We start from the raw sequence: 56,187 nt of genomic DNA on the forward strand, positions 1-56,187 counted from the left end.
TCGACGCCCATTTGATGACACCGTGAACAGCAGCAGCCATAAAATCACCGGAGCAAGAACTGCGTATTGAAAGCCCCAAAGGGAGCCGAAGGTTAAGGCGACCAGAGCTACGAGTGCAAGACGGATGAGGGCTTCCCAGCTGCCCAACCAGGCAAAAATTGTCCATTGGCCGGTGCCGGCAGCTGCACCGACAACCGTCACATGGCAGGCGTAGAGAATAGCTCCACCAGCTACCACCAATACCGGCATGAGATAGTTTTCCCCAAGGATTCTCTGGCCCCACAGGGGGGAAGTCGTCACCAGAAGCAAAGCAACGGCACTTCCCCAGAGGGCAGCAAGAGGTAGCAGCCTTGCCCCGCGCCCCGCCTTGGCGTTAGACAGTTGACTGCTACCGCTGGCACGAGTCACTTCCTGTTGTATACCTAACAGAGCCCCGAAGGTACCAAACATGAGAGCCCAGAAAACTAAAAACTGTGCATTATCTTGCGGGCTTAGCACTTTAGAGGTTATGACGGTCACCGCAAAAACAGCAAGCGCTCCAACGATTGACGAAAAAGCAATCCCTAAGGATTGCTTTCTTGTAATCACCGGCGGTGTACTCTGAAATTCTTCAGACATTGGTTACTTAATTCTCAAACCGGTTCTCCATGGCAGCCACACGGTCTTGTAGCTGGCGGACCTCTAGATCCTTGATTGCTGCTGCTTCAGCCAAAATTCGTGTGTCCTCTGTCAATCGTGAGAGGGCTTGAGTCAGGTGTAGGGTCACTGCGATGAGCATAATAATCGCAAGCAGAAAGAGCAGATTAACCGGAGTTTCGATACCTACCAGATCAGCCAACCAGTCAAGGAGTCTGGGGAAAACAGTCAGCACTACAATGATGGCAGAAACAATTAGCCATAAGGCAGCGTACTTCTCCTTCATTTTCTGGTTGCGCACCTGCGCCAGCACCATGATGACCAGGCAGAGGGTAAGAATCAGAAAAAAGATATTTACACTCATTATTTATTTGCCCCCCACAGAGGTTTTAGTTCGGGTCATCGACATACCGAATGAGAAGAAAGAACGCACCAGATAAACCGCCGATTTCCAGGGGTTAGATGAAGGGGTACCAGCCTGACGCTCACGCATCTCCACGGGAACCTGTTTAACCGTCAAACCGGCACGAATAGCCATGACGCAGGCATCAATACAGTCACCGAGATACTCGGCAGGAAGATGCTCACAGTACTGGGCGATTGCGCGTTTATTAGCCGCACGGAAACCACTGGTTGCATCCGTAAACTTCTCACCCGAGATACGAGTGAACATAGCAGCCAGAACAACCATAGCCCACTTGCGAGGGCCCTTCACCTTATAGTTGGTCGCTTCAGCAAAACGTGAACCAATGGAAATATCGGTGCCGTCATCCAAACCAGCCAGAACGGTGCGGATGCCCTTGGGGTCATGCTGGCCGTCAGCGTCCACCTGGATTGCACGGTCGTAGTTCATACGGCGAGCATACTTATAACCGGTACGAAGAGCGCCACCAATGCCCATATTGTAGGGCAGGTCAATGACTAACGCACCGGCTTCCCGAGCAATAGCAGAGGTGTTATCCGTAGACCCGTCATTGACCACCACCAAGTCAATATCGGGCATCATGCGGTACAACTCGGTGATGGTGCCACCGATGACTTCTTGTTCATTCCATGCGGGCATGATGATGAGGGTTCGGGGCTCACCACCTGTTTGAGGTGACTTATGCATAAATCTAGAGTCTCCTAGGGTTCATGTGCGCCTGCGGTAATGCCGCCTGGGCAGTTCAATTTAGTCTAGCAGTTTGACCTGATGCCTTGACCTCTACACGATCAGGAATACATTTAGTCGCATGCAGTGATTTCGTAGAGGGTTGCTCCGCCCACACGGTCAAGCACCTGGGCCACCTGACCAGAATCTATAACCTCAGGGTCAGCTAAGTATTCAAGAGAACTGTACTGCTGAGTGTGGGGGCCATTGATCCACTCATTGACCTCCCTGTGCCCAAAGAAGAGGGCGTACTTTGCGTTGTGCCGTTCAATGACCTCGCAGACTTCGGGGTTAGTGAGCACTTCCTCCAAGTCCTGGTTCAGCACCTCAATGTCATCAGTGAGTGAGTAGTTGGTGTGATAGGCAGTCACCTCTCGGTCACTCATGGCATAAGCAAGCCCCGCCCCGGTCCAGGGGTTGACGATGATGGTGGCATCTTCGGGCACGTGCTCATTCAGAGAATCGAGGAGGTCGTATTCATCTTGGGTGAGCAGCGCAGCTTCCTCATCAGGGTGGTACACCCAGAAACTAGTCTCTACAAAACCCTTCATATAGGTCGCGGTTTGAGTTCCGTACGCAATACCACCGGTGAGAAGCGCTGCAATAATCCCCATTCCCACAGCGGGCTTTCCTAGCCCAGAGAGTCGGGGGTGAGCTATAAGAGCTCGAACTAGGGCATCAACAGCGGCAACAGCAAGAGGAATAGCTATCACGGGAACAATGGAAGCTACCCGGAAGGGGTCGTGGTACCAGACACCCGTGAACCAGTCACGGCCGTCCTCCCAAGACATGGATCGAATCGCAACGTAGAAGAAGCCAATATAAGCCCAGCTCGCCACCAGCCACACCATACGTGTACGTAAGAGGGGGTAAATGCCAGCAAGCACCAGCAGAGAAATCAGCCACAGGTGCCCCATTGCAACCGGGTTGCTGGTGATGAACTCACCGACAGCACCAGACTCACTTTGACCCGGCTCCCAGCCACCTGCTTCCTGAGGGGGTCGGACAACACCCCAGAGGAACCAAATGAGCCAAAGAAGACCTGCCATACCTGCCACCTGCAAAGCTGCCACCCAGGGGTTGACGCTGCGCTGTAATGCACGCACTATCTGGCGGCTTGCAACAAAAGCAAAGAGCGGAACAACCATTACCAGAAGAGACATAATCGCATTGGGGTGGGCTAGCGCGGTCCCCAGAGCAACGAGAATTCCCAAGAAAACAGCCGGCACAGTGCTCACCCTGGCAGTCTGTGCAGCTCGGAATAGTTGGGCAAGAAGCGCAAGGCCTACCGGCATAACAGCAACGCCGAGGCTGTTGGGGTAGAGCACCCCGAAGTAAATTAGCAGCAGGGGGAAGCCGGTGAAAGCTGCCGTGATAGCGCCCGTCACGAGCATGGTGGGCCCGGTAACCTTAAAGAGGTTCCTCACCATATAAATCACCGATAAGGGCCAGACAAAAGCACCCACCACAAGGCTCATCGTATTGGCGATGACAGGCACATCAGCGTTGGTCAACTGCAGGATGAGCGCAGCAATAGCATGCCAAGCTGCAGGGTAGAACTCTACGGGGTTATCACCGGCTGTCATGGACGCGACGTTAAGGGACGAAGCATTGCCGGTGTCTACGATGTAGCGGATTGCATTCAGGTGGAAGTTAACGTCATAGGTCTGAGAGACCCAATCAGGGTTACCAATGGCATTGGTAATATTCCTGGTGAGCAATATTCCGGCAATTACAAGCGCTCCGTAGGCCCAGGCTTGCCCAGAGCTAAACCAGGTACGACGTACAGCCTGTTCCTCAGGTCGGTGGGGGGCATCCTCAAATCTCAGACGTCGGGCGGTGAACGTAATACCAGCTGCCAGCAGAGCGAGAAGAAGAGAGAACCCAAGAGGCACCCAAAGGGACCAGGTAATACCAAGCCCTGGGGCTAGGATGGCACTGATGGCTACAACAGCGATGGAGATAGCGGGAGCAACACCAAACGCCTCAAAACCTTTTTGACCGGCGGCCACAGCAATGATGAGGCCGGGGACAACAACAATAGCCACTGCAACCAGGGCTGGAAATAGCGCAAGGGACCATTCCATGGCGGGGTTACTCCATTCAGCGTAGAGGTTAGTGAGCAAAGAAAATACCCACCCTCAAATTTCTGATTCTATCGAACACCGCAGGTATATAAGGCTCACACCCACCGACCCAAGGGAGCAAAGGGATGACGTTTTCCCCACACAAAATATTCTCTATGGTGCAGCACACAAAAGTTCTGCGCCGGTGACCAAACTCCCCCACGAGTACCCACCCTAAACTGGGTAGCAGATATTCTCGGCACCATCATGAGCCGAGCACGTACTATCACCGCAGGAGTCAAAGATGACCTATACCGTTGGCAACTACATTCTTGATCGCCTAGCCGAGCTAGGCGTCGACAAGGTTTTCGGTGTTCCCGGGGACTTCAACCTCTTCTTCCTCGACGATGTACTGGCCCACGAGAAGCTGGACTGGGTAGGTAACGCCAATGAGCTCAACGCCGGCTACGCTGCGGACGGCTACGCCCGCGTCAAGGGTCTGGGTGCACTGGTGACCACCTACGGCGTAGGTGAACTATCCGCTATCAACGCAACTGCCGGTTCTTATGCCGAGAACGTTCCCGTTATCCATATTGTTGGTGCACCTGGCCTCTCGGCTCAGAACTCCCACCTGCGCATGCACCACACGTTGGGTGATGGCGACTTCAAGCACTTCATGCGCATGGCAGCCGAAGTTTCAGCAGCTACCGCGGCAATCCATCCGGCCACTGCGGCGTCCGACATCGACCGCGTACTGCGCAGCGCCGTGATTCACCGCAAGCCCGGCTACCTCATGCTGCCCGTGGATGTTTCCACGATGCCCGCCACCCCTCCGTCCGAACCGCTCAACGCCGACGTCAGAATCTCTGCCCCCGATATTGAGCAGGCCTTCCGGGAAGCAGCCACCGAGTTCTTGCGCGGCAAGAAAGTCACGGTTCTTGCTGACATTATGGTCGAGCGCCTGAGTGCCGTGGACGAGGTGCGCAATCTGGTGCGCGATACCAGCTTCCCTTTCGCCTCCCTGATGTGGGGTAAGGCTATTCTGGATGAAACTGAACCCAACTTTGCCGGTGTCTACGTAGGTGGTCTATCTGCTGAGCCTACCCGCAAGGTTGTTGAGAATGCTGAGGCACTGATCTGTGCTGGTGTTGAATTCACCGACACCACCACAGGTATCTACTCCCACACCATTGATTTCGGTCGGGTCATTAACATTTCAGCTGAGGACACCAGCATCGCTGGGCGCCACTTTGCCCCGCTGATTATGTCCCGCTCCCTAGAAATTCTGCGTGAAATTTCCCTGGAGCTGGCTCTTTCCGGCACTGATTTTACTGCTCCCAGCGACGAGGTGGCCCTCCCCGCTATTGACGATGCCACCCTCACTCAGGATGCCCTGTGGAAAGTGCTGTCCTCTAATTTGGATGCCAAGAACACTGTGGTCGTCGATATGGGCACCTCCTTCTTTGGTATGGCAACCCAGAAGTTCCCGCAGGATTCGCGCTTTATCGGTATGCCCTTATGGGGTTCCATCGGCTATTCCATCCCTGCTCTGCTCGGCGCAGCGATGGCGGACATGGATTCCCGCGGCGTGCTCATGGTCGGCGACGGCTCAGCTCAGCTGACCATCCAGGAAATTGGCACCATCATCCGCGAGAAAATCAACCCGGTTATCTTCCTGATTAACAACGATGGCTACACCATTGAGCGTTCCATCCACGGCGTTGAAGCAGAATACAACGACATCACCACCTACGACTGGTCTAAGATTCCTGCGGCTTTCGGCGGCACCGACCAGAACACGGTTACCCTGCGTGCTACCACCGTGCACGAGTTCAACGAGGCCTGCCGTGTTGCGCGTGAAACCCGCGACAAGCTGATTTTCGTTGAGGTCGTCACTGCCCCCATGGATATGCCTGAGCTCCTGCTCAACTTCGGTGCCCAGGCAGCTGCCCTCAATAAGAAAAAGTAAGCGGCTCGTCCCGTAACTATCTTTCGTTAAAGGTCAGGGGCGTAACAGAGTCACAGTTCTACTCATTGGGTACGAAATCTGAGAAAACATAGTGTTGTGGGCACCTTAAGTTTTAAGCTGGTCTATAAGTGCAGATGCGCTATAGAACCCTAAGCAGCCGCGTAAAGGAAGAACTATGACCATAGAAATTACCCCCAACGAGAAGACATTCACCCAGATTTTCTATGAGGCTTTTGGTGCTCAGGCAGCGGGTGTCGCTGTGATTACTGCCGAAGACGCGGACGGTCAGCCGGGAGGTCTCACCATTTCCTCCCTGTCTTCGGTGTCAGCCGAACCCCCCATCGTCTCCTTTTCCTTCAAGGATCGCACCGGTAGTGCTGCCCGCATCATTGATGCCAGCTCCTTTCTGATCCACCTTATTGGTGCAGACAGTGTGGAGATTGCCCAGAAATTTGCGGTCAGCAAGGCAGATAAGTTTGGCGACGTCTCCACCTGGGATCGTCTGCCTACCGGGGAGCCACTGCTGCACGGGGTCAGCCGAGTCTTGCGCGTGGTACCAACGGGTACTTTGGATGCCGGCCCAGCGGTAGTCTTTACGGCCGAGGTGGTAGATTTCATCCGCCACGACGCTAACCCGGCACCCACCGTCTACCATGCCCGTCGCTTCCATCACCTGGGTGACCACTCAGCACTGTAATCTGACCAGTAGATATGCCCATAGGTTCATACGATGAGCCTGTGGGCATCTTTTGATTAAACCCTTATCCCGATAGGCTAAAAGAAAGCCCTATTGCACCATCGAAAGATAAAAACTATGACAGCCCTGCCCGCGTCCCTCCCCTGGATTGAAAAGCTCATCCGTATTGATTCCATCAGTCAGACCAGCAACCTTCCTGCTATTGAGCTAATTGCTGCTGAGTTTGAGCGCTACGGGTACACCCCGCATCTGACCCACCATGAAACCGGCGACCGCGCCAACCTCTTTGTCACGGTGCCCGCCTCAGATGGCAGCACGGACGGCGGAGTGGTGCTCTCTGGACACACGGATGTGGTGCCGGTTGAAGGTCAGGCTTGGACGATGACTGAACCCTTCACTCCCCTGGTGCAGGATGGGCGTCTATACGGCCGCGGTTCTTCTGACATGAAATCTTTTATTGGGGCAGCCCTTTGGTTGCTGCCTCAGGTAGCCGAGACACAGTTGGCCCGTCCCCTGCATTTTGCCTTTAGTTTTGATGAGGAAATTGGGTGCGTAGGCGCTCCCTCCATGATCAAGGATTTTGTAGGACGCGGCATTAAACCGGAGTTCGCCGTCATTGGCGAGCCCTCCATGATGCAGGTTATTTCAGCCCATAAGGGGGCCCATCGCGGTCGAGTTACTTTTACCGGCATCGCCAAGCACGCCTCACTTGCCCCGCAGGGGGTTAACGCGCTGGAGCCAGCAGCCCGCTTCATCACTTTTTTTGAGGAGCTCTCAGCTGGCTGGCGCGCTCATGGACCCTTTGATGAGGGTTTTGTGGTGTCATCCTCCACCGGCGGAGTTAACTTTGCGCGCGGTGGCATCCAGTACAACATCGTGGGTGAACAGGTAACCCTGGAATATGACTTCCGCACCGTGCCCGCCATGACCACTGAAGAGGTAGTGCAGAAGCTGGATGGCTTTATTGAGGACGACCTTCTGCCTGCTCTCACAGAACGCGCCCGTGATGCCGAGCAACTCAGCGGAGTAACAGAGGGCGACTATCAGCAACAGGTGGGCATCACCCACGAATTCCTGGCGGCCGTACCCGCCCTGGGCACAGCAGATGATTCGCCTCTCATTCCCCTAGCTAATGGGTGGGCAGGACGCCCCGGTTCAAACGAGGCACAGAAGGTTACGTATGGCACCGAGGCGGGGCAGTTCCAGCTCTTTGGTGGCGTGGACGCCGTGGTCTGCGGCCCCGGTGACATCGCCCAGGCACATACCCCTAACGAGTGGATTGAGCTAGCTCAGATTGAGGAGTGTGAGCGCTTCATGCTGCGACTGCTAGATTGGGCAAAAGGCTAAAGAAAGCCCTGGTCCATAAAAGTTCCGGCGGGCCCATCACACGATGGGCCCGCCGGAACTTTGCTGAACTACCCCTGAGGCGCTACTCCCAGAAGGCTGGTTTCTTGACCAGAGGAATCTTCCCGGTGGGGACGTAGGTGGCAGCAGCAGCTGCAGCAGTAGCTTCGGTGTCTTCGGCAGTCGGGATGATTTCTGCTGACTTAGAGCGATACATATGGGTATTAGCCCACAGTCCGAAAGCAAGAACACCTAGGACGAGCGCGACTGAGATGACCTGGAAGATAGAGAACTGACCGTCGTAGTAGAGCTTGAAGAAGGAGCCGCCCATCATGCCACCGGCGATAGGGGCGCAAACGGGCACCCAGGCGTAGAACCAGCGGGAGCGGCCCTTGTCATGAATGGGCAGCAGAGCGTGCATGATGCGCGGGCCGAGGTCACGGGCGGGGTTGAGAGCGAACCCTGTCTGACCGCCCAGACCGATAACGAGCACGGTCACCATGAAGCCGAAAGCCAGGGGCTTGAGAACGTCATTGAGGTCCAGGGCGAGGGCGGAACCTTCTAGAGTGGGGGTAAAGTTCACACCCACGTAGAGGGCTGAGAAGACCAGCAGGAAAGTGCCAATAATTTCCGAGAGGGCGTTGGTGAAGTAGTTGTGAATGGCGGGCACGGTGGCAAAAACACCGAGTTTGATCTTGTGGTCGGCGGTTGCCTTCCAGTGCGGCAGGTAATTGAGGAAGACCATGATAGCGCCCGCCATAGCACCCAGTAGCTGGGAGATGATGTAGCCGGGCACCTTGGCCCATTCAAATTCACCGTAGGCTGCTAGGCCAATGCTGACGGCAGGGTTAAGATGGCCGCCCGAGTAGTGGTGGGAGGCGTAAACACCAAAGGCGACAGCGAAACCCCAGCCGAAGGCGATGGTGAAGAAGTTATCGCCGTGACCTTTGGAGCGGCGTAGTTCTACGGTGGCGATAACGCCGCAGCCGATGGTCACCATAATCATGGTTCCCAGGAATTCAGCGAGGTAGGGGCTGATAGTGTTCACAGTATCTCCGCTAGGTGCTGGCAGTCGCCTGCCTATATCTTTGAGTATCTGTGTTTAAGTGTGAAACTGTTGGCTTTGATGTGCAAGACTTAGGGCTTAAAGTGCTCTAACACTTATGCTTATTAGCGCAGTCACCCCTTAAGAATGTGACCCATCACCTATACAAAAGATCGGGATGCGAGACCAAGTCAGGGGTCACTTTTTTATAATTCCGCTAGGGGCGACGCCCAGCAGTGCGAGTACATCACCCCTCAGACGGGCTCGGCGCTGCCACGTAGCCACCAGAGCCCACCCAAGGACAGCCCCCAGGGTGTTATTGAAGATATCTTCTGCATCAAAAGTGCGCACGGCGCAATCATAGAAAGCCCAAAGCCCGGTCAGTTGCGTCAGCTCAATCAACAGGCTGCACCCGAAGGCTGTATACAGCAGAACAGTGAAGCTAAGCCTCCATCGCCACCCCGCAAGAACACCAAGGGGTACAAACAGTAGGACGTTGAGCAGCACCTGCACCACGTATATGGAGGTCAGGGCGTCCAACAACCCACCGTGATCTCTGAGGGCAAATTGCAGGCTCCACCCCAGGAAGAAGCGTGGGTAGGTAGCTCCCACCGTGCAAACTAGCTCATCTCGAGCAGGTAGAGGCAAAAGGGTGTAAGCAATAACTCCAGCGGCATATAAGAGAACAACCGCGGTGAAGCCAGCTGTGCAGAAGCTCAGGAAAGATCCCTGGCGGCGGTACCGCAGCAGTAAAAAGGGCAGAGCAAGAACGCAAAGTATGACCCACAGTAACACCATCTGCTGTAGCACCGGGATTGAATAATAAAAGTAGTACCGCATAAGCCCCCCTGACCTAAACCCTACGGCAAGAAAAACGTATCAAGATCACCGCTTCGCCCCTAAAATGGGCATGAGCCTTTCCTCTCGACGGCGGGCAGTTACCCACGCCAGGGCAAGGGTGGTACCGAGCAGACCTCCCGCTGTATTGGTCATGAGGTCATCGACGTCGAAGATGCGATAAGCACAGTCATATACACCCCAAATACCGGTTAGCTGGGTTAGCTCAATAGCAAGCGAAAGACCAGCAGCAATCAGCGTTGACACTAGAAGAGACCGTTTAAAGACAGCGCGGTCCAGGAACCCTAGAGGCATAAAGAGCAAAACATTGCAGACAATTTGTAGAAACTGAGAGCTCATGAGAATAGAGGTGAAACCCTGGCTAGATGACATATCTAGCACCTCTGCAAAGCTCTGGAAGGGGGTAGTGCGCAATGGATCTCGACTGCAGGTAAAGGGCTCTTGGTTTTTCAGGGGGAAGAGAGTGAAAACCATGATTCCAGCCGCGTAGATTGTGAGAGTAGCGCAGATGATCATCCAATAGACCCCCAGCCGCTCCCTAAAAAGTAACTGAGCTATACCCAGAAGCGGTACCGTAATGGCACATAAGGCTAATCCCCAGACCATGCTGTCATAACCAAAACCCAGCCATGAATTCATTCCTATCCCCGCCTATCTCACCGCGCAGGTCTGATTTTCCCACAGCTCTTTGGGAGGAGACAGGGAGAAGGTCACCAACACCCTAGGTGAGAGTCTCTTACTACGGCAAGAAAAGTAGCAACCCTGCCCCAGCACAGAGGACGCAGATCAGGGCTTGTCCAACTAAAAGGGTGAGCCGCTGCGCGGCGTCCTGTGTTTGTGCAGCTTCAATCATGGCGGTGGAGAAGGTGGTGTAACCTCCCAGGAAACCTAGGCCCAGCACCAGGGGGAGAGAATCAGCGGCCCAGGGTGCACTACCGTTGGCATGGGTTGAGGTGTAGATTCCTATCAGCCCAGTCAGCAATCCCAGAGCAAATGAACCGGTGGCGTTAATGAAAAATGTTGCTACCGGTATATCCCCTTTTAAGCGGGCAGAAATTAGGCGGTCCACGCTAAAGCGGAGCGTTGCTCCTGTGCCACCCGCCAGGAAAATAAGAAGAGCAATCATTCCCGAGCACCCATCTTCTGGCCCATACGTAGACCCGCCACAGCAAACAGTAGGCCACCAGCCAGAGAAAGGGTTAAGTAGCTACAAGCTAAAACCCACCGCTGCTCAAGGAAGAGCTGAACACCGTCTAGAGCAAAGGTCGAGTAAGTAGTAAAACCTCCCAGTAGGCCTGTACCCAGAGACAGGCGTAGCGAACGCAGCCGGGCTGTCTCTGGCCCTCGGGCCGCCAGGTAGGCAAGCAGGAACCCTAGCAAGAAAGCCCCAAGGGTGTTGATAAGCAGGGTGGGCAGCAAGGAGAGGTAGTGCTGCGGAAGGGGTCCCGATATGAGACGTGGAGCTACCAAGGAAACGGTGTAACGCAGGCAGGCACCTACACCGCCACCAACAAAAACAGCGAGGGAGTCACGGGTAAAAGAACTCACCTGCCTAGTGTACTGCGGCCCTACGTTCATAGCGACCGAGTAGCTTCAAATGTTATCCCAGCTCAATGCGTGCCTGGGACGCTAGCTCGTGGAGAAGGTTGCCACTGCGGGCAAACTCAGCCCAAATAGCCCTCAATGCAGCTCCCTGGTGCTCAAGTTCGTCGCCATTGAGACCCGCTAGCAGGTCGTCTCCTTGCCAGGCCGGGTCGGCAAAGAGAAGTCCCAACTCGGTGCAGTGGGCTCCTGATAAGTGATTCAGTGGATGCCCGGTCCGTAAAAGGTAAGTAGTTGCTTTGCCACCTGTTGCCCGGTGGCGGTGCGCAAAATGTTCTGCCGGTCTTCGATAGATATCTTGCGTGCCTCGCGCTACCAGCGTCTCATACACTTGACGCGCCACCTTACCTAGAGTCGAAGGGGGCTTGGGTAGAAAGTAGGCAGATTCTCGATGGTTATGACCCACCAGTATTTCTATCTGCGGGGCAACACCCGCCCAGGAGTCATCCTGCCTGCCAAATGTCGGCAGAGGGAAATGACCGTACTGGGTACCAAAAGGCATCATTGCCGGGTAAAGGCCAAAGCGTAGGGGGTTGGCAAGTACAAGTTTCCACCCCAATGCTCCCACCTGCTCTGCCGGTATTTCAAGGGTGACGCGTGAAGTTTTGCGCAGGAGATGGACCGACAGTTTTTGTTTATGGTTGACCAGATCTAGCGGGGCGCTCTTCGCTGCCACCCAAGAACCCCAACACCCCCAAGCGGTAGGTCACGCTCACCACCACCACATTTTCATCAAGTACAAGGCGTGTGGGGAGATAACGGGCGCCATCCCCACTTCCTACCGCATAGGAGCCGCCGTGAAAATAGACCATTACGGGCAGGTTCTCACCCTGGGGGGCATGAATCCCCTGGTAGAAGAAATAACTAGAAATCAGTCTATGAACATTTAGAGTTGTGGCAAGTAACTGTATGGTTTACCCCGTTAACAGCGTAAAGTAAAGTACAAGGTGAGCCCACTAGAGTTTATTTTTGAAAAACTCTAGGCGGGCTAGCAAAAAAATTTTATGTTTGAGGAAGCCGCCTTATTGGGTACTTCTCATAAACGGGCCCGTGTTGATGGTTGTGGTTCCCTTCGACACGGGTCTTTCTTTTAACACATAGGGGGCACTCTCTGACGTATCAGAGAGCGCCCCTATTAGCTGAATACAGCGATAAGTCTATGCAGCCTGCGCTGTTCGCTTGCGGGAGTGGCGAGCAAAGTCGATTACGGCTCCCACCAGCGCTGCCGCAATCGTGGGGATGAACCAACCCAAGTCATAACCGTGGCCGGGTACCCAACTGATGAGAGGCTCAAGGACTGAGCTGCCCCACCCTTGAGCGTTCATGGTCATCAGCAGGGCCCAGATAACGGAAATGATCAGCGCAAAGCGGTGGGTGAGATTCATCCAGGGCGCCCTGAGAGCGGCTTCTATCAGGGTCAGTACCACCAGAGTCAAAGCTGGGGGGTAGAGGGTGGTGATGATGGGAATAGCGAAGCTCATGAGGCTTTCTAGACCAAACGACGCTAGCAAAAAGGCAATGAAGGTAAAGAAGCATGCCCAGGTGCGGTAGGAAAGAGCTGGGAGCAGCTTATTGAAGAAGGCTGAGGTAGCGCCAATGAGACCTACAGAGGTAGTGAGGCAGGCCAGCAAGACGATAAGGCCGAAGACAACGGCTCCGGGACGTCCCATGACCTGCAGGGCAGCGTCGGACAGCAGGGCCGCGCCGTCCTTGTACCCCTGGCCGTTATCAATGTGCTGGCCAATGAGCCCTAGCCCGATGTAGACCAACGCCAACAGGGCTCCAGCGATAACACCTGAGATGGTGACGCCGCGCAGTAGCTCCCCACGGTCGGTGATGCCCTTGTCGCGCAGGGCTGCAATAACGATGATGCCAAAGGCAAGGCCCGCCAGGGAGTCCATGGTCATGTACCCGTTGACAAAGCCGGCAGCGAAGGCGCCTGAGGTATAGCCCTCGGCGGGTGCTGTTGCGGGGGCTGTGAGCTGAACGAGGCTGAGGATCACCAAAAGGGCCAGCAGAATCACGAGTGCCGGGGTGAGGTATTTGCCCAGGCTATCGACAATGCCGGTTTGGTTGAGTGCCAGGATGAGTGAGACCCCAAAGAAAACGGCAGAGAAGATGAGGGTAGGCAGCATACCGCTGACGTTGAAGTTTGATTCAATGGCCATAGCGTAGCTGACGGTTGCCGTGCGGGGTAGGGCGTAGAGGGCGCCAATTGAGAGGTAGACCAGAGCAGGGAAGATCAACCCAAAGATACGCCCACCGCGGTTAGCAAGATCTTGCAAGTCGCGGCCGGTGACGGCGAGCGCAACGACGGCCAGGATGGGCACTAGCACACCGGTGAGGACAAACCCGGCGATGGCGGGGGTGAAAGCGGTGCCGGCTTCTGCGCCTAACATGGCGGGAAAGATAAGGTTGCCCGCTCCAAAGAACATCGAGAACAGCATGAGCGCTGTAATCACGATAGTTGTCATCGGTGATTTCTTGGGGGTGGGGTTTGAGTTCATGATCTACTCTGTTGGTTGATGGGTGATAACCGGTAGCGCGGCCAAGGGCTTAGTTTACTCTCTTAGACAGGTGGAGTTTGGGGTCAGGCTTGCTTTCAACCAGTAGACTATGAGGGATATTTACTGTTTTTAGGGCTGGGCGGGAGGTACACGTTGCGAATTTCACGTATTTATAACAACAATGTGGCGCTAGCTCAGACCTTTAGCGGTGAGCAGATGGTGGTTATTGGGCGCGGTCTTGCGTTTGGTAAGCGACGGGGGGATCTGGTAGATCCTACGCTGGTGGAGCAGACCTTTGTGCCCGAGGCTGGTACCCCTGATGAGAAGCTATCCTGGTCTTTGGCTGAGATTCCGTCGCAGATTTTGGGTGTAGCCACTGACTTAGAGTCGCTGGTGAAGTCTGAGGGGATTACCATTTCCCACTCCTTCATCATGCCCCTGGCGGATCACCTGAATTATGCGGTGGTGAGAGCTCGTGAAGGCATTGTGGTTGATTACCCTCTGGCGGTGGAGGTAGCCCAGCTTTACCCTCAAGAGGTACGATTTGGACGCCGCGCACTTGAACTGGTGCGAGAACGTTTGGGGGTAAATCTTCCGGCTAATGAGGCGATCCCTTTGGCGATGCACCTGGTGAACTCGCAGTTTGCTACGGAGGACATGAGCGGGACTTACCGCATGACCGAGATTTTCTCGCAGATTTTTGGGGTTATCTCCACCGGTTTTGGTCAGCCCGTTGATCAGTCTTCAATGAGTGCAGCCCGGTTTGTGACTCACCTGCGCTACCTGTTTGTGCGGGCAGCCAAGGGGGTTGATAGCGAGGCTGAGCCCAGCGTCCCCCTTCTTTTGGAGACACTAAAAACGGCTCACCCGCAGGCTTTTGCATGTGCTCGTAAGGTCTTGTTGATTCTTGAGATCCATCTGGAGCAGCAACTGACCGATGATGAGCTGACCTATCTGACCATTCACATTGCCCGTTTGGCTAAGGATCAGTACGGTTCTTCCTCTCGTGTGAGCTAAACCATTGATATTGCACTCCCCCTGAGGGGTAAAGTGCCTGCTATTCGTTTGACACATCTAGGCATTTTTCCCACCGTAAAGTCTAGTCAGAGCCACTTTGGTGCCAAATCTCGCGTCCTAAGATGTGCTTATGTGTAGTCGATACACCTACACACTCATTAGAAATTTTGCGAGAGGACCAGTTATGGTCTCCATTATCGTAGCGGCGCACGGTTCAGCGGCACCCGAGCTGTTAGCAACTGCCTGCATGATTCTCGGCCCCTTCGAACAGGTAACCCCGGTAGAGTTTTTACCCGACCAAGGCCCTGACGATTTAATAGCCGAATACCAAAAAATTGCTGACATCTATCCGCCCGGCGAACCCCTCCTCCTGCTGGTTGACCTCTTCGGGGGTAGCCCTTATAACGCGGGAGCTCGTTTTGCCGCTGAGCGTCCCGACACCGATGTGGTGTCGGGGGTCAATATTCCCATGCTGATTGAGGTTATTAGCAGCAAAGGCAGGAAATCTGCCACGTTAGAGTCTTTGGTAAATAAAGCTGAATCTGCTGGCACCAAGGGAATCCGTAGTTTCCAGGCTGCCATGAACCCTCCAACAAGTGCAGCTGAGGAGTCTAAAGCTGCCACTCCGGAGACCCCACCTGCTGCACTTGTAGCTCCCGGTGCTGCACCTGCGGCCGGTGGAACTATGGATATCGCCCTACTTCGTATCGATTCCCGTCTCATTCACGGGCAGGTCGCCGGGAGCTGGAGCAATTTCATTTCGTCCCAGACTCTCATTGCGGCGTCCGACGCCGCAGCACATGATAACCTCCACAAAACACTCTTATTACAGGCAGCTCCCTCCCACATCAAAACGAATGTTCTTGATATCACCGAGACCGGGCGGGTGTACAACAACCCCAAGTACGCTGGGATGAAAACCATGATTGTGGTGGAGTCCCCCGCTGATGCTCTCGCCCTCGTTGACGCCGGTGTCAGCGTCAGAGAAATCAACGTAGGTGGGGTGACCTACAAGGATGGCATGAAGCAGGTATCTGAGGCGGTCTACACATCAGACGCTGATATTGAGGCCTACAAAGAGCTGGATCGCCGGGGTATCACCCTCACCATCATCCCAGAGCCCACGCCCCAGCTTTAAGGAAACTTTTGTGAAGGTTGGGCAGCGAACCCTCGATAAAGACAGGCAGGAAGAGGGGGTCTACATTGTTTCTGTAGCTCCCATCGTGAGCGGCCTAATGGTACTTGCTGCACTGCTCTACACCGTGACGCAGGGATGGGGGAACCCTGGTGGCTCTGGTCTGCGCCCTGGTGGTCCTCTGGGGGCGCTGGGTGCTACAGCGACAAGCAACCAAGGATTTCACTGAAATGCGCGCGTCCCAGCGCGAATACAAACTAACCGGTCAGCCAGAATACCCGGAGTTTGTGCGCTTGCGGGCGCAACAAATGTTGCGAGACAACAAGGCTCTGACGAGGGCTGCACGCCACGAAGTGCAGGGCCTCTTGGCGTGGGCTAAGGCTCAGGAAATACAGGTGCCACCCATGACCCAAATACTTTACAAAGAAAGTATTTGAGTGTAGATTGAAGTCATAAGAACCAGGGCTTCACGAAAGGTAGCACCATGCAGTTCGGCATCTTCACCGTCACCGACATCACCACAGACCCCACCACCGGCAAAACCCCCAGCGAATACGAGCGCCAGCAGGCCATCGTCCAGATTGCCAAAAAGGCGGAAGAAGTGGGCCTGGATGTCTTTGCTATGGGTCAGCACCACAACCCACCTTTCGTCGCCTCATCCCCCACTACCACCCTGGCCTACATCGCAGCCCAGACCGAGCGCATCCAGCTCTCCACCTCCACCACACTGATCACTACCACTGACCCGGTGCGTATCGCGGAGGATTATGGCACCCTGCAACACCTTACAGACGGTCGCATGGACCTCATGATGGGTCGCGGCAACACCGGCCCCGTTTACCCCTGGTTCGGCAAAGATATTCGCCAGGGCGTCAATCTGGCGATCGAAAACTACGCGCTACTGCGCCGCCTGTGGGCTGAAGAGGTCGTGAACTGGAAGGGCAACTTCCGCACACCATTGAATTCCTTTACAGCAACCCCGCAACCCCTGGACAAAACCGCTCCCTTTGTGTGGCACGGCTCCATCCGCACCCCCGAAATCGCCGAACAGGCAGCTTACTATGGTGACGGCTTTTTCCATAACAACATCTTCTGGAACAAGGAACACACCACTCAAATGGTAAGTCTCTACCGCGAGCGCTTTGAACATTACGGGCACGGTAAAGCTGACCAGGCGATTGTTGGTCTGGGCGGTCAGGTTTTCATGAGCAAGAATTCTCAGGACGCCGTGCGCAAGTTCCGCCCCTATTTCGATAACGCACCGGTCTATGGTGGGGGCCCCAGCCTTGAAGATTTCACCGCACAGACCCCGCTGACCGTGGGTTCACCGCAGGAGGTCATCGAAAAGACCCTGAGCTTCCGCGACTATGCCGGGGACTACCAGCGTCAGCTCTTCCTCATGGACCATGCAGGTCTTCCCCTCACAGAGGTTCTACACCAGCTGGATCTCTTGGGTGAAGAAGTGGTGCCGGTGTTGCGTCAAGAGTTTGAGAAAATGCGCCCGGCGCACGTCCCATCAACCGCACCCCTGCACCCTCGCTACGCCGCCAAACTTGAAGAGATGAAGCAGGCCCACAGCGCAGCTACTGTGGGTCGGTAGGAGTAACACCATGAGAACAGCACACATTGTTGTCGTCACCGCCGGCTTGAGCGAACCATCAACCACGGCCTTACTCGGTGAACAGTTGCGCCAAGCAACAGTAGGAGCACTCGACAGAGCAGGGATAGACGCCCGGTTTACGGTCATTTCACTACGCTCTCTTGCCAAAGACATCACCCATCACTATCTCACCGGCTTCCCTGCGGAACCGCTTGATGCAGCACTTAAGGCAGTAAATGAGGCTGACGCGATTATTGCGGTCACCCCGGTTTTCAAAGCGAGCTATTCAGGGCTCTTCAAATCTTTCTGGGATCTGGTGGAAGATGGAAGCCTGGCAGGTAAACCCGTTTTATTGGCGGCCACCGGGGGCACAGCTCGACACTCCTTGGTGATTGACAGTGCCATGCGCCCCCTCTTTTCTTATCTGAAGGCGCTTGTATCGCCCTCAGGAGTCTTCGTATCCACCGATGATTTTGGTGCTGATACAGCGCTTACTTCTCGAATTCAAGATGCGGCAGCAGAGTTTAGTCAGCTATTAGCGTGGACGCTGGGGGGAGCAAAACCATCCCAGCAAAACCAAGCTCAAACACACCCGGGCGCTTTAGAGGTAACCCCTTTTGAAGAGCTCTTGAGGTTAAATACTGCACGCTAAATTCTTCCCAATCCTCATATCTTTATCTTAATATTTCAGATAAATTTTAAAATATTACTTAAAAAGAGATAATCTTTTTTACAAAGAGACCTACGCTACATTCTCTATTCTGGGGTTCGATACAGATAGGTCATAGGAAAAGGGATTCTTATGAGTGCATCCCACGGCACCCAAAATTTCACCAAAGAACAAGAAGAGCTATGGACGGCATGCAACAATGCCTTAGCCGCACTAAATGCTCATCTTGATCGCACTCTCCGCGCTCATGCGGAGATAAAGCTCACGGATTTTCTTATTCTTTCCGCATTGGTAGGTTCAGGAAAGGGCGCCCCCGCCGCTGTTCGCATGGGTGAGTTGGCGCAGAAAACCAATGTTTCACCCTCACGTCTTACCTATCAGATTGAGGTTCTGCTGCGCCACAAGTGGGTGAGAAAAGAGCCTGTAGAAAGTGATCGGCGCGGTAAAGGAATTATCATCACAGATACCGGCCTGGCCGTATACGAAAAGGCTCACCGCATCTATGCTCACGAAGTGCGTGAAATCGCGCTAACTGAAATTGAGGACAGCTCCTGGGCGCACTTTACTGACTTTTTCAATAATATTTTGGAGAGAATCTCGCACAAACAATAGGTCTGAACAGATCCCTCTAAAATCTCGTGAGACAACTAGTTATTGGTCTGTTTCTGGCCAGCCTTGGGTATAGTGCCCACGCGCTGAGCTTTATAGAGCTGTTCCCTATTGGCCAACACAACCAGGGCCATCGAGTTGAGAGCCAGACCTACGATGAAGATAATCCAACCCACAATCATGAGGGCAGTTCCGCTAAGAATTGCCCCTACGATAAGTGCGGCAACTGATACAAGATAGGCGGGAGAGAGAAGGAAGCGGGTATCCATATATTCTTCTTCTTTCTTTTAGCGCACACGGGGTCGGGGTGAAGGGGAGCGGAAGATGCGCTGGTCGCCCTCTTTAGGGGATGACTCCTGAGCTTCGCTGTCAACAATGTGATGAGCTTCGGTGTCAGGTTCAGGTTCGGCAGTTTCAGTCTCTACATACTCATGCTGTGTTGAATGTGCCTCGCCGGTGAGGGCAGCAGGAAGCGGGCCACCTTTAAGTCGCTGAACCATAATCAAGGTAGAGAAGGCATTCAGCCCCACTCCAGCAAAGAGTAGAAGCCAGCCAAGCACCGAAACAAGAGTTGAGCTAGCGCCAATCATGAAGGCACCAAGCACAACTGATGCCAGTGAGGTGAAGTAGGCGGGCGAAAGTTCTTTGGGATCCATGCTTCCTTAAGGTTTCTTCAAATATTCTTTTCCAAGAATATAACTGGTCTGTCACGGTTTGTGAGCACTTACCCATGGTAGGTGAAAAATCTGCAAATTTCTTGAGAGTACCCTGTCATCAGCGATTTAAGGCTGACTGGATCCTCACTGGATTGTCACACTTCGAGACACACCGCTCATTTCAGGAGCAGCCACCGCTTCCGCAGGCGCAGTTTCCGCCGCACCCACCTCTGCCTTGATTAGATGTATTAATGACCAGCTCTGCTAACTCTGCCGCATTAGCGATTCCTCGTCCTTCAAGATCCGCTACGTATTCCGAGACAAGATCTCGACCGGCGGATCCGTCTACCACCACCCCAGCGTCCCTGATGAGCTTAAGATCCTCAAAAATTGCTTGTGGTTGGTCAGTTGAAAATTCACTGAGTAGCATGGAATCAATCATGTGCATTGCAAGCGGTTGCAAAGAACGCAAGGTTGAGGTTCGGCTGGTCCCAAGGCGTAAGCTTTTTACCGGTGCCGCTAGGCGGAAAGCAGCCAGCACTCTGAGAGCTTCCATGGGAAGGTGCGGCGCCTGCCCCTGCACAAACTCCACGGTAGTGCGCTGCACCTCGGAGTCAGATGCGATGCCCATAATGGTTTCGGTTAGTTCATCAGCATTAATGGGTGCATTTATCTCCACCAGCACTGATGCAGGTTTGACCATATTTTCAGAACCCAGTAAATTGCCCGCTTCTAGGCTGTTTTGAAAAAACAATCTGCGTTGCTCGGCAGCAAATTCAACGAGAGCGAAGGTAGCCGCAGGGCTTGCGGTCAGAATGCCGTGGATGTCTTCAGCCGTGGCGTTACCGCCTGCGCGCACTTTAGTGGTGAAATCTGAAAAATTGAAAGCCATAGGTCAAATCTACTCCTGCACAGCTCAACTTAAAACTGGGAAGTGGGCGAAGACGTAAAGAATAGGCAACAATAAGAGGGTGCCCTTAAATCGTGATCGAATTCTTAATACCGCTTTTACCCTGCTGAACCAGTATGGTCTTGCGGATCTCTCTATGCGACGCCTAGCTACCGAGTTGGGTGTGGCTCCGGGGGCACTTTACTACCATGTGAAGAATAAACAGGAGCTGCTCGCTTCCCTTGCTTCGCGCATTCTTAACGATGTCCCTTTCCCTGCCGAACAGGGGGAGATAGATAGAATTTTCGCTGATGTATACAGTCATCTGATTCCTGTCAAAGAAGCTGCAGAAGTAGTCAGACTGGCGCTAGCCCTAGACCCTCATCAGCTACAGTTTTTAGATCATCTGACAATCTACCTCACCCATCACACCGGTTCTCAACAAGCCCCTTTAGCGGCACTTACACTGGTACATGTGGCGCTGGGTTTCATCGAACAGGATCAGACCCGCTATTTGTTGGGCAATTCCCCTCCTCCTACTGAAGCCCCTCTCCCCTATCGGCAAGCTATCCGGGCAGTATTCACGGGGTTTTTGAAATAACCTCACACGGCAGTACGTTATACAAGAGGTTTACCTCCGGAAGAAAAGAGCACCCTTGACTATTCGCGTTGAACCCCACTGGGCTACCCTGCCAGATCATGCCGCAGAGGTAGAAACAGTGCGCGCCGCCTTCATCGAAAAATACGGGGTTGAACCCGATGGCGTGTGGTCAGCTCCGGGGCGCTTGAACCTCCTGGGTGAATACATTGACTTTTTGGGTGGTTCTTGCATGCCCATGCCCCTGCCCTATCGCACCTATGTGGCGGGTAGGATGCGCACGGACGGGGTGCTCCGCGCATCCTCGGTGCAAATGCCGGGGGACGACCGCACGGTGGTGGTGCGTGAAATTCAACCGGGTACTTTCAAAGGGTGGTTTACCTACGTAGCCGGTGTCGCCTGGGCCATGAATCATGAGGGCGGGCGAGATATTGCTCTTCCACTCAATTTTGGTGCCGATCTTCTCATTAACTCCAAGGTCCCGGTAGGCGGCGGTCTCTCATCGTCAGCAGCCCTGGAATGTTCAACTGCCCTCGCTCTCCTTGATCTTTCCTGCCCCTTGCGCGCGGGGTGCTCGGCAACAGACGCACTACCTTCTGACCTCAGTCCCACCAATGATGCCCTGCGAGCCCGCCTGGCCCAGGTCTGCATCACAGCTGAGAATGTAGTAGCAGGAGCTCGCACAGGCGGTCTTGACCAGACGGCGTCCCTCCGATCTCAGCCGGGTAAAGCCCTGGTGATTGACTTTAGAGATTTTTCTATTGAAGCGGTTGAAGCCGATGTAGATCAGGCTCACTTGAGCTGGCTCGTCATCAACACCAACACCCCCCATAAACTAGCGGGCGGTGAGTTTGCGGCTCGACGGGCAGCTAATGAAGCTGCCACGGCAGGCATGGGTCTTGATTATCTCCGCAACGCCCTGCCCGCTGATCTTTCGTGCGCGGGGCTCAGTGAGCAGCAGGCCAAGAAGTGGCGCCTGGATTTGGTGGATTCGACGGTCAACCGTGCCCTCGCAGCCCTCGATGAGTCAGCCGATAAACCAGTCTTTCCACGCGGCTGGTTGCGCCACACCTTACACGATATGACGCTGGTTGAACGCGCCGCTTATCTCCTCAAAAATACCGAGCTCTTGGGCGCCACCGCATGGGAAGAACTGGGGCGTCTTTTTACCGAATCATTTGTATCTATGCGTGATGAGCTATGTGTCTCACGTCGAGAAATCGATATAGCTGTAGACGCCTGCCTAGCAGCGGGTGCGCTAGGCGCCCGCATCGTCGGGGGTGGTTTTGGCGGAGCGGTCATGGCATTGATTGACAGCGATAAGCTACAGCATGCGGCTGAAAGAGTTGCCCTTGCCTATGCGCAGCGGGGCTTTGCTGCCCCTGAGTTCCTCCCTATGGTGGCAGGCCAAGCAGCGAACAGGGACCTCTAAGTCAAACAGAAGTCCCTGTTTCACCCATCTAAGAAACATGGACTACGGGCCGGTACTGCAAGGTCTTTTCTGCCCGTCGAAGTACCTCGTGGACCGTCGATGCGATTTGTCCCTGCCCAAAGAGTACAAAGGCAATGTAGTTTTTGAGGGGTGAACCGGCCGCCCAGTCCAGGTAGATATGCGGCACCTGCCCGGTTATATCTCGCACGGCAAGAGAAAGGGCTGCAATGCTGTTAGCCACCGAAGATCCAGAAGCACTGAGCACCTGATACCCGCCTTCATCTAGACCATGCACCACGAGTTCTGAGCTGAAGTTGCTGGGGTCCTCCACAGCAATTTCAACGAATATGATGCGGGCATCAGCCTCTAGGTTATGAGCCCAACGCTCCCGGGATAGTTTTTCCCCGTAGTCAGCGGCATTAAAATTATCGGGCAGATGAGCGATCAGGTGCAGAGGTTTGGAGCTGCACGCTAGTAGAGCCAGCGCCGACTGGTCAAAGTTTACGCTGTCGATTCGCAACTCGTAGGAGCGCAGTGCCCGGGAGAGAAGCGAGAGAGAAACAACTCCGCCAATAAAGAAAAGGGAGATACGTAAGCCATCGGGTCGTTCAAAGATATTAGCAATGGTGGTGTAACCAAAGATAATCGTGGCAGAGAGGTAATAGAGAAAGGCTGCCCTTTGACGGCGTTTTTTAGCGGAAAGAGTGACCGCTACGGCAGCACTGGTCATAAGCACTAAAACACCGGTGGCGTAAGCGCCGCCTTGAGCTTCAACATCCGCATCGAAAATAAGGGTGACGAAGACGCAGACAGCGCTAAAGACAAGAACCAGGGGGCGCGAGGCACGCGTCCACTCTGGTGCCATGCCGTAGCGCGGCAGATATCGAGGGACGAGGTTGAGCAGCCCCGCCATAGCGGAGGCCCCAGCAAACCAGAGGATAAGAATGGTTGAAATGTCATAGGCTGTGCCCCACCCTTCACCCAGAAGGTCGTGCGCCAGATAAGCAAGCGCCCGACCATTAGCATCTCCACCCTCTTTAAATTCCTCCTGAGGGATAAGAAGGGTGGTAGCGAAAGATGAACATATCAAGAGCACACTCATGGTCAGGGCGGCTGTTGTGAGAAGCTTTTTTGCGCCGCGTATCCTGAGGTCACCTTGGTCAGTTTCTGAGCATTTTTTGCTACCGATTTGGGGCATAACCACCACACCGGTTTCAAAGCCTGAAAGTCCCAAGGCAATCTTGGGGAAAATCAAAACCACGAGCGCCAGAGCTAGCCAGGGATTACCATTTTGCGCAGTGAGCGCGTACCACCAATTACCGGTGATATGAGGAGTATGCAGTATTTCTATGAAGCTAGCACCAATCACCAGTAGATTGAGAAGAATAAAGATAGCTACCAGCACCACAGCGACGTTAATGGTTTCGTTGAATCCCCGCAGAAAGACGGCCGTGAGTAGGGCTAATAAGCCAAGGGTCAGTACCATGTGGTGACCGCCCAGCGCAGGAGCTACCAGTGGGTTAGCTTCCAGGTGCGCAGCAGCGTCAGCGGCAGAGAGTGTAATAGTGATGACGAAGTCGGTGATGGTGAACCCGAGCAGGATGAGCACAAATATTTTGGCGTTCCACTTTGAGAGGAGGCACTCGAGAAGATGGATGGAACCGGCACCCCGAGGGCTCTCTTGAGCAATGCGGCGATAGATGGGTAAGGCAGCTAGCAGAGTAACAGCAACCAGTATGAGGGTAGCCAGTGGTGCAAGCAGTCCCGCGGCGAGAGCCGCGAGGGCCGGCTGATAACCAAGAGTAGAGAAGTAATCTACGCCCGATAGACACATAACCTTCCACCAGGGATGGCCATGGTGGGTGTTATTTCTACCGTGCGGGCCCTGAATTTCAGCGGTAAGCTCAGGGGAATCATGCATCAGCCAACGGGATGCACGTGTTTGTGCGTGCTGAATCAAAGGGTGAGGTGTCGGCTCGGGGTCACTGTTGTGAGAGCGAGTCGAGATTTTGTGCAAAAGGGCAGGCACGAGAGGCTCCTAACCACTCATAAATCTCATAGGCGGTTCAATGGAGCCGTCTGAAGAAATAGTGTACGCCTGTAAATATCTAGCTGGGGAGTAGTTCCTTTTTCTTCACCGTGTTTTCGTTAGCTTTCCTTCGAACATGCTGGGGTTTACCCTAGATTTTTCTATCTTTTCGAGATAGATAGTTTATTTAAACACATTTCTTGCGTAGGCTTAGTATCAACGGTAATCCTTCGGGTGAACCGTCCACATTTCCTGTAGAAAGGGGTAAAACCATGGGTTTCGATCTCAACAACGCCATCAATGACAACGTTGACAAGGCCAAGGATACCGTCAATGATAAGGCTGGCAAGGAGGTCGTCAACGACGATCACGCGCAGCAGGCTAAAGACACCATTAACGACGCAGCCGGCAAGCTCAGCGAGCGCTTCGGTAAGTAAAAAATTTCAGGTTTTTACAGTGCAGGGCCAATCATCTAGGCAATAGATCATTGGGTTCTGTTTTTATCCCCGCTATCTGAGCGGGACAGAAGGGAGCTACCTCATGGCTGAAGATAACAAGATTGAAAATGGTGCAGAGAATTTGGCCGGTAAGGCTAAAGAATTCGGCGGTAAGGTTACCGGCGATAGCCATCTTGAAGCTGAAGGTAAGACCGATCAGGTCAAGGCCGGCATCAAAGACAAGGTCGAGGACATCAAAGGTGCCGTTTCAGGCGTAACTGATTCCCTCAAGAAGGACTAAGTTTATTCCTTGAGCGGGAGGTAACTGTTAATAGTTACCTCCCGTTTTTTGTGCCAGCACCCAAGTATCACTGTCGATAGGGCTGGGAATAACATTGATGGGGTAGATGTTCAGTAGAGTATTATCACCCATGACGTAGCAAGGAGTACATCCCATGAACCGTGAAATAAGCACCCACGCTGAGGCTGAAGAATTTGTAAAGAAGGGCGGGGTAGCAATCTATTGGCGCCCTGGTTGCCCTTTCTGCCAGCGTTTAAATGATGGTCTGGGAGAGATAGGAGACCGTGCCCTGTGGGTCAATATTTGGGAAGACGCCGACGCTGAGGCTTATGTAAAAAGTGTTAATAACGGAAATGCAGTGGTACCTACTGTGCGCACCTCTGATGAAGCTTTCGTTGCCTCGGCCTTTTCCGCTCCGAAGTCTGTCGCTGCTCTCATTGAATCTTCGATTAAATAGATTTCAGAGGAACCCCTATAGATCTGCAGGGAGGGCTCTGAATCAACTAGCCAGAGCCCTCTCATGAAAAATATTACTTCCTAGTTATGTAGTGCCATATAGAGGTTAAGGGTGCTGGCGTATGCAACCCAGAGACCATAGGGCACAAAGAGCCCGGCAGCTATTTTGCTCACGGAGGCAAAAACCTTAATGCTCACCATAACCGTGAGCAGTAGCAGGTAGATAACCACTAAAGCCACCCATAGACCCGCTACACCGTAGGTGGGGTAGGCGCCAAAAAAGAGCGGGCTCCAAACAGCGTTGAGAACCAGCTGAATGCCGTAGAGAATAAAGGCTTGTCGTCGCTGGCGTGTAACTGTAGAGCGCCAGAGCAACCATCCCGTTGCACCGATCATCACGTAAAGCAGAGTCCACACGGGGCCGAACACCGCGTTAGGTGGCGCCCAGGGTGCCTGATCCGCTGAAGCATACCAACCATCGACCTGATCTGCGGTGAGAAAACTGCCGGTAAAACCGATTGCTAGAGGAACTGCAATGAAAAGCAGCAAAGCAATACCATTGCCAAGCCAGTTAACTTTCTTCATATGTAATGTCCTTTATTCGATGGGGTACTATTCGGAAGTTACACTGCACTTTCCCACCAGTAGGGCTGAAAACTTGAAATTACATTTTCTACACACCCTGTTCCTGACAGTTATCCACAGGTGGGGATAAAATTGGGGAAATCTCTTACACCGATGTAATTTACTGCGATTTAAAGCCGAACTAGCACTATCCACAGCCTGTTAACACTATTGAAATTACACTCATGTAGTTATTAACAGCTGTGGATAGATCCTGTGGATACTTATTTCCGTTTTCGAGGTTCGGGCAATCCGTTCAGTAGGGTGGCTACGATAGCACCCGTTACTAACCCTCCCAGATGTGCCTCCCAGGAAACTCCGGGGAACATAAGCCCATAAACAAAGTTGATAGCCACCAGCACCATAATCCCGCTGGTACTCTGCCTGCGAGCGCGTGCCAGTGCAAAGAAGGCTCCAAAGAGACCAAATACCCCACCGGATGCACCCAGGACACTGGTGGTCATGTCCCCGTAATCACCCCAGAAGCGGGCAATAAGATGCACGGCAGCTGATCCTCCCAGGATTGAGAGCAGGTAGGTCGATAGGAATTTCCAACGTCCCAGAATTGGTTCTAGCGCCTGCCCAAAAAGGTAGAGGGAGAACATGTTGAGCGGTAGGTGGGAGAGGTTGCCCAGCGAATGCAGGAAGCCGGAGGTTAGAGCTCGGTACCACTCCCCCGAATATTCAACCCAGGCAGGATTGTAAAGCCCAAAGGTGGAGACGCTGGGGAAAACCCACTGTAGAGCCCACACCAGCACGTTAAGAGCAATGAGAGCGTAGGTCACCACCGGTTTGCTACGGGTTGTACGGCTGGCGGGCTGGGCGGCGCGCACCTGTTGCCTACAATCCACGCATATCATGCCCACTTCTAAGGGTATCTGGCATTTTCCGCAGGCCAGTCTGCCGCAGCGCCCGCACCGTACGTAAGTTACCTGGTCCGGGTGGCGTGGGCAGACCGATTGCTGATTGTTGTTATAGCCGTAGCTGGCGGGCTCGCTCACTGGCGTCCTTTCTTGCAGCCTTGCCGCGGGTATAAAGTAAGTGCCCGACCCGATAAATCGGGCGGGCACTTACGTGATAAAGATTTTCTAACGCTTAGAGTTCTTCGATGTCGACTGAGGAGAGAATGACGTCCTCAACGGGGCGGTCCATAGCACCGGTTGCTACGCCTTCAATAGCGTCAACGACCTTCTTGGAATCCTCATCAACAACTTCACCGAAGATGGTGTGGCGGCCGTTGAGCCAGGGGGTTTCAACGGTGGTGATGAAGAACTGTGAGCCGTTGGTGCCGGGGCCAGCGTTTGCCATGGCCAGCAGGTAGGGCTTGTTGAAGCTCAGTTCGGGGTGGATTTCGTCCTTGAACTGGTAGCCGGGGCCGCCGATGCCCTGGCCCAGGGGGTCACCACCCTGAATCATAAAGTCGCGAATAATGCGGTGGAAAACGACGTCCTTGTAGAGGGGACCGTTCTCTACTTCACCGGTGCGGGGGTGGCGCCATTCCTGGGTACCATCGGAGAGACCGATGAAGTTCTTGACGGTCAGCGGCGCGTGGTTACCGAAGAGGTTAACAACGATGTCGCCGTGGTTAGTGTGAAGTGTTGCTTTAGCAGTTGCAGTCATGTTCCCCATTCTGTCATGCCATCCTCCACAGATGCTAGACATAGACTGCGCTTTTGCACTCAGCGAAAGATATGTAGGGGGGAGAAAACGTAAAGAGGTTCACGGTTTCTACTATGAGCTGCAGTCAAGTGCAGTATTTTAATGATATCTAAATTATGAAATCTAATGTTCATATAATGAAATTGTGGATAAGTTAGATTTCATTATTCCTTTTGAAAGTGAAATTTAACAATGAAAGAGTCCTATACTCACGGGCACCAAAAACCAGTCCTCAATGCACACCAGCAGCGTACCATCGATAATTCTGCGGCCTATCTCAGACCATATCTCGCCCCGGGCATGAATCTGTTGGATATTGGTGCCGGCCCCGGCAGTATCACCGCAGATTTTGCACGGTTAACTGGCAAGGTAACAGCCACTGAAATTGGGGAGGAAGAGTTAAACCTCTGCCAAAGACATCTTCTCGATAAGGGCCTGACCGTGGAACAAGGAATTTCGGCAAAATTCTCCGTAGAAAACGTACATCACCTCAGCTTTTCAGACAATATTTTTGATATAGCTCATGCGCACCAGGTTATTCAACACGTTAGCAATCCTATTCAGGCTCTCACAGAAATGGCTCGTGTAGTAAGGCCTGGTGGGTATGTTGCTATTCGGGACGCCGACTACGAGAGCTTTTTCTGGTTCCCTGCATCATCCAAAATTTCACGATGGCGAGAACTTTATCTACAGGTTGCTCGGAATAACGGTGGGGAACCAAGTGCTGGACGCAGACTTCTTTCGTATGCTCGGCAGGCGGGTTTAAGCGGAGCACGTTTTACAACTTCCACCTGGACATACACGGGTGAAGAGGCTCAACAACTGGCCTGTTCATGGGCTGAGCGAATAGAACAAACTGCCCTAGGGCAACAAATTGTTGAGACAGGGCTGACTAGTATTCAGGAATTGCAAGAGGTGGCTCAAGAGTGGAGAGAATGGGGTTCACAGCCTGGCGCTCTCTTTGTCATCCCGCACGGGGAACTTCTCTGGCAGAAACCCTAATAGGTCCGTAAAAGTCTGTTTCGATTCGAATAGTCCCGCTGGGGGTGAACTCTGAAGCTTATTCGTAGGAACGTAGATTGAGCCAACATGACGGAATTTCGCAGTTGATAGATAAAGGGACATGGTCTTTAGCGGGCAGAGAACACCAGGTTTCTTTTCGTATATAAACTGCTTTTTACAAGCATATTTCGTAAGCTTATGAATAACAGTTAACCGCTGCGTCCTTCGCGGCGCTGAAATCAACCTGGAGGTAGAGACATGGCTCTAACCAAAAATGCTAAGGCTAAGAAAGCTCAGAAGCAGGCAGAGAGATTCTTTGCAAAGGCTCAGAAGAAGACCGGCAAGAAGGCAGACAAACTGACCAAGCTGGCTGACAAGAAAACTGCTCGCGCTGAGAAGTTCACAGCCAACAAGTTTACTGATCTCCAGAAGACCGCTGAGAAGCACGGAAAGAACGCAAAGAAGACCACTAACTCAGTGGCTAAAGACGCTCACAAGAAGCTGGACAAGGTGCAAAACACCCTGGTGAATAAAATCCAGCACACCATTGATGATGTCACCCCGGTAGTTGAAGATGCTGTGGCAACTGCCCGTGTCAAAGCTGCTGAAGTTGCTGATACCGTTGCTGTTAAACTCTCAGACGCTGAAGTTCCTGCACCGGTCAACACCGTTGCGGCTAAAGTAACTGGCGACAAGAAGGCTGTAAAGAATGCACAGAAGGCCGCTGTAAAGGCTGCTGCCCAGTTCGCTAAGGAGCAGAAGAAAGCTTCTAAAAAGAGCGGCAAGGGTTGGCTAGTTCTGGGGCTGCTGGTTGCGGGCACCGTTGCTGGCGCTGCTGCTTACAAGGCTTCACGCCCCGTCGAGGATCCCTGGAAGACCCCCGCTGCATAAGTTTTGTGTTTGAGGTAGCGGTTTATAGCTAGCTGAGAACGCCGACGCATGAGAGATAATGCGTCGGCGTTTTTGCATCCGTCAAAAACTACAGCTTATCCAGTTTTCATCGACGGGCCTATCCGTGAATGATAAACAGATGATTATCTACTTCTCCGACCCTCCTACTGGCGAGCAGCGTGGTATCTCAGGGGTCTTTTTCTGGGCATAAAAAAGAGGCTCAGTCTTTCGACTGAGCCTCTTCCATCACATTTAATTCGGCAATGACTTACTCTCCCACACCGTCACCAGTGCAGTACCATCAGCGCAAAGAGCCTTAACTTCCGGGTTCGGGATGGGACCGGGTGTTTCCCTCTTGCTATAATCACCGAAGAGTGGAGGCGAGGGGACTCGAACCCCTAACCCCCTGCTTGCAAAGCAGGTGCGCTACCAATTGCGCCACGCCCCCGTAGGTGCATATAAAACTATACTACACATTTTTTACACGTGCAAACATAAGCTTACCAAACATGGGTTAGATAGACCACAGTAGAATCACTACATTTCCTAAAATACTGCTTTAGCACACCCCTTTAGGCTCTCATTGTGTCGGTCCTTAAAATCAAAAGCATGACTATCACACCACAAAATATCGTCCATATCGTCGTGATGGGCGTCAGCGGCACCGGAAAAACAGAGCTAGCCCACCGTTTGCACCATCGCACCGGTTTTAGCTTTGCCGAAGGCGATGATCTACACCCGGCGTCCAACGTCCAGAAGATGAGTGCGGGCAATCCACTTACCGATGAGGACCGTGCGCCCTGGCTGGCTGATATCGCCGCATGGGCTACCGAACAGGCAGCACAGGGCAAGAACACCATCATCACCTGCTCAGCTCTTAAAAAGCAGTACCGCAACGCTTTGCGCACCGCACCTGGCCGCGTGATTTTTCTGCATCTCACAGGCTCCAAAGAACTAATTGCAGACCGCATGACTCACCGACGCGGTCACTTTATGCCCACTACCCTGCTTGACTCACAATTAGCGACCCTCGAACCCCTCGAGGCGGACGAGTTAGGTTTCACCCTTGACATCACTCCCCCGCTGGATGACATCGCTTACAATGCTGAAAACACACTGACACAAACCTACGGAGTAAACTTCTCATGACCATCGAAGACTGGACACAAACCCTAACAGCAGGGCCCCTACTGGCTATTGCGGCAGCAGCTGTAGCCCTGCTTCTTGTGCTCATCATGAAGTTGAAGGTGCACGCCTTCCCCGCTCTTATTTTGGTCAGTGTTCTCACCGCAATTGCAGCGGGTATTCCCACCGCCCAGGTGGTGCCGGTTATGCTCAGCGGCTTCGGCAGTACGCTGGCATCCGTCGCACTTCTCGTAGGCCTAGGCGCCATGCTGGGTATCCTCATCCAGACTTCCGGCGGTGCGCAAGTGCTTGCCCACAAACTCATCTCGGTCTTTGGTGAAAAGCGGGCACCTATCGCCTTGGGTGTGACATCCATGCTCTTTGGCTTCCCCATCTTCTTTGATGCCGGGCTGGTGGTCATGCTGCCTATCATGTTCTCGGTAGCTCGCTGGGTAGGCGGTTCTATGCTGTTCTACGGCATTCCCGTGGCAGGTGCTTTCTCGGTCATGCATGTCTTCACTCCACCCCACCCCGGCCCGGTATCAGCTGCTGCCTTCTTCAACGCTAACGTTGGTGTCCTTCTGCTGGTCGCCCTGGTAATTGCAATTCCCACTTGGTATCTGGCGGTTTACCTCTTCAGCCGCTATATCGGCGCTCGCATCAATCTGCCGGTCCCCGCTCTCTTGGGCATCGATGAGGAGCCGGACGATCCTAAAAATCCGCCTAGCTTTGGCACCGTCCTGTTTGTTCTTCTACTACCCATGCTGCTGATTTTTATGAACACCGGCCTGAACACACTAGCCACTTCGGGTATTCTCGCAGAGGACGTCACTGACCAGACCTGGTACCAGACCCTGCGCATGCTGGGGGAAACACCTGTTGCCCTTCTCATCACCACACTGGTGGCCATGTACGTACTGGGCAACCGCCGTGGCGTCCACAAAAAGCACATCAACACCACCATGGAAGGTGCACTCCCCGCTGTTTGCTCGGTTATTCTGATTACCGGTGCCGGTGGCATGTTTGGTGGCGTACTGCGTACCTCGGGTATTGGTGCTTCACTGACCGATGTACTGGGCGACATGGGTGTGCCCCTCATTGTTGCTGGCTTTATCATCTCGGGTATCCTACGTGTTGCTCAGGGTTCAGCGACCGTAGCCCTGACGACCACAGCTGGTCTTATTGCTCCGGGCGTCGAGGCCGCAGGATACGGGGATCTCCAACTCTCTGCTCTGGTCATTGCTGTCGCCGCTGGATCGGTGATTCTCTCTCACTTCAATGACTCCGGCTTCTGGCTGGTCAGCCGCTTCTTCAATATGGACGAAAAGACAACCTTCAAGACCTGGACGGTGATGGAAACCCTCATTGGCCTCGTTGGTTTTACATTGGCTCTGGGCATTTTCTACGCCGCAACCTTGATATAAAAACCCAGCGTCTCCACGCGTCACCCAAAGCGCCACCCTTCAACATCAGGGTGGCGCTTTAGTTTAAGCACTTAAGGTTATACGGGATTGATCCTAGTCAGCGACCCCAAAGAGGTTAAAACCGGTGTAGGCATAGAGGAAGTCTTTTGCAATCCACAGAATACCAGTGAGAATTGCCAGCGCCAGCAGCACAAAAATAGCGTAGGCAGCTACCCTAGCTAGAGGGTGCTGCACTTCAACCTTTACGGTACCGTCAGCAGTTTCAGTGGCTGTGCCGCTCACAAGCCGCACGGCAACCGCATACAGAATGGGTAGACCTGCCCCAAAGACAAGTCCAGCCAAGAACACGGGATAAATCTTATGGAAGATTTCAGCGAGAAGCATTACTGACCAACCTTCTGTATGACGGGGAGGGATTCAGTATGCACTTCACGGGTTCGCACGACTTCACCGGCATGCATATCAATGTGGCTAATAGCGCTCTTGCGCGAATGTGCCCACATCCAGGCGCAAAATCCGACCAGAATCAGAAATACGGTTGCTTCCCCCATCCAATCACTACCCGTGAAGTGGTTGATGTAATTACCGACGAACCATGTCAGAGCACCAACACTGCCTGCGGCGGGGAGGGTAATAGTCCAGGCAACTACCATGCGCCGGGCAGTCGACCATTTCACTGCAACACGGCGTCCCACACCTGAACCGATGATAGAACCGGTAGCTACGTGAGTAGTCGAAAGAGCCATTCCGAAATGAGAGGACGTCAAAATAATGGCAGCAGAAGAACCATCAGCAGAGAAACCCTGAGGGCCTTCGATATCGACGATACCCTTACCCAGAGTTTTGATGATGCGCCACCCACCCAGGTAGGTTCCCAGGGCAATAGCTACCGCACAGACCAGGCGAACCCAGAAGGGTATATCCGCCGACGGATCGATTTCCTGTGCCGCAACGAGGGCTAGGAAAATAACACCCATGGTCTTTTGAGCGTCATTGGTACCGTGTGCTAGCGACATGAGAGAAGCAGCAGAAATCTGACCAAAGCGGAAGTTTTTCTTCTTACGGTTCTCAGGCACTGCCACTGTAACGCGGTAGACCACCCTGGTGCTGATATATGCGATGATACCGGCAATGAGGGGCGCTAGAAGAGCCGGAACGATAATCTTCATTAGCACCCCATTCCAGAGCACTCCGCTTGTTCCCAAGGATGCTAGTGTCGCACCAATTAGCCCTCCAAAGAGGGCATGAGAGGAGCTAGAAGGCAATCCCAGCAACCAGGTGAGAACGTTCCACAGGATGGCGCCTACTAGACCAGTAAAGACGATAAGCATGAGGCTTGACCCGCCCCCTGCAGTCTCTAAGTCCACCAGCCCCGTGCCGACGGTCTTAGCTACTTCGATGGACAAGAAAGCACCGACGAGATTAAGGGAAGCTGAAAGAGCTACGGCAGTCTTAGGCTTGAGAGCACCGGTTGCGATGGAGGATGCCATGGCATTCGCGGTGTCGTGAAATCCGTTGGTGAAGTCAAAAGCCAGCGCGGTAAGTACCACAATGACCAGGATGATGAGTTCTGTAGTCACCCAATGATTATGCGCCTATTAACAGTATTTAGGAAACATCTGAAAGATTGCAGGTAAACCCCAGACAGCGTTTTGTTTAAGGATTAAAAAACACACAATTCACACAGGGGTACCCCTCCGGATCCCACCCTCGATTCCACCAAAATAGCTTTTGACGTGAGAAAATGTTCCTTAAATAAATCCAGGACGGTCTATAAGTAGGAAGGTTCATGTGGTTTTACGAGCCTTGCCCCATATAATCCCTCAAACCCTGCTTCGCTCGTTAACCTATTATTCACTTTAAAGCGGTGTGGGTTCCCCCATAACCTTCCCCTACAACAAAAAGAAGAGGCCCAGTCTTTCGACTGAGCCTCTTCCATCACATTTAATTCGGCAATGACTTACTCTCCCACACCGTCACCAGTGCAGTACCATCAGCGCAAAGAGCCTTAACTTCCGGGTTCGGGATGGGACCGGGTGTTTCCCTCTTGCTATAATCACCGAAGAGTGGAGGCGAGGGGACTCGAACCCCTAACCCCCTGCTTGCAAAGCAGGTGCGCTACCAATTGCGCCACGCCCCCATATAGGTGCAACCTATTAAATTTTATCTGTAGCAGCTTTCCAAGAGCTTTTATTCTCTTGAGAGTCCTTCGCCTTCTTAGTTACAACCGCTGCTACGACTGCCGCTAAAGTGATTGCCATGAATTTATTCATTTCAACCTTTCAACCAAGGAGAGTGGGCGTACCAGGAATTGAACCTGGGACCTCTACATTATCAGTGTAGCGCTCTAACCATCTGAGCTATACGCCCTCGGTGTTCAGATTTTCACCAGAACGAAATATAACTTTACACAGATTCACACAGCTTGCCAAATCGAAAAAGCATGTTCTGGGTCACAAAAATACCCGGGGTATTTTAAACATCTTCCGACCAAAAAAGATGGTCCCCTCCTCATGCCAGCAGGGGACCATCTTTCTTCAGTGAAAACTTTATTCGTCCGTCAAGGTAACACCAACGCCACCCACCAGCTTGGCAGCGACGTTGTACAGCATGGCCGCCAGCGTCCCCAGGAGGGTAAAGAGCACTACATTAATCACCGAGATAATGGTGGTATAGAGCGCTACCTGCCCCAGCGATAGATACTGAGAGATATCTACCGCGCTACCGGTGGTCCCCAGCAGGGCCAGAATGTCATTCAGGCTCTGGAAGGCACCGGTGGCCTGCATAACCAACCACAGGATGACCGACGCAACAACCGTTACGATACCTACAGCCACAGACAGCAGGAATACCAGCTTGGCGACTGAGAAGGTATCAACCTTAGCGACCACCAGGCGAGCGCGGCGGATCTTCGAACGGGGTGCGGGGCGCACCAGGGGCTTACGTGAAGCACTCCCCTTAGACTGCGCCGCTCGCGCGTTGCCAGCCCTGGGTGCGGGGCGCGGAGCCGCGCCTGTGCTGTTGGTGCTCACTAGTTACCTCCGTGTGCTTCTACGGTTTCGGCTTCCGCCGGTGTGCTCTTGTTTTCTAAAGGTACTTCATCGGCACCGTTTTCGGCACTGTTATCGACTTTTTCTTCGGTGTCTTCTACATCATCAATGTTCCGCTCGAAGTTGCGGGCGACCTCTAGAATCTCATCATTCTTACCGGGCTTAGCGAAGATAACACCCATGGTGTCACGACCCTTAGCGGGAACTTCGGATACAGAGGTGCGCACTACCTTGCCGGATTGCATGACGACCATAACTTCATCATCCTCACCAACAATGAGCCCACCCACCAGGTCTCCACGGTCTTCGGCCAGCTTGGCGACCTTAATACCGAGACCACCACGACCCTGCACGCGGTACTGATCCACCTGCGTGCGCTTGGCGTAGCCACCTGCAGTAACGATAAAGACATAAGAATCATCGGTGACGACGTTAGCCGATAACAATTCGTCCCCATCACGGAACTTCATGCCGGTAACACCGCTAGTCGCACGGCCCATGGGGCGCAGTGCCTCGTCAGTGGCAGTGAAGCGTAGCGACTGACCCTGGCGGGAAATGAGCATGAGGTCATCTTCAGCCGAGGCCAGCTGAGCCGATACTAGCTCATCCCCCTCGCGCAGGTTAATGGCGATGACACCAGCGGTGCGGTTGGTGTCGTAATCGGACAGGGCAGTCTTCTTAACCAAACCGTTTTTGGTAGCGAGCACCAGGTAGGGGGCGTCCTCGTAAGATTTGAGCTCCATGACCTTGGCGATGGTTTCATCGGGCTGGAAGGCCAGTAGGTTAGCAACGTGTTGCCCCTTGGCGTCACGCCCCGCTTCCATCAGCTCATAAGCCTTGGTGCGGTAGACCCGGCCCAGGTTAGTGAAGAAGAGGATCCAGCTGTGGGTGGAGGTGACAAAGAAGTGCTGGACCACGTCGTCCCCGCGCAGGGAAGCTCCCTTAATACCCTTACCGCCACGGTGCTGGCTGCGGTATTGGTCGCTGCGGGTGCGCTTGACGTAGCCACCGCGGGTAATGGTAACCACCATTTCTTCTTCGGGGATGAGGTCCTCCATGGACATATCCCCGTCGTAACCCATCAGGATCTTACTCCGTCGCTCGTCACCGTAACGGTTGACGATATCGGTCAGTTCCTCGGAGATGATGGTACGCTGGCGATCCTCAGAAGCAATAATGGAGTTATATTTATCAATCATGCGCATCAGCTCATCATGCCGATCCTGAATCTTCTGACGCTCCAAAGCGGCCAAGCGGCGTAGCTGCATATTCAGAATTGCCTGGGACTGAGCCTCATCAATATCCAGGAATTCCATTAGCCCGGTGCGGGCTTCATCAGCAGTGGGGGAGCGACGGATCAGGGCAATGACCTCATCCAGGGCATCCAGTGCCTTGAGAAGACCGCGCAGAATATGCGCTTCCTCTTCTGCCTGACGCAGTCGGTAGCGGGTGCGTCGCACAATTACTTCGAGTTGGTGGTTAACCCAGTGGCGAATGAAGGCATCGAGGGAAAGCGTGCGGGGCACGCCGTCTACAATTGCCAGCATGTTGGCTGAGAAGTTTTCTTGCAGCTGAGTGTGCTTATAGAGGTTATTAAGCACCACCTTGGCTACAGCATCGCGCTTGAGCACAATGACCAGACGTTGACCGGTACGGCCCGAGGTTTCATCGCGAAGGTCGGCGATGCCGGTGATTTTGCCGTCCTTGACCAACTCAGCAATTTTGATGGCCAAGTTATCGGGGTTGGCCTGGTAGGGGAGCTCAGTGACGACCAGGCAGGTGCGACCGTGAATTTCTTCGACGTTTACCACTGCGCGCATGGTGATAGAACCACGACCGGTGCGGTATGCCTGCTCAATTCCCTTGTGGCCCAAAATGGTTGCACCGGTAGGGAAGTCAGGGCCCTTGATGCGGGCAATGAGTGCTTCGAGTAGCTCCTCGTTGGTAGCCGCGGGGTTTTCAAGGAACCACTGCACACCCTCTGCAACCTCACGCAGGTTATGCGGGGGGATGTTGGTTGCCATACCCACAGCAATACCTGATGAGCCATTAACGAGCAGGTTGGGAATGCGCGAGGGCAGGACGACAGGCTCCTGGTTCTTGCCGTCATAGTTGGGCTGGAAGTCCACAGCGTCCTCATTGATGTCACGCACCATTTCGAGAGCCAGGGGAGCCATCTTGGTTTCGGTGTAACGGGGGGCTGCTGCACCGTCATTACCGGGTGATCCGAAGTTTCCCTGACCGAGAGCCAAGGGGTAGCGCATGACCCAGTCCTGAATGAGGCGAACAAGGGTGTCATAAATTGCCGAGTCACCGTGGGGGTGATACTGACCCATGACCTCGCCCACGACGCGGGCGCACTTGTTGAAAGAGCGTTCGGGGCGGTAGCCACCGTCGTACATCGCGTAGATGACGCGGCGGTGCACAGGCTTGAGACCGTCGCGGACGTCAGGCAGTGCGCGGCCGATAATAACGGCCATGGCGTAGTCCAGATAGGAGCGTTCCATCTCGGAGCGCAGGTCTACTGCCTCGACCCTACCACCGGCGGGGTTTTCGATGACATCGCCTTCAAGTGGTTCGTTTGAGCTGTTGTTCTGTTCGTCGCTCATCATAATCCTTCGTTTGATTCCTTGATTTTAATATTCTTCTAAACACATATTGACTAGCTGAGAGCAATATATGTCTTAGATATCAAGGAAGCGAATGTCCTTTGCGTTCTGCTGAATGAATTCACGGCGAGCTTCGACATCTTCACCCATCAGAATAGAGAAAATCTGGTCAGCAGCAGCCGCGTCTTCCATTTTTACCTGCAGAAGAGTGCGGTTCTCGGGGTCCATCGTGGTATCCCACAGCTCGGTGTAGTCCATCTCGCCCAGACCCTTGTAACGCTGAATTCCGTTATCCTTCGGCAGACGCTGGTTCTTCGCGTAACCTGCCTCAAGAGCAGCATCTCGCTCCGCATCTGAGAAGACATAATCGTGAGGGGCGTTGGACCATTTGATGCGGTAGAGCGGGGGCTGTGCCAAATAGACGTAGCCTGCCTCGATCAGCGGGCGCATGAAGCGGAAGAGAAGGGTCAGTAGCAGGGTAGTAATGTGCTGACCATCGACGTCCGCATCTGCCATGAGAACTACCTTGTGGTAACGTGCCTTTTCGATATTGAAATCGTCGCCGATGCCGGTACCAAAAGCAGTGATAAGAGACTGGATTTCAGCATTGGACAGGGCTCGATCCAAGCGAGCACGCTCCACATTCAGGACCTTGCCTCGCAGGGGCAGAATCGCCTGAGTTTCGGGGTTACGGCCGCGCACAGCGGAGCCACCTGCCGAGTCACCTTCCACCAGATAAATCTCTGAGATGGAAGGGTCTTTAGATGAGCAATCTTTGAGCTTGCCCGGCATCGATCCGCTTTCCAGCAGCCCCTTGCGGCGGGTGGTCTCACGGGCCTTACGGGCAGCAAGACGAGCCTGCGCTGCGGTAATGGCGCGACGCACTACCTCTTTACCGATGGACGGATTACGTGCTAGCCAGTCACCCAGTTGATCCAGGGTTTCACGCTGAACAAAAGCCTTAGCTTCTGAATTACCCAGCTTGGTCTTGGTCTGACCTTCAAATTGGGGTTCAGAAATCTTCACTGAAACCACAGCGGTCAGGCCCTCACGAACGTCCTCACCGGTCAGGTTATCGTCCTTATCGCGGAGCAGTTTGTTATCGCGAGCAAAACGGTTAATGAGGGTGGTTAGAGCGGTGCGGAAACCTTCTTCGTGGGTGCCGCCCTCATGGGTATTGATGGTATTGGCGTAAGTGTGCACCGATTCCTTGTAGGCGGTGGTCCATTGCATAGCCACTTCCAGGCTCATCATGCGGTTGGCATCTTCAGTTTCAAACGCGATGATTTCGTCGTTAACGACGGTGAGCTTCTTTGAGGTATTGAGGAAGTTTACGTAGTCCAGCAGGCCGTTCTCATACATGTAGGTGACAGTTTTATAACCATCTTCATTAGGACCAACCTGGTTAAGTTCTAAAGACTTTGCTTCATCTTCACCGGCAACCTCATCACCTTCATGCAGGTCACGCTCGTCAGTGAGACGGATAGTGAGGCCCTTGTTCAGGAAAGCCATCTGTTGGAAGCGGGCACGCAAGGTTTCGAAATCGAAATCAATGCTTTCAAAGATGGTGGGGTCGGGGTAGAAGGTTTGGGTAGTACCGGTTTCTTCAGTGACTTCACCTCGGGTCAGAGGCTTGGCGGTCTTACCGCCGTCATTGTATTCAATATGCCACTTGTAGCCCTGACGGCGCACTTCGGTCTTAACGCGGGTTGAAAGGGCGTTAACCACTGAAATGCCAACGCCGTGCAGACCGCCAGAGACGGCATAACCGCCACCGCCAAATTTACCGCCGGCGTGCAAGATTGTCATGACCACTTCAACAGTGGGTTTCTTTTCAGTAGGGTGTTCGTCAACGGGAATACCGCGGCCGTTATCGACCACGCGCACTGCACCGTCAGCTTGAATAACCACATCGATAAGGTCAGCATAACCTGCCAAAGCCTCATCTACAGAGTTATCAACGACTTCATACACCAGGTGGTGCAAGCCGCGTTCACCGGTTGAACCGATGTACATGCCCGGGCGCTTACGCACCGCTTCGAGGCCTTCAAGAACCGTAATGTCGGCTGCGCCGTATTCACCGGTTGTTTCTTCAGTTGCCACAGGTATTAGGCTCCTTGCGTCTTTCTATCAGCACCTTGACGCAGGGCAGCAAAGGACGTCATCAATAAAGCTGGTCGTTCATCGCAGGAACCTGCAGGCACAAGGCACACTCATTCCTAACAATTCTACCTCACAGAGCGATTTTTGAGCCTTTTTGTGAGGTAGTAGAAGGGGGTAAACCCTGCAGATAAGGTTTATTTGTGGCTATAAGCCAATTAACCCCCCATCAAAGGGGTTCTCACATGGGTGGCGCTTAAGAAGCGCAGAAACGATTTTTTATTAAAAAATTATCGCATCCCTACCCGTACGTATCCCGCGGGCCTCTTCCACCCGGAGCGACTCTGCGCCCCTTCTTCCACGAGGGAGCGTTGGGCCCGTGAGCCTGGATGTCTTTCACTATTTCGCCACCCAATTCTTCATTAATGCGGCGCATAATGTCATATTTCATGCGGCGCATTTCAACAGCCCAAGCAGTGGATTCACACCTGACCACGACAACACCATCGTCAAATGACTCTGGTTTACTTTTACTGGCAAGTTGAGCCCCCACCAGCGTCCCCCAGCGAGTTAGCACAGACGATACAGCTACGGGTGTAGACCAGCCGCGTTCCATGATGACTCGATCTAATATGCCACTCAGCCCTTGGGGATCTCGTGCACTTTTACCCGGGCCGCTGTAGCCACCCATCTGGTAGCGGTTTACACCAACACTAAAGCGGCGCACTCGCTCACCCGGTTCAGCATTGATGACCTTACTGAAATCCTTGATAATTTTTTGGCCAGCAGCGCCCTGGATTCGACGCTCACCCCGTGCTTCTTTTGCGGCCCGGATGCGGCTTAGGAGTGCGTGGGGGGCATCAACGTCTTCCGCCGCATAGGCTCTTATCTTATATTCTTTATCATGCATATTTTCAGACGGGGTCATCAGATATGCCTAACTTGAGATATTGCGCAGAGGCACTGAATCGATGATCTCTGCTATTCCAGACTCGACCCTAATCAGTTGATAGTCTCCTAGTTCCTCGGGTAGGTCAGTAGCTACAGCACAGGTCACCAGAACCTGCTCAGCATCAGCCACAATAGACCCCAATCTGTGCCTACGGGCAGAATCTAACTCAGCAAAAACATCATCAAGAATAAGAATTGGGGAGGCGCCAGGGGCTGTATTGTCAGCTAAATGCACGTACCAAGCTGCTAGTTTAAGAGCTAAAGCATAGGACCAACTTTCACCGTGAGAGGCATAGCCGCGCACAGGAATTCCACCTAGCTCAAGCACAAGTTCATCACGATGAGGCCCCACCAAAGTAACCCCCCGCTCCAATTCTTCGGACCGCTTTTCTGCAAAAGACCGCAACAGGGCTTCGCGAATATCGTCTACACCCATCAGCGCCGCTCTCGATAAAACTGCGCTAGAGATGGGCGGAAATACTGATGACTCGTACACTGTTGAGGCAGTTTTAGAATCATCGGTAAGTTCACCATAGGCACGCTGCACCTGGGGGAGAAGCTGGGCTAGCACCCGCAAACGAGCCTGTAAGAGATGAGACCCGGCCTCTGCCAGCTGACGATTCCACACCTCAAGGGTGTGCAGATCTTCTTCGGCTGAAGGGCGACGAGAACGCATTGATTTAAGTAACGAATTACGCTGGCGCAGCACCCTTTCATAGTCCGCACGGTAAGCGGCAACCGCAGGACGAAGAGCAACCGCTAGGTCATCAAGAAACCTCCTACGGCCTGCAGGCTCCCCTTTGACGAGCTGTAAGTCCTCGGGTGAGAAGAGAACCGTGTGGGTTACCCCTAGAGCCTCACGGGCGCGCACAGGGGCTGCACGGTTGATGCGCACACGATTGCTCTTACCCGGGGCTAGCTCAAACTCCATAACAGTCTGCTGAGATCCCCGCACGGTGCGAGTTCTGATGTAGGCGCGCTCTGCCCCCACCCTCACCAACGGAGAATCTTGACTCACCCGATGAGATGCCAGGTTAGCAGTGTAATCGATGGCTTCAACGATGTTAGTTTTTCCAACACCGTTGGAGCCAAGAAACACCGATACACCGGGAGAAAGAGGCAGATTCAGCAGCCGGTAGGTGCGAAAGTCCATCAACGAAATATGGTCGATGTACAGAAAAGCGCTCCTTAGAAAACTGCTCTGACGAGCTAAGAGGGTTTTATTGGTTTTGCAGGCGGATCGGCATCAGCAGATAACGGTAGTTCTTATCGTCTTCTGATTGCCAGTCATCCTGCTCTGAAAGGACAACGGGTTTGGGTGCAGCAGTAAAAGAAAAGCGCACAAACTTATTACCGGAGAAGGTGTTAAGACCTTCAGAAAGATAGCTGGGGTTGAAGGCAACAGTGATGTCTTCACCGTTCAACTGTGCCTGTAGAACCTCGTTAGCCTGAGCGTCTTCACCGGTTCCAGCGTCCAGAGTGACCTGCCCCTGCGTAAAGGCAAGTCGTACCGGGGTATTGCGCTCGGCAACCAAGGACACACGGCGTACAGCCTCCACCAAATCAGAGGTGCGAACAATAGCGTGAATAGGTGTTTGCTCGGGGAAAAGTGCGCGAATTTTGGGGTATTCACCGTCCACTAGCAAGCTAGTAGTGCGGCGGGAATCTGATTCAAAACCGATCAGTTCGTGAGCATCGGAAAGTGCTATCGACAGTTCACCTGCCCCACCCAGTGTCTTGGCAACCTCGCTCATTGTTTTAGCCTTTACCAAAGCAGCCGTTGAGATTGAGGGATCAGCAGGTGACCACGTAAGTTCACGCATCGCCAGACGGTAACGGTCAGTTGCCAGCAGGGTGATGGTGTCACCCTCAATCTCCATGCGGACGCCGGTCAAGATGGGCAAGGTGTCATCTTTGGAAGCTGCAATAGAAACCTGACTAACAGCTTTAGCAAATTCTGAGCCTTCAACAGTGCCCGAAATCTCGGGAAGTCCCGGAAGTTCAGGGTAGTCCGCAACGGGCATTGATGACAGGTTGAAATTCGATGAACCGCAACTGATATGAACTTTCCCTTCGCGCAGTTCAAAAGTGACATCACTCTTGGGCAATGCACGGCAGATATCGGCTAGAAGGCGTCCAGAGACAAGAGCTTCACCTTCTTCTGCGACATCAGCTGAAATTTTGAGTTTGGCAGAAGTTTCGTAATCGAAGCTGGCGATGGATACTTCACCTGCAGTAGCTCTGATCATGAGACCTGAAAGGACAGGTACCGGAGGTCGGGGTGAGAGCGAGCGCGCAGTCCAGGTGACGGCATCAACAAGAGTTTCGCGTTCAACAGTGAATTTCACGCTAAGGTACCTTCCAATCAAAACAAGATAGGCCCAAAAGACGGGCGTAAATCAGTATTTCAGTCTACCGGAAAGAGGTAGCACTACCTACAGGCTGAGCAGAGGGGTAGCTCTCTAAAAAATGTAATTACAGTAGCCAACCCCTAGGCGAAGAATCCATGTAATTACAAAAAGCAGTGCACCAAGCGGGATGAGCAAGAGATAAATTTGTTATTTGATTTTTTCTTTAAGGATTAATAGTGTTAATAACCCCTGTGGAATCTGTGGAAAACAGGCTGTAGGCCCTGAAAATCAAGGAAGTGCTTGTGCACGTGCTGTGGAATAAACGGGGTACCAGTGTGAATGAATAGTGGATGGATATTTATGCATTAAATGAAGTGCACAAGATATGAATATCTATTCACTTAACGTCCACAGCAAACCGAGCCACGTACACCGAGTTATCCACAGGCCTATTTCTGAGCTACTTGCTGTCTCTTGATCCTTGCTTGATGCGGTTAGTTAGCTCTGTGACTTGGTTAAACGTCGATCGACGTTCAGCCATGAGGTCGTGAATCTTTCGGTAGGCGTACATAACAGTGGTATGGTCACGCCCCCCTAATTCCTGACCAATGCGAGGTAGAGACATCTCAGTTAGCTCACGCAGGAGGTACATAGCAATCTGACGAGCATTGACCAGTGTGCGGCTGCGTGACTTTGACTGTAGCTCTTCTACCGAAACCTCAAAATACTCAGCGGTCGCCGATAAAATCTGGGAAGCCGTAATCTCTTGGGTGCCGTTATCTAATAACAGGTCTTTAAGCACTTGCTCCGCCAGCTGCATATCAACGGGCTGGCTCTGCAAAGAAGCCCAAGCCGTCACACGAATGAGGGCACCCTCCAGCTCACGAATGTTGGTAGAGATATGGGAAGCAATATATTCCATCACATCATCAGGAACATTGAGCCCATCGTTCTGAGCTTTCTTACTCAAAATGGCGATTCGAGTTTCGAGTTCAGGTGGCTGGACATCAGTAATCAGACCCCACTCGAAGCGTGATCTCATGCGCTCTGCAAAACCGGTCAGCTGCTTAGGGGGCAAATCCGAGGTGATGACCACCTGTTTTTGGTGGTTGTGTAGCGCATTGAACGTATGGAAAAACTCTTCCTGTGTGCTGTCCTTGCCCGCCAGGAACTGGATGTCATCAATCAAAAGCATGTCTACATTGCGGTAGATCTGCTTAAAGGAGGTGTCGTTCTTATTCAAAATTGAGTTGATGAAATCGTTGGTAAACTCCTCAGAGTTCACGTAGCGAACGCGTAGTCCGGGATAGAGGCTCTTGGCATAATGACCAATAGCGTGCAGTAAGTGAGTCTTTCCCAGCCCTGAGCCACCATAGATAAAGAGCGGGTTATAAGCGGACGCCGGGGTTTCCGAGACCGCAAAAGCGGCTGCATGAGCAAAACGGTTGGACTGCCCAATAACAAAGCTATCGAACGTATATTTAGGGTTTAGCCTGGCGGTAGAGTCCCAGGTAGTGGTCTCCGCGGCGTCCGCTGGAACCACCGCATCAAAAGAGTCCTCGCGATCTTTAGCTTCTTCCCTTGTATCGTGGGCTATTTCCTCGCTGAAGGAAGGGTTTGCTGGCACACGCTCCGCTTCGATGGATGCCTGAGAAGCTTGATGATTTTCTGCTAAAGAAGGCGCCTCAGCAACTTGCTGAGGCTGAGCTTTCTCTACGGAAGGGGTCTGCAGATAAGACGAAGCTTCGTTAGCTGATGTCGGAACGGGTTGCTGCACGGCAGTGTTATTCAAGCTGGCGTCAATGATGAAAGCTTCGTTGACCGCCGGACCGAAGGTAGAGGTGATGGCTTCCCTCAACGACTCTTTGAGAGCGTGCTGAAAAGTATCACGCGTTAGCTCATTAGGTACCGCAATCAGCAGGACATTTCCCATAAAAGCGTGAGGCTGCGCAAGCCCAATGTGGGCACGGTAGCGCTGAGCAACACCCGTATCGGCGCGCAACAGAGTCACCAGATGCATCCACTTCTTCTGCAACTCCGGATCCAGATAGTCGCTCAATACAGCTCCTCCGCCAAATATTATTAAAAATTTCCCTTGCCTACTGGCAACTATTCACTATTCTCACACAGGTTTATCCACAGGGTGGAAAACTTGTGATTATGTGAGGGGAATACCTGTTCACAGTATGTGATTAAAGGGCGTATCGCTAGCCTAGAGCAAGAAAAAGTGTAACTTACAACTTTTTTGGAGTGGTTGTGGATAACCCTAATATAGGGTGTGGGGTTGGGAGACTATCCACAGGTGTGGGTAAACTCTCTCACTAGGTTGTGATTAAAGACCTAGCCTGAGCGGGCTTGACCTTATATCACCAACTCTTCTAGAGTTGGTTAGTCAAAGTGTGATAGAACTGTGCCCAAACTCGGGTGCTAGGTTCTCGAATTCAACCGGGATTTATCTACTGCACTCGCAAGAAGCGTCAACCTGTTCGAAGAACTGTTGAAAGGTTGGCCCCCGTACCAACCGTTGTGGAGTAACCAAATGAGCAAGCGGACTTTCCAGCCGAATAACCGCCGTCGCGCCAAGAAGCACGGCTTCCGTCTTCGTATGCGCACCCGTGCAGGCCGCGCAATTCTTTCGAACCGTCGTTCAAAGAGCCGCGCAAGCCTCTCAGCATAAGGCTTTCATCCTCAATCGGCCGTGCGCCTCACCAGCAGGCCCGCGTGAAAACGCAGCCCGCCGAGCCAAGACCGAACCGAAAGGGGATATGCGTGCTGGCACAGCAGCACCGGATGCGAGCGAAAGCTCAATTCTCAAAAACTACACGTTCCGGCGCCCGTTCAGGGCGTCGGAACTTAGTTCTATATACGGTCAAAACACCCGGTGAAACAACCAGCATCGGTTTCATCGTTTCAAAATCAGTAGGTAACGCCGTTACCCGCAATAAAACTAAACGCCGCCTGAGAGAACTCATCGCACCCTTTGTTTCTGAGCAACCGAACGGCTATTCACTGGTTATAAGGGCGCTCCCCGCAGCGGCTCACGCGGACTATCCTCAGCTCTCCAGTGATCTCGACAGCGCACTTGCCAGCGTCCTCAAAAAGTTGGACGCCGCCCCGGTAGCAGCACAAAGCTCTGAAGCTACCGCCACCTCAACTATTCAGGGAGAGGAGCGCTGACACCGTATGCCTACACCGATAGATACACCGCAGGATGCTGACCACCTGCTAGAGAACGCTCCCCACGAATTTGTTGTACCCACCTCAGCTTTTCACGCCGTCATCAGCCTTCCTCAAAATCTGCTGATTGCGTTCATCAAGATGTACCGCACTATCGTCTCGCCGCTCTACGGCAACGTGTGCAGGTATTACCCCAGCTGTTCAGCCTACGGGCTTGAGGCAGTTACCCTCCACGGCGCCCTGCGCGGTCTATCACTGACTGTAGGCAGAATTCTGCGCTGCCATCCCTGGGCTACCGGCGGTCTAGACCCGGTGCCCGCAGGCAAACGGACTTTTGACCCCGGGGCAGAACCCAAAATTATTCTTCTAAACCACCCGCACCAGCACACCCCCTAAAACGCTGGAGCATCCACCACAACCGGCTCATATCACCGAGTCAGGGAGAGAACATGGATATTATTCTCTGGCCCTTTAAATGGATCGTTTCAGCGATTCTCTGGGCATTTCACGAACTTTTCACCGTAATTGGCATGGACGCCGCATCAGGTGTGACCTGGATTCTCGCTATCATCGGTCTGACCATCGTGATGCGTACCCTCACCATTCCGCTCTTCGTCAAACAGATTAAATCGATGCGCGGTATGCAAGAACTTCAGCCCGAAATGGCGAAATTGCAGGCCAAATACAAGGGTAAAACTGACCAGCTCTCCCGCCAGGCTATGGCTCAAGAGCAGATGGAACTCTACCGCAAGACCGGCTCTAACCCGCTGGCGTCCTGCCTGCCCATCATTGTGCAGATGCCCATTTTCTTTGGTCTCTTTCAGGTGCTGAACGGCGTCCCCAACGCAGCAGCCAACAATGAAGGTATTCTGGTTCTTGGTAACGACAAGGTAGAACAGTTCAACGACGCCTCCATTTTTGGTGCACCCCTCTTCTCCACCATGTTGCGTCCCGGCGACGGCAACCACTTCGCCACCATCTTGATTGCCGCCATCATGGTAGTGCTGATGAGTGCCACCCAGTTCTATATCACCAAACAGCTCTCAGCTAAGAACATGTCGGACGCCGCTAAACAGTCCCCCATGTACCGCCAGCAGCAGATCATGCTCTACGTACTGCCACTGGTCTTCGCGATCTCGGGTATCAACTTCCCCCTCGGCGTGCTGGTCTACTGGACCGTCTCCAACTTCTGGTCACTGGGCCAGCAGTTCTGGGTTATCCGCAACAACCCCACCCCCGGCTCACAGGCCGAGCGTGAGCTCAACGAGCGCCGCGCTGAAAAGGGCCTTCCCCCCGTAGGTAAGACCAAGGAAGAGCACGATCAGGAAATCGAAGCCGCCCGTGAACGAGCAGCCCGCGGACAGCGCCAGCAGCCTATGGGCAAGAAGCGCCAAAAGCAGCAGAACAAAAAGAAAAACTAGCGGCAGGTTCAAGGAAATATCATGACTGAAGCAACGGAAACCCCGGTAGACGGCGAAGAAACCTTCGAAGAAGCGGAATACGGTGGAGAGGGGCAGGTAGACGAAGGCGATATCGCCGCTGACTACCTCGAAGAACTCCTTGATATCGCTGATATTGACGGTGATATTGACATCGAAGTGCGTAACGGCCGCACCTACCTCTCGGTTGTTACTGAAGACGGCAATAACGATGACCTCCAAGCCCTAGTAGGCGAAAACGGTGAAGTACTGGACGCCCTTCAAGAGCTGGTGCGCCTCTCGGTGCTGGCTGCTACGGGTAACCGTACCCGCCTCATCCTTGATATCGCAGACTACCGTGCAGGGCGCCAGCAGGCACTGGTCAATCTGGCCGAAGCAGCTATTGCTGAAGCTAAAGAAACCGGCGAAGATGTGCACCTCGAACCACTTGGGCCCTACGAGCGCAAGCTGGTTCACGATATTGTGGCTGCTCACGGCTTGATTTCTGAATCAGAGGGCTCAGGGTCCAACCGCCACATCGTCATTGCTGCCTCGGAGGCGTAATCGTGAGCGATATGAGCATAGAACTCCCCGTCCTCTCTGGGGATGCCCTAGAAGCGGCGCAGAAGGTCTTTGGTGACCGTCTGCCGGTCGCGCAACGCTACGTGCAGCACCTGGCTAGCAGTGGCATTGAGCGAGGGCTTATTGGTCCCCGAGAAGTTCACCGGCTGTGGGAACGCCACGTTCTCAATTGCGCGGTTGTGCAGGAACTCATTGAGCAGGGTGCAACAGTGGCGGATGTAGGTTCCGGTGCGGGCCTTCCGGGGCTCTGCCTGGCCATTGCTCGTCCCGATTTGTCCCTCACTCTGATTGAACCGCTGGAGCGCCGCGTCATCTGGCTTACTGAGGTAGTTGAGGATTTGGGACTCGAGAACGTAGATATTATGCGCTCGCGCGCTGAACAGGCCGTAGGGTACGTCGAAGCAGACTACGTAACTGCTCGCGCCGTATCGGCTCTGGTAGGGCTGCTGGATATCACCTTGCCGATCCTTCGTGGCACCGGTCAGCTGCTCGCTCTCAAGGGACGGACGGCTACCGAAGAAATTACTAAGGCAAAGAAGAAGCTCAATAAATACGGCGCTAGGAAAACTGAAATCCTGCTCGCTGGTGAGAATCTACTAGAGGAACCTACCACGGTCGTCCGTGTGACTCTCTAGCCTCTCTTGACGAAAGCCCGGTACCTCGATGGAGGTGCCGGGCTTTTGCGTGCTATCCAGCTTTTAGATTGACTAAGAGCCATCTGCTTATCTGGTTGCCCTGGAACCGTGATGATGGGAAGAGCTCTTCTGTTTACAAGCTTGACGCTTCGACATGTTTCATGTGAAACATCAAAAAACAAACAGCTTCAAATGATTAATAGCCTATCAATGCGACCGATGCCAACTGCAGGTACCCTAATAGCAGGAGATGCAATCATCAATTCAAGAGGGGGCAGCAATGCCGACAAACTCCAGTATGCCAGCGAATATACCTGACTTTGGCTTACCGCCCGAACCCGCTGCTGCCAGCAAGCCTGATCGAGGCTCTCATGTTTCACGTGAAACACGCGAAAAGCTAGAGAGGGCAAGATCATCCGCGCAGAAGAGCGATAGAAGCAAACAGCAATTTGAAGCTCTATCTCAGGAGACATTGAAAAGGCCTCAGAACACCCGAGTTTTTGCTATTTCTAATCAGAAAGGCGGAGTGGGAAAGACTTCAACTGCAGTTAATCTTGCCGCAGCGCTTGCTACAAAGGGCATGAACGTCCTTGTTGTTGACAATGACCCTCAGGGCAACGCTTCAACTGCTCTCGGGATTGAACACGGTGTTGAAGTCCCTTCCACCTACGATGCCCTCATCGATGAAAAGCCCCTTATTGAAATCATCAAACCATGCCCAGATATTGAAAATCTATGGTGCGTACCAGCAAATATAGATTTAGCCGGAGCTGAGATTGAACTGGTCTCACTGGTAGCTCGTGAAAACCGACTCAAAAATGCCCTATCTGATTACACGGCCGCACGTGAAACTAACGGGGAAGCGCGTCTAGACTATATCTTCATCGACTGCCCACCCAGCTTGGGGTTGCTAACGATCAACGCTTTTGTGGCAGCTCAAGAAGTCCTCATCCCTATTCAGTGCGAGTACTACGCTCTTGAAGGTCTGAGCCAACTTCTCAAGAATATTTCCCTGATTCAAAAGCATCTCAACGCTGATCTTCGCGTCAGCACAATCGTGCTAACGATGTATGATGGCCGCACCAACCTCTCGTCTCAGGTAGCTGAAGAAGTGAGGGAGCATTTCCCTAAGGAGGTGCTGGATGCTGTTATCCCCCGCTCAGTCCGTGTCTCAGAGGCTCCTAGCTACCAGCAAACGGTTATGAGTTATGATCCACAATCGACCGGTGCACTCGCCTATCTCAAGGCTGCAGTAGAGATAGCGCACCGTATATAAACTTTTATCAACTGTTTATAACTTTTTTGCACTACCGGCTCCTATTCTATAGATATAAGGAGCCGGTAGCTTACTTAAGGGAACCTTGAGATATAGGCGGTGCAGTAGAAGCTAAATGGCTTTGAATCATTTAAGGATTTATCTGCCTTTCCCCATCGCCCGGCTTCTATGGAAACCCTAGGTGGCAGATACTCCACTACACTTAGAAGCAGAGTTTCTAGCATTTTGGAGGTTGCCCGTGGCAGAGAAGAAGCGTGGACTTGGCAGGGGATTAGGTGCTTTGATTCCCGAGAGCAAACCAGTAGCTGAGCGTCAAGAGCCGGTGGAAGAACAGCCTGGCCATCAAAGCCAGCAGGATAACAAGATCGCGCGCGGCTTGGATGTTTCACGTGAAACATCCAAGAAAAAACGTGCAGATATGGGCGCTGCTTTGCGTTCTTCGAGTTCATCTCGTAGACCTGCGGACTTTTTCTTTGGTGACGAAACAGCAAATACCGCTTCTGGGTTAGTGCCGGTGCCCGGCGCTAGCTTTGCAAAGTTAGATGTCTCAGATATCCACCCTAACCGCAAACAGCCCCGAACTGACTTCGACGAGCATGATATGCAAGAACTCGTACACTCCATTAAGGAGATAGGTGTTCTTCAGCCTATTGTTGTTCGCCTCAGCCGTGAAAAAGGTGAGCAGGCCTACGAACTGATTATGGGTGAGCGTCGGTGGCGAGCTACCCAACAAGCCGGTATAACAACCATTCCAGCTATCATTCGCGATACTCAGGATCAGGACCTGTTGCGTGATGCACTGTTGGAGAACCTACACCGCTCCCAGCTAAACCCCATTGAAGAAGCTGCCGCCTATCAGCAACTACTCGACGAATTCGGAACGACGCAAGAGCAATTGGCGCAGCGTATCGGGCGATCACGGCCGCAGATTTCTAATACTATTCGCCTCCTCAAGCTGCCTGCTCTGGTGCAACGCAGAGTAGCTGCAGGCACGCTATCTTCAGGTCATGCACGCGCTTTGCTTAGCCTGCGAAAGGCAAGTGATATTGAAACCCTTGCGCAAAGGATAGTGAAGGAAGGCTTATCTGTACGAGCAGTGGAGGAACTTGTTGCTCAAGAAAGCGGTAAAGAAGCGAAGAAAGACCGCAAGAAGCCTGCTCCGCAGAGCCACTCTGAACGTTTGGACTCGATAGCTGATTTACTGGCTGACCGACTCGATACTACAGTGAAGATTAATCTGGGTGCCCGTAAGGGAAAAATGACCATTGAGTTCGCCTCGGTCGATGATTTGAATCGAATTGTTGATGTGATGGCCCCACAGCGCAAAAAGTAGAATCAATACACTGCAAACCGCCTCGCTCCATTGAGCGGGGCGGCTTTTGATTCGAGCACCAATCCAACATGACCGGGTGGTTAAATTCGGGGCTGCCAAAGGTGAAAACGGCTTAGATTGGCTCCTGCGGGTCTATGGTGAGGCTAGATATCTATTGACCTACTGACCCCACTGAAACTCCCTTAGATAGCTTTCTGTGGGCTCAATTCTTTCCCCTTGGACCTCAAACCTATCTTTTTGAGATCCTTCAGCTTTCTGTCTGGCGCTCTATCGTCTTGATGAAAACAAAATGGGGGGGGGGCGCCCTAAATGCGCTGGTGGGAATTGCGCAGTGTGGTTGACGGTTGAATGGCTAAATTTTATGGTGCTCTACCCCATCAGTGGAGTGATAAATAATTCTCTATTTTGCTTTATATGTTTTATCTATATCTACAAAATTATTGACACAGTTATTATCTCCATGGGGTGATAATTAAAGGTTTTTACTTATTTTGTATTTTTAAAATATCTATTGCCTCACTTATTGAGTTGATATAATTTCTAAAAGCGAGGTAAAAATGGAAACTCTTATTTTTCTGGCGATTATCTTACTGTCTCTCACCCCTTTATTTTTAGCCATCTTTTGGGTTCAGCGTAGAGCACTTAAGGGTAAGAAAATAAAGGGAGTAAAAAACAGGGTCGAGATTGCGGGTGAGGCTCTCGCTGCGCCCATTACGCTCTACGGTTCTGCTGCGGCGGGTGCTGTTTCTCAGGTTGATATTCCAAACTTCGACTCTGGCCACACCCCCTCCCTTGAACATGATCCCGGCGAGCCCCCTATAGGTAATCACTGAATACATGTTTCACGTGAAACATCAGAAAATCTTGATGCTGAAAAGAGACATTGTGGGTGAAGCACTGGCCCTCATTGGGCTTCTAACTATCTTATTATTCATCAAAACAAATTTATTTATATGTTTACCATGAAGGATTGAGATGGAACCGCATGTGCAAAAGTACTGGAAGAGGTTTTTGGAAGACTCTAGTATGCCATCAGATACAGGCTGCTACGATGCATTCGCTTTCGGTGCCAGTCCGCACCAGGCTGCTTACTTGCTGGGTTTGATTCTCGCTGGAGACAAGACTGCAACTTCCTCTGCTGTGCTCGAGTATGAAGTCACCGAAACCCCAATACCAGAGCCGGGTGCTTTATCCATCGTTCTCAACGAGTACGGCCAACCTAGCTGCGTCATTGAAACTCATACTGTGCACAGATTGCCCTTTAGTGAGGTGGATTTTACTCTGTGCTCCAAGGAGGGAGAAGATGAAAATCTCGCATCTTGGCAAAACAATCATTTGGATTTCTTTAAAGAAATAGCTCATGAGTTCGGGTTGGAATTTACTAAAGAGTCAGAAATAATATTTGAAGAATTTAGAGTTGTATATAGCTCTTAAAATGCGCCCCAATTTCAACGACCACTATTAGAAAAAATTAGAAATATCCAGAGAAAACCCAGTAAGGGGATTGATATATGAACCTCATTGATGCTCTACCCTTCATGGGTGGGTTGCTGATAGTTTCGTTGACCATGATGGGGCTGAGTTTGCCTATGAAAGCAGGTCAGCTTTCCAGGAATTCCCTGGTTGGAATCAAGACAAAGCACACCCTTGCTAGTGATCAAGCATGGCAGAAGGGTCATACAGCGGCTGCGCCATTAGTCTTGAGGGCTGCTCAGGTCGGGTTTTTCGCCCTCTTCTGCGCAGTGATTCTGTGTTTAGTTCAGCAATTCTCTATAGCTTTTGCACTGACTGGTCTAGGGTATGCCGTCACTATCTCCCTCCTGCTGTGGTCGACTAGGGTGGCTAATGTTGCTGCCCAGGAAGCTTCATCAGAAGAAGTGCTACCTGGGAAAGATTAAGGGAGTGCATCAGTGATATAGATGTTTCACGTGAAACACAGGTGGGGGAGGTCGTTTGCTGCCCCCTCTTTATCCAAGGTGCACTGCTTTATGAAGAAGCCCTACAGTCTCAAACAGCAAAAAGGCGCCCCAGCTAAGCTGGGGCGCCTTTTAGTGTTACAGATTCTACTTCAGGAACTCTGCAAATTCCTGTTCCAAAGCGGCCTTAGGCCTAGCGCCAACGGTCTGCTTAGCTACCTCGCCGTCCTTGAAAACGTAAATTGCCGGGATGGAAGTGATGCCATACTTCATGGCGGTTGCCGGGTTGTTCTCAACGTCCAGCTTGAGCACCTTGACCTTGTCACCGTATTCTTCGCCAATTTGATCAACGACGGGGCCAACCATGCGGCAGGGGCCGCACCACTCTGCCCAGAAATCAACGATAACCGGCTTATCAGAGCGTAGAACCTCATCTGAGAAGGTTGCATCTGTTACTTGCTGTGCCATAGGGCGATCCTTTCTAAAGGGAAACTGAGGAAAGATTTAGAGAGACTCTAGATAATGCTGCGCATCGATTGCTGCAACACAACCTGAACCGGCTGCGGTAATAGCCTGCCGGTAAATGGGATCAATAACGTCTCCAGCAGCGAAGACCCCATCGATAGAGGTGCGTGAAGAACGGCCTTGGACAGCGATGGTTCCGGCATCACTTAGCTCCAGCTGGTCCTTGACCAGGTCGGTGCGGGGGTCAGAGCCAATAGCAACAAAGACACCTTCGACCTCGAGCTGGGTTTCGCTGCCGGTCTTGACGTTGGTCAGGGTAAGGCTGGAAACCTTGTCCTCACCGTTAATGGTTTTAACTTCGGAGTCCAGGATGATTTCAATTTTTTCGTGGGCCAGTGCACGCTTCTGCATGATGTCTGACGCGCGGAAAGTGTCGCGGCGGTGCACTAGGTAAACTTTGGAAGCAAAAGAAGTGAGGAAGAGTGCTTCTTCAAAAGCTGAGTCTCCACCGCCGATAACAGCCAATGCTTTTTCTTTAAAGAAGAAGCCATCACAGGTTGCACACCATGACACACCGTGGCCTGAGAGACGCTGCTCGCCGTCGACACCCAGCTTGCGGTATTCAGAGCCAGTAGACACAATGACCGTCTTAGCGAGGAACACTGAGCCATCGGTCAGTATGACCTTTTTTACCGGCCCCTCGAGCTCAACCGAGGCGACGTCCTCATAGCGGATATCGGCACCGAACCGTTCTGCCTGAGCCCCGATATTGGTCATGAGCTCAGGGCCCTGGATTCCCTCAATGAAGCCGGGAAAGTTCTCGACCTCGGTCGTAGTCATAAGATCGCCACCGGGTGAAATGGAAGAGGCGAAAAGAAGAGGGGAAAGGTTAGCGCGCGCTGTGTAAATAGCTGCTGTGTAACCGGCAGGGCCTGAACCTACAATGATGACGTTATGTACAGTGCCGTCACCGTTGGGCTCTGATGCGGGTTCGCTGGCTGTGGTGGTGCCAAGGTTAAGGCTGCCTGCTGCGCCGCTAAAAATGCTGCCGAGTGCATTCTCGCTCATATGTTCTCCTGAGACGTTCACTTTTCTTCGTTGCTTTCTACTGCAACGGAGCTCTACCCCTCATTATTCCCTACACCGGGCACCTATATCAGTGAGCGGAAACTCTGCTACGGCCTTAACACCTCGATATGCCCGCAAGGGGTAATAAAGATCGACCTTTATATATTTCTTTGGACAAACCGGGGGCGAGCTACCTGCAGGTAGCCCGCCCCCGGTGGGAGGTTCTTAGTTGCTATAAACAACTAGAAAGAGTTGATTACTTAATGGAAATTTCTGCAAGACGCAGACCGAAAGGATACCCTTGAACAATAGGTTGGGCTAACCTGGGTGCTTCGGTGAACTGAACAATGATGTACTTAGTGTCTCCGTCCTGAGCATCCGTATCTAGTTCAACAGTGGTTTCACCGGTAGCAGCAAAGGTGCCAGAGCCAATCTGCTGAGATCCCTCAATAGAAGCGTTGTCAGAAGCGAAAATATTGAAGGCACCGCCAGTGCCCGATACCTGATTAATAGTTAGCGAATTGACCGTGGTCTCATCGAGCAAGGGCGCGGAGAGGTAGAAGGAATCGGTGAGACCACCAAAGTTAGCTGAGCCAAAAGCGAGGGAAACCCAGGTGCTTGTATCATCGCCATCTGTAAGGTGCCCCAGCGTCGCGTCAGACTCGGCCATAAGGGCAGCCGACGAAGGTACCGTGCGGGTGAAATTACCGTCTAGGCGGGGAGTTGCAGGTTCCTTTTCTTCGGTAGCGGAAGGTGAGGGGGAGCCCGTTTGCTGAGGAATCTGTGAAGCTGAGGCCGATGTTTGGGCGCTTCCCAGCGCCTCCTGAG

The 56,187-nt window shown here is 52.8% G+C and carries 61 protein-coding genes, 3 tRNA genes and 2 rRNA genes (2 of these 66 cut by a window edge); 29 read left to right on the forward strand and 37 right to left on the reverse strand.

The window, feature by feature from the left end; genetic code table 11:
* The 4 genes from M3668_RS08755 to M3668_RS08770 form a co-directional block, all read right to left on the reverse strand.
* Positions 1-408 carry the beginning of a hypothetical protein gene (locus M3668_RS08755; protein WP_251380458.1) on the reverse strand. It extends 663 nt beyond the left edge of the window, so the window shows 408 of its 1,071 coding nt (coding positions 1-408); the start codon lies at positions 406-408; the stop codon falls past the left edge of the window.
* A 217-nt stretch (positions 409-625) separates the two neighbouring features.
* Positions 626-1,000: a DUF2304 domain-containing protein gene (locus tag M3668_RS08760; RefSeq protein WP_251380459.1), complete on the reverse strand. Its 375-nt coding sequence runs from the start codon at positions 998-1,000 to the stop codon at positions 626-628.
* A gap of 3 nt (positions 1,001-1,003) precedes the next feature.
* A complete protein-coding gene (locus tag M3668_RS08765; protein ID WP_251380460.1) occupies positions 1,004-1,747 on the reverse strand; it encodes a glycosyltransferase family 2 protein in 744 nt (247 codons plus the stop codon).
* Positions 1,748-1,860: 113 nt separating this feature from the next.
* Positions 1,861-3,912 carry a DUF6541 family protein gene (locus tag M3668_RS08770; protein WP_251380461.1) on the reverse strand — a complete coding sequence of 684 codons (2,052 nt, stop codon included), beginning with the start codon at positions 3,910-3,912 and terminating at the stop codon, positions 1,861-1,863.
* Positions 3,913-4,156: 244 nt separating this feature from the next.
* Here M3668_RS08770 and M3668_RS08775 point away from each other — a divergent pair, with 244 nt between their 5' ends.
* The 3 genes from M3668_RS08775 (at position 4,157) to M3668_RS08785 (ending at position 7,865) form a co-directional block, all read left to right on the forward strand.
* Positions 4,157-5,821, forward strand: a complete 1,665-nt coding sequence (locus M3668_RS08775) for an alpha-keto acid decarboxylase family protein (RefSeq protein WP_251380462.1) — start codon at positions 4,157-4,159, stop codon at positions 5,819-5,821.
* A 175-nt stretch (positions 5,822-5,996) separates the two neighbouring features.
* A complete protein-coding gene (locus M3668_RS08780) occupies positions 5,997-6,518 on the forward strand; it encodes a flavin reductase family protein (RefSeq protein ID WP_251380464.1) in 522 nt (173 codons plus the stop codon).
* Positions 6,519-6,635: 117 nt separating this feature from the next.
* Positions 6,636-7,865, forward strand: a complete 1,230-nt coding sequence (locus tag M3668_RS08785; protein WP_251380466.1) for an acetylornithine deacetylase — start codon at positions 6,636-6,638, stop codon at positions 7,863-7,865.
* Between the two features lie 82 nt (positions 7,866-7,947).
* Here the strand turns inward: M3668_RS08785 and M3668_RS08790 are convergent, their stop codons facing one another.
* The 8 genes from M3668_RS08790 to brnQ all read right to left on the reverse strand — a co-directional run bounded on the left by M3668_RS08790 (position 7,948) and on the right by brnQ (position 13,874).
* The gene (locus tag M3668_RS08790; protein WP_251380467.1) at positions 7,948-8,910 is read right to left on the reverse strand and encodes an MIP/aquaporin family protein; all 963 of its coding nucleotides are present in this window, start codon (positions 8,908-8,910) and stop codon (positions 7,948-7,950) included.
* 195 nt (positions 8,911-9,105) lie between these two features.
* Positions 9,106-9,705 carry a VanZ family protein gene (locus M3668_RS08795; protein ID WP_251380469.1) on the reverse strand — a complete coding sequence of 200 codons (600 nt, stop codon included), beginning with the start codon at positions 9,703-9,705 and terminating at the stop codon, positions 9,106-9,108.
* An 87-nt stretch (positions 9,706-9,792) separates the two neighbouring features.
* The gene (locus M3668_RS08800) at positions 9,793-10,404 is read right to left on the reverse strand and encodes a VanZ family protein (RefSeq protein WP_353055972.1); all 612 of its coding nucleotides are present in this window, start codon (positions 10,402-10,404) and stop codon (positions 9,793-9,795) included.
* A gap of 100 nt (positions 10,405-10,504) precedes the next feature.
* Positions 10,505-10,891, reverse strand: coding sequence for a fluoride efflux transporter FluC (locus M3668_RS08805; protein ID WP_251380472.1), 387 nt, complete (start codon positions 10,889-10,891; stop codon positions 10,505-10,507).
* Positions 10,888-11,313, reverse strand: coding sequence for a fluoride efflux transporter FluC (locus M3668_RS08810; RefSeq protein WP_251380473.1), 426 nt, complete (start codon positions 11,311-11,313; stop codon positions 10,888-10,890). Before M3668_RS08810 ends, M3668_RS08805 begins: the two co-directional genes overlap by 4 nt.
* Positions 11,314-11,365: 52 nt before the next feature.
* Positions 11,366-12,043 carry an alpha/beta hydrolase family protein gene (locus M3668_RS08815; protein ID WP_251380474.1) on the reverse strand — a complete coding sequence of 226 codons (678 nt, stop codon included), beginning with the start codon at positions 12,041-12,043 and terminating at the stop codon, positions 11,366-11,368.
* Positions 12,003-12,179 (reverse strand): carboxylesterase family protein, encoded by a 177-nt coding sequence (locus tag M3668_RS11180; RefSeq protein ID WP_353055973.1) that lies wholly within the window; start codon positions 12,177-12,179, stop codon positions 12,003-12,005. Before M3668_RS11180 ends, M3668_RS08815 begins: the two co-directional genes overlap by 41 nt.
* Positions 12,180-12,524: 345 nt before the next feature.
* Positions 12,525-13,874, reverse strand: coding sequence for a branched-chain amino acid transport system II carrier protein (gene brnQ, locus M3668_RS08820; protein WP_251380475.1), 1,350 nt, complete (start codon positions 13,872-13,874; stop codon positions 12,525-12,527).
* A gap of 153 nt (positions 13,875-14,027) precedes the next feature.
* On the opposite strand from brnQ, the gene M3668_RS08825 reads away from it, so the two are divergent.
* The 6 genes from M3668_RS08825 (at position 14,028) to M3668_RS08850 (ending at position 18,908) form a co-directional block, all read left to right on the forward strand.
* Complete coding sequence (locus M3668_RS08825; protein WP_251380476.1) at positions 14,028-14,891, forward strand: PRD domain-containing protein; 864 nt, start codon at positions 14,028-14,030, stop codon at positions 14,889-14,891.
* 184 nt (positions 14,892-15,075) lie between these two features.
* On the forward strand, positions 15,076-16,029 hold the full coding sequence (locus M3668_RS08830; RefSeq protein WP_251380477.1) for a mannose/fructose/sorbose PTS transporter subunit IIA: 954 nt from the start codon (positions 15,076-15,078) through the stop codon (positions 16,027-16,029).
* A 149-nt stretch (positions 16,030-16,178) separates the two neighbouring features.
* The gene (locus M3668_RS08835; protein ID WP_251380478.1) at positions 16,179-16,463 is read left to right on the forward strand and encodes a hypothetical protein; all 285 of its coding nucleotides are present in this window, start codon (positions 16,179-16,181) and stop codon (positions 16,461-16,463) included.
* Positions 16,464-16,510: 47 nt separating this feature from the next.
* Positions 16,511-17,626, forward strand: a complete 1,116-nt coding sequence (locus tag M3668_RS08840; protein WP_251380479.1) for an LLM class flavin-dependent oxidoreductase — start codon at positions 16,511-16,513, stop codon at positions 17,624-17,626.
* A 10-nt stretch (positions 17,627-17,636) separates the two neighbouring features.
* Positions 17,637-18,278 (forward strand): CE1759 family FMN reductase, encoded by a 642-nt coding sequence (locus M3668_RS08845; protein WP_251380480.1) that lies wholly within the window; start codon positions 17,637-17,639, stop codon positions 18,276-18,278.
* Between the two features lie 150 nt (positions 18,279-18,428).
* Positions 18,429-18,908 (forward strand): MarR family winged helix-turn-helix transcriptional regulator, encoded by a 480-nt coding sequence (locus M3668_RS08850; protein WP_251380481.1) that lies wholly within the window; start codon positions 18,429-18,431, stop codon positions 18,906-18,908.
* Positions 18,909-18,943: 35 nt separating this feature from the next.
* Here M3668_RS08850 and M3668_RS08855 read toward each other — a convergent pair whose 3' ends face one another.
* The 3 genes from M3668_RS08855 to M3668_RS08865 all read right to left on the reverse strand — a co-directional run bounded on the left by M3668_RS08855 (position 18,944) and on the right by M3668_RS08865 (position 20,453).
* Positions 18,944-19,174 carry a hypothetical protein gene (locus M3668_RS08855; RefSeq protein ID WP_251380482.1) on the reverse strand — a complete coding sequence of 77 codons (231 nt, stop codon included), beginning with the start codon at positions 19,172-19,174 and terminating at the stop codon, positions 18,944-18,946.
* 18 nt (positions 19,175-19,192) lie between these two features.
* The gene (locus tag M3668_RS08860; RefSeq protein WP_251380483.1) at positions 19,193-19,561 is read right to left on the reverse strand and encodes a hypothetical protein; all 369 of its coding nucleotides are present in this window, start codon (positions 19,559-19,561) and stop codon (positions 19,193-19,195) included.
* 181 nt (positions 19,562-19,742) lie between these two features.
* Entirely contained in the window at positions 19,743-20,453 is a 711-nt protein-coding gene (locus M3668_RS08865; RefSeq protein WP_251380484.1) for a hypothetical protein, read from the reverse strand.
* A gap of 79 nt (positions 20,454-20,532) precedes the next feature.
* Here M3668_RS08865 and M3668_RS08870 point away from each other — a divergent pair, with 79 nt between their 5' ends.
* Together M3668_RS08870 and M3668_RS08875 are read left to right on the forward strand one after the other, a co-directional pair.
* A complete protein-coding gene (locus tag M3668_RS08870; RefSeq protein WP_353055974.1) occupies positions 20,533-21,051 on the forward strand; it encodes a TetR/AcrR family transcriptional regulator in 519 nt (172 codons plus the stop codon).
* A gap of 55 nt (positions 21,052-21,106) precedes the next feature.
* On the forward strand, positions 21,107-22,480 hold the full coding sequence (locus tag M3668_RS08875) for a galactokinase (protein WP_251380485.1): 1,374 nt from the start codon (positions 21,107-21,109) through the stop codon (positions 22,478-22,480).
* 28 nt (positions 22,481-22,508) lie between these two features.
* Here the strand turns inward: M3668_RS08875 and M3668_RS08880 are convergent, their stop codons facing one another.
* The gene (locus tag M3668_RS08880) at positions 22,509-24,401 is read right to left on the reverse strand and encodes an amino acid permease (protein ID WP_285835860.1); all 1,893 of its coding nucleotides are present in this window, start codon (positions 24,399-24,401) and stop codon (positions 22,509-22,511) included.
* A 380-nt stretch (positions 24,402-24,781) separates the two neighbouring features.
* Here M3668_RS08880 and M3668_RS08885 point away from each other — a divergent pair, with 380 nt between their 5' ends.
* From M3668_RS08885 to M3668_RS08895, 3 genes are all read left to right on the forward strand, one after another.
* Positions 24,782-24,946, forward strand: a complete 165-nt coding sequence (locus M3668_RS08885; protein ID WP_251380487.1) for a ribosome recycling factor — start codon at positions 24,782-24,784, stop codon at positions 24,944-24,946.
* 103 nt (positions 24,947-25,049) lie between these two features.
* Positions 25,050-25,247, forward strand: coding sequence for a CsbD family protein (locus M3668_RS08890; RefSeq protein ID WP_251380488.1), 198 nt, complete (start codon positions 25,050-25,052; stop codon positions 25,245-25,247).
* A 154-nt stretch (positions 25,248-25,401) separates the two neighbouring features.
* Complete coding sequence (locus M3668_RS08895; RefSeq protein ID WP_251380489.1) at positions 25,402-25,704, forward strand: glutaredoxin domain-containing protein; 303 nt, start codon at positions 25,402-25,404, stop codon at positions 25,702-25,704.
* Between the two features lie 80 nt (positions 25,705-25,784).
* Here the strand turns inward: M3668_RS08895 and M3668_RS08900 are convergent, their stop codons facing one another.
* From M3668_RS08900 to M3668_RS08910, 3 genes are all read right to left on the reverse strand, one after another.
* Entirely contained in the window at positions 25,785-26,288 is a 504-nt protein-coding gene (locus tag M3668_RS08900; protein ID WP_251380490.1) for a TspO/MBR family protein, read from the reverse strand.
* Positions 26,289-26,551: 263 nt separating this feature from the next.
* Positions 26,552-27,187, reverse strand: a complete 636-nt coding sequence (locus tag M3668_RS08905) for a rhomboid family intramembrane serine protease (RefSeq protein WP_251380491.1) — start codon at positions 27,185-27,187, stop codon at positions 26,552-26,554.
* A 235-nt stretch (positions 27,188-27,422) separates the two neighbouring features.
* Positions 27,423-27,956: a peptidylprolyl isomerase gene (locus M3668_RS08910; RefSeq protein WP_502948961.1), complete on the reverse strand. Its 534-nt coding sequence runs from the start codon at positions 27,954-27,956 to the stop codon at positions 27,423-27,425.
* 222 nt (positions 27,957-28,178) lie between these two features.
* On the opposite strand from M3668_RS08910, the gene M3668_RS08915 reads away from it, so the two are divergent.
* Both M3668_RS08915 and M3668_RS08920 read left to right on the forward strand, forming a co-directional pair.
* Entirely contained in the window at positions 28,179-28,988 is an 810-nt protein-coding gene (locus tag M3668_RS08915; protein ID WP_251380493.1) for a class I SAM-dependent methyltransferase, read from the forward strand.
* A 258-nt stretch (positions 28,989-29,246) separates the two neighbouring features.
* Positions 29,247-29,879, forward strand: a complete 633-nt coding sequence (locus M3668_RS08920) for a hypothetical protein (RefSeq protein ID WP_251380494.1) — start codon at positions 29,247-29,249, stop codon at positions 29,877-29,879.
* Positions 29,880-30,134: 255 nt separating this feature from the next.
* Here the strand turns inward: M3668_RS08920 and rrf (M3668_RS08925) are convergent.
* Positions 30,135-30,251: ribosomal RNA gene (gene rrf / locus M3668_RS08925) — 5S ribosomal RNA — on the reverse strand.
* Positions 30,252-30,254: 3 nt separating this feature from the next.
* Positions 30,255-30,327, reverse strand: a tRNA-Ala gene (locus tag M3668_RS08930).
* A 161-nt stretch (positions 30,328-30,488) separates the two neighbouring features.
* Here M3668_RS08930 and M3668_RS08935 point away from each other — a divergent pair.
* Together M3668_RS08935 and M3668_RS08940 are read left to right on the forward strand one after the other, a co-directional pair.
* Positions 30,489-31,028 (forward strand): gluconokinase, encoded by a 540-nt coding sequence (locus tag M3668_RS08935; RefSeq protein ID WP_251380495.1) that lies wholly within the window; start codon positions 30,489-30,491, stop codon positions 31,026-31,028.
* Entirely contained in the window at positions 31,025-32,428 is a 1,404-nt protein-coding gene (locus M3668_RS08940) for a GntP family permease (protein ID WP_251380496.1), read from the forward strand. The genes M3668_RS08935 and M3668_RS08940 overlap by 4 nt, the downstream gene beginning before the upstream one ends.
* A gap of 93 nt (positions 32,429-32,521) precedes the next feature.
* Here the strand turns inward: M3668_RS08940 and M3668_RS08945 are convergent, their stop codons facing one another.
* The 13 genes from M3668_RS08945 to dnaA all read right to left on the reverse strand — a co-directional run bounded on the left by M3668_RS08945 (position 32,522) and on the right by dnaA (position 45,509).
* Positions 32,522-32,812, reverse strand: a complete 291-nt coding sequence (locus M3668_RS08945) for a hypothetical protein (protein ID WP_251380497.1) — start codon at positions 32,810-32,812, stop codon at positions 32,522-32,524.
* Positions 32,812-34,008, reverse strand: a complete 1,197-nt coding sequence (locus M3668_RS08950; RefSeq protein ID WP_251380498.1) for an inorganic phosphate transporter — start codon at positions 34,006-34,008, stop codon at positions 32,812-32,814. Before M3668_RS08950 ends, M3668_RS08945 begins: the two co-directional genes overlap by 1 nt.
* Positions 34,009-34,375: 367 nt before the next feature.
* Positions 34,376-34,492 (reverse strand): 5S ribosomal RNA (gene rrf / locus M3668_RS08955).
* Between the two features lie 3 nt (positions 34,493-34,495).
* Positions 34,496-34,568, reverse strand: a tRNA-Ala gene (locus M3668_RS08960).
* Positions 34,569-34,584: 16 nt separating this feature from the next.
* Positions 34,585-34,689 (reverse strand): DLW-39 family protein, encoded by a 105-nt coding sequence (locus tag M3668_RS08965; RefSeq protein ID WP_251380499.1) that lies wholly within the window; start codon positions 34,687-34,689, stop codon positions 34,585-34,587.
* Between the two features lie 35 nt (positions 34,690-34,724).
* Positions 34,725-34,798, reverse strand: a tRNA-Ile gene (locus M3668_RS08970).
* Positions 34,799-34,977: 179 nt separating this feature from the next.
* Entirely contained in the window at positions 34,978-35,460 is a 483-nt protein-coding gene (locus M3668_RS08975) for a DUF3566 domain-containing protein (protein WP_251380500.1), read from the reverse strand.
* On the reverse strand, positions 35,460-38,087 hold the full coding sequence (gyrA, locus tag M3668_RS08980; RefSeq protein WP_251380555.1) for a DNA gyrase subunit A: 2,628 nt from the start codon (positions 38,085-38,087) through the stop codon (positions 35,460-35,462). The genes M3668_RS08975 and gyrA overlap by 1 nt, the downstream gene beginning before the upstream one ends.
* 75 nt (positions 38,088-38,162) lie before the next feature.
* On the reverse strand, positions 38,163-40,190 hold the full coding sequence (gene gyrB / locus M3668_RS08985) for a DNA topoisomerase (ATP-hydrolyzing) subunit B (protein ID WP_251380501.1): 2,028 nt from the start codon (positions 40,188-40,190) through the stop codon (positions 38,163-38,165).
* A 298-nt stretch (positions 40,191-40,488) separates the two neighbouring features.
* The gene (locus tag M3668_RS08990) at positions 40,489-41,097 is read right to left on the reverse strand and encodes a DciA family protein (protein ID WP_251380502.1); all 609 of its coding nucleotides are present in this window, start codon (positions 41,095-41,097) and stop codon (positions 40,489-40,491) included.
* A 27-nt stretch (positions 41,098-41,124) separates the two neighbouring features.
* Complete coding sequence (gene recF / locus M3668_RS08995; RefSeq protein ID WP_251380556.1) at positions 41,125-42,315, reverse strand: DNA replication/repair protein RecF; 1,191 nt, start codon at positions 42,313-42,315, stop codon at positions 41,125-41,127.
* Positions 42,316-42,358: 43 nt separating this feature from the next.
* Positions 42,359-43,486: a DNA polymerase III subunit beta gene (dnaN, locus tag M3668_RS09000; protein WP_251380503.1), complete on the reverse strand. Its 1,128-nt coding sequence runs from the start codon at positions 43,484-43,486 to the stop codon at positions 42,359-42,361.
* A gap of 463 nt (positions 43,487-43,949) precedes the next feature.
* Entirely contained in the window at positions 43,950-45,509 is a 1,560-nt protein-coding gene (gene dnaA, locus M3668_RS09005) for a chromosomal replication initiator protein DnaA (RefSeq protein WP_251380557.1), read from the reverse strand.
* A gap of 519 nt (positions 45,510-46,028) precedes the next feature.
* On the opposite strand from dnaA, the gene rpmH reads away from it, so the two are divergent.
* From rpmH to M3668_RS09060, 11 genes are all read left to right on the forward strand, one after another.
* Positions 46,029-46,166 (forward strand): 50S ribosomal protein L34, encoded by a 138-nt coding sequence (rpmH, locus tag M3668_RS09010; RefSeq protein WP_251380504.1) that lies wholly within the window; start codon positions 46,029-46,031, stop codon positions 46,164-46,166.
* A 92-nt stretch (positions 46,167-46,258) separates the two neighbouring features.
* The gene (rnpA, locus tag M3668_RS09015; protein WP_251380505.1) at positions 46,259-46,666 is read left to right on the forward strand and encodes a ribonuclease P protein component; all 408 of its coding nucleotides are present in this window, start codon (positions 46,259-46,261) and stop codon (positions 46,664-46,666) included.
* Between the two features lie 6 nt (positions 46,667-46,672).
* The gene (yidD, locus tag M3668_RS09020) at positions 46,673-47,062 is read left to right on the forward strand and encodes a membrane protein insertion efficiency factor YidD (protein WP_251380506.1); all 390 of its coding nucleotides are present in this window, start codon (positions 46,673-46,675) and stop codon (positions 47,060-47,062) included.
* A gap of 53 nt (positions 47,063-47,115) precedes the next feature.
* Positions 47,116-48,087: a membrane protein insertase YidC gene (gene yidC / locus M3668_RS09025; protein ID WP_251380507.1), complete on the forward strand. Its 972-nt coding sequence runs from the start codon at positions 47,116-47,118 to the stop codon at positions 48,085-48,087.
* Between the two features lie 21 nt (positions 48,088-48,108).
* Positions 48,109-48,648 (forward strand): Jag family protein, encoded by a 540-nt coding sequence (locus M3668_RS09030; protein WP_251380508.1) that lies wholly within the window; start codon positions 48,109-48,111, stop codon positions 48,646-48,648.
* An 11-nt stretch (positions 48,649-48,659) separates the two neighbouring features.
* A complete protein-coding gene (rsmG, locus tag M3668_RS09035; protein WP_251380510.1) occupies positions 48,660-49,301 on the forward strand; it encodes a 16S rRNA (guanine(527)-N(7))-methyltransferase RsmG in 642 nt (213 codons plus the stop codon).
* A 280-nt stretch (positions 49,302-49,581) separates the two neighbouring features.
* Positions 49,582-50,577: a ParA family protein gene (locus tag M3668_RS09040; protein WP_502948962.1), complete on the forward strand. Its 996-nt coding sequence runs from the start codon at positions 49,582-49,584 to the stop codon at positions 50,575-50,577.
* Positions 50,578-50,815: 238 nt separating this feature from the next.
* Positions 50,816-51,910 carry a ParB/RepB/Spo0J family partition protein gene (locus M3668_RS09045; protein ID WP_251380511.1) on the forward strand — a complete coding sequence of 365 codons (1,095 nt, stop codon included), beginning with the start codon at positions 50,816-50,818 and terminating at the stop codon, positions 51,908-51,910.
* Positions 51,911-52,467: 557 nt separating this feature from the next.
* The gene (locus tag M3668_RS09050; protein WP_251380512.1) at positions 52,468-52,743 is read left to right on the forward strand and encodes a hypothetical protein; all 276 of its coding nucleotides are present in this window, start codon (positions 52,468-52,470) and stop codon (positions 52,741-52,743) included.
* Positions 52,744-52,936: 193 nt separating this feature from the next.
* Positions 52,937-53,344, forward strand: a complete 408-nt coding sequence (locus M3668_RS09055) for an ASCH domain-containing protein (RefSeq protein ID WP_251380514.1) — start codon at positions 52,937-52,939, stop codon at positions 53,342-53,344.
* Positions 53,345-53,421: 77 nt separating this feature from the next.
* A complete protein-coding gene (locus M3668_RS09060; protein ID WP_251380515.1) occupies positions 53,422-53,808 on the forward strand; it encodes an SdpI family protein in 387 nt (128 codons plus the stop codon).
* A gap of 165 nt (positions 53,809-53,973) precedes the next feature.
* Here M3668_RS09060 and trxA read toward each other — a convergent pair whose 3' ends face one another.
* The 3 genes from trxA to M3668_RS09075 all read right to left on the reverse strand — a co-directional run.
* Positions 53,974-54,294: a thioredoxin gene (gene trxA / locus M3668_RS09065; protein WP_251380516.1), complete on the reverse strand. Its 321-nt coding sequence runs from the start codon at positions 54,292-54,294 to the stop codon at positions 53,974-53,976.
* Between the two features lie 36 nt (positions 54,295-54,330).
* Positions 54,331-55,359, reverse strand: a complete 1,029-nt coding sequence (gene trxB / locus M3668_RS09070) for a thioredoxin-disulfide reductase (protein WP_251380517.1) — start codon at positions 55,357-55,359, stop codon at positions 54,331-54,333.
* Between the two features lie 256 nt (positions 55,360-55,615).
* On the reverse strand, positions 55,616-56,187 hold the final stretch of the coding sequence (locus tag M3668_RS09075) for a serine/threonine protein kinase (protein WP_251380518.1). The gene runs 640 nt beyond the window's last position; 572 of the gene's 1,212 nt are visible here — the last part of the coding sequence; its start codon lies off the right edge, out of view; the stop codon is at positions 55,616-55,618.

The organism is Rothia sp. P100 (assembly GCF_023712425.1).
In the GTDB taxonomy this organism is placed as follows: Bacteria; Actinomycetota; Actinomycetes; order Actinomycetales; family Micrococcaceae; genus Rothia; species Rothia endophytica.

Excerpts from the sequence above, each read along its gene's own strand:
- M3668_RS08760 (WP_251380459.1), bottom strand. The coding sequence starts at position 1,000 with ATGAGTGTAAATATCTTTTTTCTGATTCTTACCCTCTGCCTGGTCATC.
- M3668_RS08765 (WP_251380460.1), bottom strand. The coding sequence starts at position 1,747 with ATGCATAAGTCACCTCAAACAGGTGGTGAGCCCCGAACCCTCATCATC.
- M3668_RS08775 (WP_251380462.1), top strand. The coding sequence starts at position 4,157 with ATGACCTATACCGTTGGCAACTACATTCTTGATCGCCTAGCCGAGCTA.
- M3668_RS08780 (WP_251380464.1), top strand. The coding sequence starts at position 5,997 with ATGACCATAGAAATTACCCCCAACGAGAAGACATTCACCCAGATTTTC.
- M3668_RS08785 (WP_251380466.1), top strand. The coding sequence starts at position 6,636 with ATGACAGCCCTGCCCGCGTCCCTCCCCTGGATTGAAAAGCTCATCCGT.
- M3668_RS08795 (WP_251380469.1), bottom strand. The coding sequence starts at position 9,705 with ATGGTGTTACTGTGGGTCATACTTTGCGTTCTTGCTCTGCCCTTTTTA.
- M3668_RS08800 (WP_353055972.1), bottom strand. The coding sequence starts at position 10,404 with ATGAATTCATGGCTGGGTTTTGGTTATGACAGCATGGTCTGGGGATTA.
- M3668_RS08805 (WP_251380472.1), bottom strand. The coding sequence starts at position 10,891 with ATGATTGCTCTTCTTATTTTCCTGGCGGGTGGCACAGGAGCAACGCTC.
- M3668_RS11180 (WP_353055973.1), bottom strand. The coding sequence starts at position 12,179 with ATGGTCTATTTTCACGGCGGCTCCTATGCGGTAGGAAGTGGGGATGGC.
- brnQ (WP_251380475.1), bottom strand. The coding sequence starts at position 13,874 with ATGAACTCAAACCCCACCCCCAAGAAATCACCGATGACAACTATCGTG.
- M3668_RS08830 (WP_251380477.1), top strand. The coding sequence starts at position 15,076 with ATGGTCTCCATTATCGTAGCGGCGCACGGTTCAGCGGCACCCGAGCTG.
- M3668_RS08840 (WP_251380479.1), top strand. The coding sequence starts at position 16,511 with ATGCAGTTCGGCATCTTCACCGTCACCGACATCACCACAGACCCCACC.
- M3668_RS08845 (WP_251380480.1), top strand. The coding sequence starts at position 17,637 with ATGAGAACAGCACACATTGTTGTCGTCACCGCCGGCTTGAGCGAACCA.
- M3668_RS08850 (WP_251380481.1), top strand. The coding sequence starts at position 18,429 with ATGAGTGCATCCCACGGCACCCAAAATTTCACCAAAGAACAAGAAGAG.
- M3668_RS08855 (WP_251380482.1), bottom strand. The coding sequence starts at position 19,174 with ATGGATACCCGCTTCCTTCTCTCTCCCGCCTATCTTGTATCAGTTGCC.
- M3668_RS08860 (WP_251380483.1), bottom strand. The coding sequence starts at position 19,561 with ATGGATCCCAAAGAACTTTCGCCCGCCTACTTCACCTCACTGGCATCA.
- M3668_RS08865 (WP_251380484.1), bottom strand. The coding sequence starts at position 20,453 with ATGGCTTTCAATTTTTCAGATTTCACCACTAAAGTGCGCGCAGGCGGT.
- M3668_RS08880 (WP_285835860.1), bottom strand. The coding sequence starts at position 24,401 with ATGCATGATTCCCCTGAGCTTACCGCTGAAATTCAGGGCCCGCACGGT.
- M3668_RS08885 (WP_251380487.1), top strand. The coding sequence starts at position 24,782 with ATGGGTTTCGATCTCAACAACGCCATCAATGACAACGTTGACAAGGCC.
- M3668_RS08890 (WP_251380488.1), top strand. The coding sequence starts at position 25,050 with ATGGCTGAAGATAACAAGATTGAAAATGGTGCAGAGAATTTGGCCGGT.
- M3668_RS08895 (WP_251380489.1), top strand. The coding sequence starts at position 25,402 with ATGAACCGTGAAATAAGCACCCACGCTGAGGCTGAAGAATTTGTAAAG.
- M3668_RS08900 (WP_251380490.1), bottom strand. The coding sequence starts at position 26,288 with ATGAAGAAAGTTAACTGGCTTGGCAATGGTATTGCTTTGCTGCTTTTC.
- M3668_RS08905 (WP_251380491.1), bottom strand. The coding sequence starts at position 27,187 with ATGATATGCGTGGATTGTAGGCAACAGGTGCGCGCCGCCCAGCCCGCC.
- M3668_RS08910 (WP_502948961.1), bottom strand. The coding sequence starts at position 27,956 with ATGGGGAACATGACTGCAACTGCTAAAGCAACACTTCACACTAACCAC.
- M3668_RS08915 (WP_251380493.1), top strand. The coding sequence starts at position 28,179 with ATGAAAGAGTCCTATACTCACGGGCACCAAAAACCAGTCCTCAATGCA.
- M3668_RS08920 (WP_251380494.1), top strand. The coding sequence starts at position 29,247 with ATGGCTCTAACCAAAAATGCTAAGGCTAAGAAAGCTCAGAAGCAGGCA.
- M3668_RS08935 (WP_251380495.1), top strand. The coding sequence starts at position 30,489 with ATGACTATCACACCACAAAATATCGTCCATATCGTCGTGATGGGCGTC.
- M3668_RS08940 (WP_251380496.1), top strand. The coding sequence starts at position 31,025 with ATGACCATCGAAGACTGGACACAAACCCTAACAGCAGGGCCCCTACTG.
- M3668_RS08945 (WP_251380497.1), bottom strand. The coding sequence starts at position 32,812 with ATGCTTCTCGCTGAAATCTTCCATAAGATTTATCCCGTGTTCTTGGCT.
- M3668_RS08965 (WP_251380499.1), bottom strand. The coding sequence starts at position 34,689 with ATGGCAATCACTTTAGCGGCAGTCGTAGCAGCGGTTGTAACTAAGAAG.
- gyrA (WP_251380555.1), bottom strand. The coding sequence starts at position 38,087 with ATGAGCGACGAACAGAACAACAGCTCAAACGAACCACTTGAAGGCGAT.
- M3668_RS08990 (WP_251380502.1), bottom strand. The coding sequence starts at position 41,097 with ATGCATGATAAAGAATATAAGATAAGAGCCTATGCGGCGGAAGACGTT.
- dnaA (WP_251380557.1), bottom strand. The coding sequence starts at position 45,509 with ATGCATCTGGTGACTCTGTTGCGCGCCGATACGGGTGTTGCTCAGCGC.
- rpmH (WP_251380504.1), top strand. The coding sequence starts at position 46,029 with ATGAGCAAGCGGACTTTCCAGCCGAATAACCGCCGTCGCGCCAAGAAG.
- yidD (WP_251380506.1), top strand. The coding sequence starts at position 46,673 with ATGCCTACACCGATAGATACACCGCAGGATGCTGACCACCTGCTAGAG.
- yidC (WP_251380507.1), top strand. The coding sequence starts at position 47,116 with ATGGATATTATTCTCTGGCCCTTTAAATGGATCGTTTCAGCGATTCTC.
- M3668_RS09030 (WP_251380508.1), top strand. The coding sequence starts at position 48,109 with ATGACTGAAGCAACGGAAACCCCGGTAGACGGCGAAGAAACCTTCGAA.
- rsmG (WP_251380510.1), top strand. The coding sequence starts at position 48,660 with ATGAGCATAGAACTCCCCGTCCTCTCTGGGGATGCCCTAGAAGCGGCG.
- M3668_RS09040 (WP_502948962.1), top strand. The coding sequence starts at position 49,582 with ATGCCGACAAACTCCAGTATGCCAGCGAATATACCTGACTTTGGCTTA.
- M3668_RS09050 (WP_251380512.1), top strand. The coding sequence starts at position 52,468 with ATGGAAACTCTTATTTTTCTGGCGATTATCTTACTGTCTCTCACCCCT.
- M3668_RS09055 (WP_251380514.1), top strand. The coding sequence starts at position 52,937 with ATGCCATCAGATACAGGCTGCTACGATGCATTCGCTTTCGGTGCCAGT.
- M3668_RS09060 (WP_251380515.1), top strand. The coding sequence starts at position 53,422 with ATGAACCTCATTGATGCTCTACCCTTCATGGGTGGGTTGCTGATAGTT.
- trxA (WP_251380516.1), bottom strand. The coding sequence starts at position 54,294 with ATGGCACAGCAAGTAACAGATGCAACCTTCTCAGATGAGGTTCTACGC.
- trxB (WP_251380517.1), bottom strand. The coding sequence starts at position 55,359 with ATGAGCGAGAATGCACTCGGCAGCATTTTTAGCGGCGCAGCAGGCAGC.